Origin of the sequence: Saccharothrix obliqua (assembly GCF_019375475.1) — a bacterium.
In the GTDB taxonomy this organism is placed as follows: Bacteria; Actinomycetota; Actinomycetes; order Mycobacteriales; family Pseudonocardiaceae; genus Actinosynnema; species Actinosynnema obliqua.
Genome location: NZ_JAHXGQ010000010.1, coordinates 114802 through 172472, shown reverse-complemented (window position 1 = coordinate 172472; position 57671 = coordinate 114802). Strand labels below are relative to the sequence as shown.

At 73.0% G+C, this 57671-nt stretch carries 47 protein-coding genes and 2 pseudogenes (2 of these 49 only partly in view); 23 read left to right on the top strand and 26 right to left on the bottom strand.

The window, feature by feature from the left end:
- On the top strand, positions 1 to 519 hold the 3' portion of the coding sequence (locus tag KZQ38_RS28010; protein WP_219446030.1) for an ABC transporter substrate-binding protein. 435 nt of this gene lie to the left of the window's left edge; 519 of the gene's 954 nt are visible here — the last part of the coding sequence; its start codon lies off the left edge, out of view; its stop codon occupies positions 517 to 519.
- A gap of 652 nt (positions 520 to 1171) precedes the next feature.
- Here the strand turns inward: KZQ38_RS28010 and KZQ38_RS28005 are convergent.
- The 4 genes from KZQ38_RS28005 to KZQ38_RS27990 form a co-directional block, all read right to left on the bottom strand.
- Complete coding sequence (locus KZQ38_RS28005; protein WP_219446029.1) at positions 1172 to 1717, bottom strand: snapalysin family zinc-dependent metalloprotease; 546 nt, start codon at positions 1715 to 1717, stop codon at positions 1172 to 1174.
- 70 nt (positions 1718 to 1787) lie between these two features.
- On the bottom strand, positions 1788 to 5237 hold the full coding sequence (locus KZQ38_RS28000) for a TM0106 family RecB-like putative nuclease (RefSeq protein WP_219446028.1): 3450 nt from the start codon (positions 5235 to 5237) through the stop codon (positions 1788 to 1790).
- Positions 5238 to 6407: 1170 nt separating this feature from the next.
- Entirely contained in the window at positions 6408 to 7535 is a 1128-nt protein-coding gene (locus KZQ38_RS37285) for an aKG-HExxH-type peptide beta-hydroxylase (RefSeq protein ID WP_219446027.1), read from the bottom strand.
- Positions 7532 to 8653 carry an FxsB family cyclophane-forming radical SAM/SPASM peptide maturase gene (locus KZQ38_RS27990; protein WP_219446025.1) on the bottom strand — a complete coding sequence of 374 codons (1122 nt, stop codon included), beginning with the start codon at positions 8651 to 8653 and terminating at the stop codon, positions 7532 to 7534. Before KZQ38_RS27990 ends, KZQ38_RS37285 begins: the two co-directional genes overlap by 4 nt.
- Before the next feature lie 164 nt (positions 8654 to 8817).
- Between KZQ38_RS27990 and fxsA the strand changes: the two genes are divergently transcribed.
- The 3 genes from fxsA to KZQ38_RS27975 all read left to right on the top strand — a co-directional run bounded on the left by fxsA (position 8818) and on the right by KZQ38_RS27975 (position 13862).
- On the top strand, positions 8818 to 9027 hold the full coding sequence (gene fxsA / locus KZQ38_RS27985; RefSeq protein WP_219446024.1) for an FxSxx-COOH cyclophane-containing RiPP peptide: 210 nt from the start codon (positions 8818 to 8820) through the stop codon (positions 9025 to 9027).
- 82 nt (positions 9028 to 9109) lie between these two features.
- On the top strand, positions 9110 to 12874 hold the full coding sequence (fxsT, locus tag KZQ38_RS27980) for an FxSxx-COOH system tetratricopeptide repeat protein (protein WP_219446017.1): 3765 nt from the start codon (positions 9110 to 9112) through the stop codon (positions 12872 to 12874).
- A 28-nt stretch (positions 12875 to 12902) separates the two neighbouring features.
- A complete protein-coding gene (locus tag KZQ38_RS27975) occupies positions 12903 to 13862 on the top strand; it encodes a hypothetical protein (RefSeq protein WP_219446015.1) in 960 nt (319 codons plus the stop codon).
- A 151-nt stretch (positions 13863 to 14013) separates the two neighbouring features.
- Here KZQ38_RS27975 and KZQ38_RS27970 read toward each other — a convergent pair whose 3' ends face one another.
- From KZQ38_RS27970 to KZQ38_RS27960, 3 genes are all read right to left on the bottom strand, one after another.
- A complete protein-coding gene (locus KZQ38_RS27970) occupies positions 14014 to 16284 on the bottom strand; it encodes a hypothetical protein (protein WP_219446013.1) in 2271 nt (756 codons plus the stop codon).
- Positions 16281 to 17198, bottom strand: coding sequence for an ATP-binding protein (locus KZQ38_RS27965; RefSeq protein WP_219446011.1), 918 nt, complete (start codon positions 17196 to 17198; stop codon positions 16281 to 16283). The genes KZQ38_RS27970 and KZQ38_RS27965 overlap by 4 nt, the downstream gene beginning before the upstream one ends.
- A 431-nt stretch (positions 17199 to 17629) precedes the next feature.
- Positions 17630 to 19021: an SDR family NAD(P)-dependent oxidoreductase gene (locus tag KZQ38_RS27960; RefSeq protein ID WP_308258629.1), complete on the bottom strand. Its 1392-nt coding sequence runs from the start codon at positions 19019 to 19021 to the stop codon at positions 17630 to 17632.
- 421 nt (positions 19022 to 19442) lie between these two features.
- Between KZQ38_RS27960 and KZQ38_RS27955 the strand changes: the two genes are divergently transcribed.
- A complete protein-coding gene (locus tag KZQ38_RS27955; protein WP_219446010.1) occupies positions 19443 to 21518 on the top strand; it encodes a tetratricopeptide repeat protein in 2076 nt (691 codons plus the stop codon).
- 268 nt (positions 21519 to 21786) lie between these two features.
- On the opposite strand, the gene KZQ38_RS27950 is transcribed toward KZQ38_RS27955, so the two are convergent.
- A complete protein-coding gene (locus tag KZQ38_RS27950) occupies positions 21787 to 22719 on the bottom strand; it encodes a LysR family transcriptional regulator (protein ID WP_257902452.1) in 933 nt (310 codons plus the stop codon).
- Between the two features lie 251 nt (positions 22720 to 22970).
- Here KZQ38_RS27950 and KZQ38_RS27945 point away from each other — a divergent pair, with 251 nt between their 5' ends.
- The 4 genes from KZQ38_RS27945 to idi all read left to right on the top strand — a co-directional run bounded on the left by KZQ38_RS27945 (position 22971) and on the right by idi (position 26511).
- On the top strand, positions 22971 to 23765 hold the full coding sequence (locus KZQ38_RS27945) for a 2-amino-3,7-dideoxy-D-threo-hept-6-ulosonate synthase (RefSeq protein ID WP_219446008.1): 795 nt from the start codon (positions 22971 to 22973) through the stop codon (positions 23763 to 23765).
- Positions 23762 to 24826 carry a 3-dehydroquinate synthase II family protein gene (locus tag KZQ38_RS27940; protein WP_219446007.1) on the top strand — a complete coding sequence of 355 codons (1065 nt, stop codon included), beginning with the start codon at positions 23762 to 23764 and terminating at the stop codon, positions 24824 to 24826. The genes KZQ38_RS27945 and KZQ38_RS27940 overlap by 4 nt, the downstream gene beginning before the upstream one ends.
- Positions 24827 to 25849 carry an AMP-binding protein gene (locus tag KZQ38_RS27935; protein WP_219446006.1) on the top strand — a complete coding sequence of 341 codons (1023 nt, stop codon included), beginning with the start codon at positions 24827 to 24829 and terminating at the stop codon, positions 25847 to 25849.
- Positions 25850 to 25932: 83 nt separating this feature from the next.
- Positions 25933 to 26511 (top strand): isopentenyl-diphosphate Delta-isomerase, encoded by a 579-nt coding sequence (gene idi, locus KZQ38_RS27930; protein ID WP_219446005.1) that lies wholly within the window; start codon positions 25933 to 25935, stop codon positions 26509 to 26511.
- Here idi and KZQ38_RS27925 read toward each other — a convergent pair.
- Both KZQ38_RS27925 and KZQ38_RS27920 read right to left on the bottom strand, forming a co-directional pair.
- Positions 26505 to 26912: a type III secretion system chaperone family protein gene (locus tag KZQ38_RS27925; RefSeq protein WP_219446003.1), complete on the bottom strand. Its 408-nt coding sequence runs from the start codon at positions 26910 to 26912 to the stop codon at positions 26505 to 26507. The two genes, idi and KZQ38_RS27925, sit on opposite strands and share 7 nt — an antisense overlap.
- Positions 26913 to 26921: 9 nt before the next feature.
- Entirely contained in the window at positions 26922 to 27557 is a 636-nt protein-coding gene (locus KZQ38_RS27920) for a DUF998 domain-containing protein (protein ID WP_308258628.1), read from the bottom strand.
- Positions 27558 to 27722: 165 nt separating this feature from the next.
- Between KZQ38_RS27920 and KZQ38_RS27915 the strand changes: the two genes are divergently transcribed.
- Entirely contained in the window at positions 27723 to 28070 is a 348-nt protein-coding gene (locus KZQ38_RS27915; RefSeq protein WP_219446276.1) for a condensation domain-containing protein, read from the top strand.
- Between the two features lies 1 nt (position 28071).
- On the opposite strand, the gene KZQ38_RS27910 is transcribed toward KZQ38_RS27915, so the two are convergent.
- Genes KZQ38_RS27910 through KZQ38_RS27900 form a run of 3 tightly spaced genes read right to left on the bottom strand, consistent with a single transcriptional unit; the run spans position 28072 to position 31059 of the window.
- Positions 28072 to 29550, bottom strand: coding sequence for a glutamate-cysteine ligase family protein (locus KZQ38_RS27910; RefSeq protein WP_219446001.1), 1479 nt, complete (start codon positions 29548 to 29550; stop codon positions 28072 to 28074).
- A gap of 10 nt (positions 29551 to 29560) precedes the next feature.
- Entirely contained in the window at positions 29561 to 30223 is a 663-nt protein-coding gene (locus KZQ38_RS27905; protein WP_219445999.1) for a 4'-phosphopantetheinyl transferase family protein, read from the bottom strand.
- Complete coding sequence (locus tag KZQ38_RS27900; protein WP_219445997.1) at positions 30220 to 31059, bottom strand: metallophosphoesterase family protein; 840 nt, start codon at positions 31057 to 31059, stop codon at positions 30220 to 30222. The genes KZQ38_RS27905 and KZQ38_RS27900 overlap by 4 nt, the downstream gene beginning before the upstream one ends.
- A gap of 442 nt (positions 31060 to 31501) precedes the next feature.
- On the opposite strand from KZQ38_RS27900, the pseudogene KZQ38_RS36555 reads away from it, so the two are divergent.
- Positions 31502 to 31840: pseudogene (locus KZQ38_RS36555) on the top strand (transposase); the annotation flags it as partial.
- Between the two features lie 17 nt (positions 31841 to 31857).
- Here KZQ38_RS36555 and KZQ38_RS27890 read toward each other — a convergent pair.
- The 7 genes from KZQ38_RS27890 to KZQ38_RS27860 form a co-directional block, all read right to left on the bottom strand.
- Positions 31858 to 33021 (bottom strand): sensor histidine kinase, encoded by a 1164-nt coding sequence (locus tag KZQ38_RS27890; RefSeq protein WP_219446252.1) that lies wholly within the window; start codon positions 33019 to 33021, stop codon positions 31858 to 31860.
- Positions 33022 to 33026: 5 nt separating this feature from the next.
- Entirely contained in the window at positions 33027 to 34736 is a 1710-nt protein-coding gene (locus tag KZQ38_RS27885; RefSeq protein WP_219445993.1) for a sodium/solute symporter, read from the bottom strand.
- The gene (locus tag KZQ38_RS27880) at positions 34733 to 35119 is read right to left on the bottom strand and encodes a DUF485 domain-containing protein (protein ID WP_219445991.1); all 387 of its coding nucleotides are present in this window, start codon (positions 35117 to 35119) and stop codon (positions 34733 to 34735) included. Before KZQ38_RS27880 ends, KZQ38_RS27885 begins: the two co-directional genes overlap by 4 nt.
- Positions 35116 to 35955, bottom strand: coding sequence for a LytR/AlgR family response regulator transcription factor (locus tag KZQ38_RS27875; protein ID WP_219445989.1), 840 nt, complete (start codon positions 35953 to 35955; stop codon positions 35116 to 35118). The genes KZQ38_RS27880 and KZQ38_RS27875 overlap by 4 nt, the downstream gene beginning before the upstream one ends.
- 26 nt (positions 35956 to 35981) lie before the next feature.
- Positions 35982 to 36272: a hypothetical protein gene (locus KZQ38_RS27870; RefSeq protein WP_219445987.1), complete on the bottom strand. Its 291-nt coding sequence runs from the start codon at positions 36270 to 36272 to the stop codon at positions 35982 to 35984.
- 83 nt (positions 36273 to 36355) lie between these two features.
- Positions 36356 to 39319: an AfsR/SARP family transcriptional regulator gene (locus KZQ38_RS37280; RefSeq protein ID WP_219445985.1), complete on the bottom strand. Its 2964-nt coding sequence runs from the start codon at positions 39317 to 39319 to the stop codon at positions 36356 to 36358.
- Between the two features lie 73 nt (positions 39320 to 39392).
- Positions 39393 to 41867, bottom strand: a complete 2475-nt coding sequence (locus tag KZQ38_RS27860; protein WP_219445983.1) for a DEAD/DEAH box helicase — start codon at positions 41865 to 41867, stop codon at positions 39393 to 39395.
- Positions 41868 to 43040: 1173 nt separating this feature from the next.
- Here KZQ38_RS27860 and KZQ38_RS27855 point away from each other — a divergent pair.
- The 4 genes and pseudogenes from KZQ38_RS27855 (at position 43041) to KZQ38_RS27840 (ending at position 45397) form a co-directional block, all read left to right on the top strand.
- Entirely contained in the window at positions 43041 to 43706 is a 666-nt protein-coding gene (locus KZQ38_RS27855) for an energy-coupling factor ABC transporter permease (RefSeq protein WP_257902390.1), read from the top strand.
- Positions 43703 to 43978, top strand: a complete 276-nt coding sequence (locus KZQ38_RS27850) for a PDGLE domain-containing protein (protein ID WP_219445978.1) — start codon at positions 43703 to 43705, stop codon at positions 43976 to 43978. The genes KZQ38_RS27855 and KZQ38_RS27850 overlap by 4 nt, the downstream gene beginning before the upstream one ends.
- Before the next feature lie 3 nt (positions 43979 to 43981).
- Positions 43982 to 44602, top strand: a pseudogene (cbiQ, locus tag KZQ38_RS27845) (cobalt ECF transporter T component CbiQ); the annotation flags it as partial.
- A 12-nt stretch (positions 44603 to 44614) separates the two neighbouring features.
- The gene (locus KZQ38_RS27840) at positions 44615 to 45397 is read left to right on the top strand and encodes an energy-coupling factor ABC transporter ATP-binding protein (protein WP_219446251.1); all 783 of its coding nucleotides are present in this window, start codon (positions 44615 to 44617) and stop codon (positions 45395 to 45397) included.
- 1 nt (position 45398) lies between these two features.
- Here the strand turns inward: KZQ38_RS27840 and KZQ38_RS27835 are convergent, their stop codons facing one another.
- Positions 45399 to 46016 carry a uridine kinase family protein gene (locus KZQ38_RS27835; protein ID WP_308258627.1) on the bottom strand — a complete coding sequence of 206 codons (618 nt, stop codon included), beginning with the start codon at positions 46014 to 46016 and terminating at the stop codon, positions 45399 to 45401.
- A 663-nt stretch (positions 46017 to 46679) separates the two neighbouring features.
- On the opposite strand from KZQ38_RS27835, the gene KZQ38_RS27830 reads away from it, so the two are divergent.
- Both KZQ38_RS27830 and KZQ38_RS27825 read left to right on the top strand, forming a co-directional pair.
- Positions 46680 to 48026: a replication-associated recombination protein A gene (locus tag KZQ38_RS27830; protein ID WP_219445974.1), complete on the top strand. Its 1347-nt coding sequence runs from the start codon at positions 46680 to 46682 to the stop codon at positions 48024 to 48026.
- A 46-nt stretch (positions 48027 to 48072) separates the two neighbouring features.
- Positions 48073 to 48801, top strand: a complete 729-nt coding sequence (locus tag KZQ38_RS27825; protein ID WP_308258626.1) for an SAM-dependent methyltransferase — start codon at positions 48073 to 48075, stop codon at positions 48799 to 48801.
- Between the two features lie 50 nt (positions 48802 to 48851).
- Here KZQ38_RS27825 and KZQ38_RS27820 read toward each other — a convergent pair whose 3' ends face one another.
- The 3 genes from KZQ38_RS27820 to KZQ38_RS36545 are packed head-to-tail and all read right to left on the bottom strand — an operon-like array spanning position 48852 to position 51120.
- Positions 48852 to 49745: a ferredoxin family protein gene (locus KZQ38_RS27820; RefSeq protein ID WP_308258625.1), complete on the bottom strand. Its 894-nt coding sequence runs from the start codon at positions 49743 to 49745 to the stop codon at positions 48852 to 48854.
- 55 nt (positions 49746 to 49800) lie between these two features.
- Positions 49801 to 50988 carry a cupin domain-containing protein gene (locus tag KZQ38_RS27815; protein ID WP_219445967.1) on the bottom strand — a complete coding sequence of 396 codons (1188 nt, stop codon included), beginning with the start codon at positions 50986 to 50988 and terminating at the stop codon, positions 49801 to 49803.
- Entirely contained in the window at positions 50989 to 51120 is a 132-nt protein-coding gene (locus tag KZQ38_RS36545) for a hypothetical protein (protein ID WP_257902389.1), read from the bottom strand. It lies immediately after the preceding gene.
- Positions 51121 to 51321: 201 nt separating this feature from the next.
- Between KZQ38_RS36545 and KZQ38_RS27810 the strand changes: the two genes are divergently transcribed.
- The 6 genes from KZQ38_RS27810 to KZQ38_RS27785 are packed head-to-tail and all read left to right on the top strand — an operon-like array spanning position 51322 to position 57272.
- Positions 51322 to 51714, top strand: a complete 393-nt coding sequence (locus tag KZQ38_RS27810) for a DUF948 domain-containing protein (RefSeq protein ID WP_219445966.1) — start codon at positions 51322 to 51324, stop codon at positions 51712 to 51714.
- Positions 51711 to 51980 carry a hypothetical protein gene (locus tag KZQ38_RS27805; RefSeq protein ID WP_219445965.1) on the top strand — a complete coding sequence of 90 codons (270 nt, stop codon included), beginning with the start codon at positions 51711 to 51713 and terminating at the stop codon, positions 51978 to 51980. Before KZQ38_RS27810 ends, KZQ38_RS27805 begins: the two co-directional genes overlap by 4 nt.
- 52 nt (positions 51981 to 52032) lie before the next feature.
- Positions 52033 to 54705, top strand: coding sequence for an alanine--tRNA ligase (gene alaS / locus KZQ38_RS27800; protein ID WP_219445964.1), 2673 nt, complete (start codon positions 52033 to 52035; stop codon positions 54703 to 54705).
- Positions 54692 to 55189: a Holliday junction resolvase RuvX gene (gene ruvX / locus KZQ38_RS27795; protein WP_219445963.1), complete on the top strand. Its 498-nt coding sequence runs from the start codon at positions 54692 to 54694 to the stop codon at positions 55187 to 55189. Before alaS ends, ruvX begins: the two co-directional genes overlap by 14 nt.
- A 14-nt stretch (positions 55190 to 55203) precedes the next feature.
- Positions 55204 to 56430: an endolytic transglycosylase MltG gene (mltG, locus tag KZQ38_RS27790; RefSeq protein ID WP_219445961.1), complete on the top strand. Its 1227-nt coding sequence runs from the start codon at positions 55204 to 55206 to the stop codon at positions 56428 to 56430.
- Between the two features lie 2 nt (positions 56431 to 56432).
- Complete coding sequence (locus KZQ38_RS27785) at positions 56433 to 57272, top strand: shikimate dehydrogenase (RefSeq protein ID WP_308258624.1); 840 nt, start codon at positions 56433 to 56435, stop codon at positions 57270 to 57272.
- 48 nt (positions 57273 to 57320) lie between these two features.
- On the opposite strand, the gene KZQ38_RS27780 is transcribed toward KZQ38_RS27785, so the two are convergent.
- Both KZQ38_RS27780 and KZQ38_RS27775 read right to left on the bottom strand, forming a co-directional pair.
- Positions 57321 to 57590: an HPr family phosphocarrier protein gene (locus KZQ38_RS27780; protein WP_219445960.1), complete on the bottom strand. Its 270-nt coding sequence runs from the start codon at positions 57588 to 57590 to the stop codon at positions 57321 to 57323.
- 25 nt (positions 57591 to 57615) lie between these two features.
- A protein-coding gene (locus tag KZQ38_RS27775) for a PTS transporter subunit EIIC (RefSeq protein ID WP_219445959.1) crosses the window boundary here: on the bottom strand, positions 57616 to 57671 show its end. Its footprint extends 1234 nt past the window's final position; only the last 56 of its 1290 coding nucleotides appear in the window; its start codon lies off the right edge, out of view — the gene reads right to left on this strand; its stop codon occupies positions 57616 to 57618.

Below are 57671 nucleotides of genomic sequence, written 5' to 3'. Positions count from 1 at the left end.
AAGTACGACTTCGCGACGTACCGCCTGGACACCCTGGCCTTCGAGGCCCAGGCGGGCGGCAACTGGCGGATCACCAAACGTCAGGACGTAGCCGGCAAGACCATCGCGGTAGGCTCCGGCACGAACCAGGAACGCATCCTGGTGGAGTGGAACAGGCTGAACGAACTGGACGGCCTACCGGCCACGGACATCAAATACTTCCAGCAGGCTTCGGACTACTACCTGGCACTGGAATCCGGGCGCATCGACGCCTACGTCGGGCCGAACCCGGTCTCCGCTTACCACGCGGCAACCTCGGGCAAGACCGAGGTGATCGGCACCATCTCCGGCGGCGGCGAGATCCAAGGCAAGATCGCGGCAACCGCCAAGAAGGGCAGCGGCCTGATCGAACCCGTGGCGGAAGCCCTCAACCACCTCATCAAGAACGGCCAGTACGCCCAAGTCCTGGACCGCTGGGGCCTGGCGAACGAGGCGGTCGAGAAGTCGGAGATCAACCCCCCGGGCCTCCCCAAAACCTGACCGGGCACCACCTGACCGGGCACCACCTGACCGGGCACCACCTGACCGGGCACCAGGAACCGCGCACCACCTGACCGGGCACCAGGAACCGCGCACCCAGCAGGTTCGAACACGCAGCACCACAAGTGGGTAGACACGACCGGCGAAGGTGGCCGATCGGACCAGGCCGCTAGATGGGCCAGGCCGCGCAACCGCCAGGCCCCGACGGGACTAGACCCAGCCGGACGTGCCGTCCACATACAGCGAGTGGCGAAGCCACACACCCCTGCCCGCTGCGTGTCATCCCCGTATGGCCTGCGCGCCAGCGAACCGCGCTCGTTCCCAGGGCGCAAACACGCTCTTCGTTTGCGCCCTGGGAACGAGGGTGGTTGTCTTGACCAGGCCATACGGGGATGACACGCAGCCCGCACTTGATCGTCATCCTTGGCGGTCTGCCCGTCCGGCGAGGACGCTTTTACCCCTCGGCATAAACAACGCCGGACGAGGGAACACCCCCGCCCGGCGTCTCACCACAAAAACACACAACTCCAACCACATATCCCCGAAACAGGAGCAGCGACCCCGGCCGCCGTGCTCAGGTCGCCACTCCCGTCCCGAATCGGCGGGATTCCGCGGGCCAGAACCCCCGAAACCCAACCGACGCCTCGCGAACTCAGCCCTTCACGTACACGTCAGGCGTGCCCGCGAGAGACTGGAACCCGCCCGCGAAGAGCTGGTTCACCCGGTTCGCCTCCTGGGCGTTGGGGTTCACGTTGCGGCAGGACGTACCCGCGCTGCCGCCCGACATCAGGTAGGAGCAGATGCCGTTGTACGTGTCGGGCAGCCCCAGGCCGTGCCCGATCTCGTGGGCCACGATCCGCAGCGCGTAGTTACCCGCCGAGACGTCCCGGTTGTCGATGTAGATCGTGGCGCACCCGAGCCCGCAGGGATAGGCCCGGGAACCGCCGCCGTTGGTCGCGGCGATCCGGATGGTGGCGTTGCCCCCGCGGACGAGCCGCAGGTTGGGCACCCTGGAGTTCCAGATCTGCGCGGCCTGGTCGGCTTCCGCCGAATACCCGGAGGCGCTGTAGTACACGGTCCTGGCCAGCGCCGACGGAGCGGCGGGCGCCGCCGATGCGGTGCTGGTCAGGTTGGCGCCCACGAGGGCGAGGGAGGTGAACAGCACCCCGGTGACGAGGCGCAGCAACTTTCCGGTCACACGATCTCCTTCAGTGCAGGGGGGAAGGTTCTCGCGCTGATTGACATTAAGAGCAGATGGCCGGATGGCGTCATAGGTCTTGCCCATAGATGCCGTCGATGGGCCATTTACGCGCCTGGCGGGTCAGGCCGATCATCCCGGACACCAGGCGCAACTGGTCCACGCCGCGAATGTCCGCTTCGACCAGTCTCGGTGAGCACACCACCACCGCGACACCCTGCGCACGGGACAGCGCCACGTTCAACCTGTTGCGCGACAACAGGAAGTCCAGGCCCCTCGGCAGGTCCACAGCGGCCGAGGAGGTCATCGTCGTGACCACCACCGGTGCTTCCTGCCCCTGGAACCGGTCCACCGTGCCGACTCGCACGTGCGGGTACCCGGCTTGTTCCAGCGCCCGCCGCACCGTTCGGACCTGCATGTTGTACGGCGCGACGACCAGCACGTCGCCATCGTCCAACGGGCGGGCGTCAACACCGTCCACCCACATCCGACCCATCAGCGACCGCACGACCTCCACCACCGCCGCGGCTTCCTCGACCGAACTCGTCGTGTTGTGCCGGTGCTCGACCTCCCGCACGTACAACCCGGAGGCCAGCCCGGCGACGCCACGCTCAGCGGTGCTCGGGTGGGCGTGGAGCAACCCCGCGTACGACAGCCGGGACACCGGTTCGCACACGTCCGGGTGCATCCGACGCGTCTGGTCCAGGAAGTAGCCCAGTTCGGCGGGGATCACGTCGGCGTCGCCGATGAGGTGGCCGAGCGCGGAGGCGTCCGCTCCGGCGGGGTGGGTGCCCTGCACGACCTGCGGCAACTGCTGCGGGTCGCCGAGCAGCACCAGGTTCCGGGCGCAGGTGGACACCGCCAGCGCGTCGGCCAACGCGAACTGCCCGGCCTCGTCCACGATCAGCACGTCGAACGGCTGCTCGCGCATGGCGGCGTTGGCGAACGTCCACGCCGTTCCGCCGACCAGGCAACCCGTGCCCTGGTCGGCACGCCACCGCACCAGCGCCGGGTTGTCCCGCGGCTGCTCCCAGGCGCAGTCCTTCACCGGTGCGCCCTTGGGCCGCTTCGCCGTCGGGATCGGCACGCCCTCCGCCCGCCCGGCCGCCAGCGCCGCGCTCAACACGTTCTCCACGGCCTTGTGGCTGTTGGACGTCACCCCGACGCTGCGCCCGCTCCGCACCAGGTGCGCGATCAGGCGACCCGCCAGGTACGTCTTCCCCGCGCCGGGCGGTCCCTGCACGGCCAGCGCGGAGCCGCGCAGCCGGTCCACCGCCGCCACGACGTCCGCGATCACGTCCCCGGTGCGCGGCAGGGAACCGCCCACGCGTGGCGCGGCCCGGCGCACCAGGTCGACACCCGCGCACTCGGGCAGGTCCGGCAACGCGTCCACGACCGACCGCGCCAGCTCGTACACGGCTTCGTCCTTGGGCGACGGCCGCACCGGGCTGCCCGGCAGCACCGCCAGCGGCCGGTCCCCTCGGATTTCGTCCGGCGACGCGCTCTCCTCCAGGACGATGTCCTCGGCCGACTCCTCCCGCACCACCGCGTCCCGGGTGTAGTTCGGCGTGCCCGGGTAGAGCAGGCGGACCTGCTCCTTGGCCGCGAACGGGTGGGGCCGTTCCGGGTCGCACCGCACGCGCACCACGCGCTTGGCCTTCCGGACCCGCCCGGAGGGCATCGCCCAGTCCTCCGCGTGCACCGAGACCGGCACCGCGCAGGCGTTGTCCGACTCCAGCTCGGACACCGGCGCGGCGACCTGCCGGAAGTAGTCCCACCACGCGGGGTTCGTCTCGCGCCGGTGGTACCCGACCGCCGCCGCGAGCAACGCGCGTGCCCTCTCGTCCGGCGTGAAGTCGGCCGGGTTGTCCGGCAGCCCGGCCAGCAGCGGGTCCACCACCGCCGCGATCCTCTCCGCGCGCTCCGCCCGCCGTTGCGCGGCCAGCTCGTCCTCGATCTCGTCCGAAAAGGACGGTTCGGCGACGTGCGGCTCGATCCCGGCTTCCGCGCGGACCTCCAGCAGGAACCGGTGCAGCCGCCGCGTCGACACGCAGTCGTAGGCGTTGTACTCCGCGATCCCGGTGAGGACTTCCTCCGCGCGTGCGTGGTCTTCGACCTCGACCAGCGTGAGGTAGTCCTCGTACGCCTCGATGCTCGACACCGCGGTGGTCACGTCGCCGTCCCGCTTCGACGGCATGTAGAGCGGTTCCAGGTACTTGATCGAGTAGGACCGCTGCGAGACCCGCAACGCCTTGCGCACCACCGCGTACAGGTCCACCAGGGCGCCCGACCGCAGCAGGTGGTCGACCTCCTCCTCACGCGTCCCGTGCAGCGCGGCCAACCTCTTCAGCGCGTTCGTCTCGTACGGCGCGTAGTGGTAGACGTGCGCGTCGGGGTGTTCTTCCAGCCGCCGCGTCACGAAGTCCACGAACCGCTCGAACGCCACTTTCTCCTGCGGGCGGGTGTGCGCCCAGAACGGCGTGAACTCCTCTTCCGGCGTCACCACGCCGAACAGGTACTCCAGCCCTTCGCCGGCGAGGGCGAACGGGTCGCCCTCCATGTCGAAGAACAGGTCGCCCGCGCTGGGCGGGGGCAGTTCGGCCAGCGCCTCCGGGGCGATCACCTCGTAGGCGACCTTGCCGACGGGGTCGTCCGGCGTGCGCGAGTCGTCCTGGATGACCTGGAGCGCGGCCTGGGCCCGCAGGCCCGTGAAGGTCGTGCCGGACATGGTCGGCGGCCGGTCCTCGCGGGCGGCGTTGGCGAGCGCGTCGATCGTGCCCAGGCCCGCCGCGACGAGCTTCCGGCGCTGGTCGGCGCGGATGCCCGCGACCAGCGACAGGTCGCGGTCCCGTTCCCGGCCCTCCGCGCACCGCTTGGCGAACCGGCAGGTCGCGCACGCCGGCCGTTCGTCGTCCCACAGCCGGGCGGGCAGGACCGGTGCCACGCCTTCCCGCTCGCGCAGGCGTTCCTGGAGGTTGCGCACCAGGGGCAGGAAGTCGGCCACGCGGAACGTCTTGACGCCGCCGTCGCCCAGCACCAGGTGCATCTCCGGTCCGGCGTGCGTGCCCAGGGCGTTCGCGTACGCGGTGAGCTGCACCACCGCCGACGGGGTCGCGTGGCGGGCCAGTTTCGCGTCGTGCGGTTCGTAGCCGCGTTCGGTGCGGACCAGGAAGTCCGCCCGGCCGTGGAAGCCGTCGGCGTAGAACACGCCCTGGTAGATCACGTCCGCGCCGGTCTCGATCGCACGCCACGTCTCCGCCGCCGCCCGTTCGAGCGCTTCGTGCACCGGTGGGGGTTGCGGGATCTCCACGACGTCGAAGCGTGCTCGGAAGTCGTCCAGCACCGCGCGCTCGTGGGCGAGGCCGTGGCGGGCGGCCAGGAGGTCCTGCGGGGCGTCCGGCACGGGCGCGCCGGGCACACCCGCGGCCAGCGCCCGGACGAGTGCGCTGCGGTGCTCGCACTCGAGCAAATCCACCAGGTCCGCCGGGGAGTGGACCAGACGGCCGTCGGGGCTGAGCATGGGCGGCAGTATCTCCGGCTCCCGCTCGGAAACCACGCAGGGGGGACGGCGTGTTGGCTTTCCGTCTCTCACTCCGCGCCGCCCGCCCGCGCCGCCCGCTCTGCGCCCCGCCCGCCCGCGCCGCCCGCCCGCCCGCTCAGCCCGCCCGCCCGCCCGCTCAGCCCGCCCGCCCGCCCGCTCCGCTCCGCTCCGCCCGCCCGCCCGCTCCGCTCCGCCCGCCCGCCCGCTCCGCTCCGCCCGCCCGCCCGCTCCGCTCCGCCCGCCCGCCCGCTCCGCTCCGCCCGCCCGCCCGCTCCGCTCCGCCCGCCCGCTCCGCCCGCCCGCCCGCTCCGCTCCGCCCGCCCGCCCGCTCCGCCCGCCCGCCCGCTCCGCTCAGCCCGCCCGCTCCGCTCAGCCCGCCCGCTCAGCCCGCCCGCCCGCTCCGCGCCGCCCCGCCCGCGCCGCCGCCCCGCCTCGCCTCGCCCGCGCCCCACCGCCTCGCCCGCCCGCCGCGCTGCTCCGCCCGCCCCGCCCGCCCCGCCCGCCGCGCTGGTGCGCCGCGCCCGCCTCGCAGGCCAAGACGCGGGCTGGGGCACAAGCGCGTCGGGGTGCGGCACGGGTCGGGGGCACGGCGCGGCGCCGCCGCGGGTCGGGGCCAGGACGCGAGGTCGGGGACGCGGGTGCATCGGGGCCAGAGCGCGGCCCAGGAGTGAAGGCGTGGCTCGGCGGGGGCGTGGCTCGGAGGGTGGAGGCGCAGGCGCGTCGGGGCGGCCAGAGCGCGACCTGGGGGTGCGGCGCGGGTCGGGGCGCGGTGCGGGCGGGACGGCGCGGTGCCCGCGGCGGAGCGGCGCGGGCAAGCGAGGCGGAGCGGGCGGTGCTGGCGGGGCCGAGGGGGCGAGGGGGCGAGCGCGGCGGAGCGCGGTGTTGGCGGGGCGGAGCGGGCGGTGCTGGCGGGATGGACAGGCGGGCGGAGCGGGCAGTGCGGGCGGGATCGGCGGGGCGGAGGGGGCGAGTGCGGCGGAGCGGTGGTGTTGGCGGAGCGGAGGGGGCGAGCGCGGCGGAGCGGTGGTGTTGGCGAGCGGGCGGTGCGGGCGGGATCGGCGGGGCGGAGCGGGGGGACCGGTGAGGTGGAGCGGGCGAGGCGGAGCGGGTGGGACGTGCGCGGCGCGGGTAAGACGACCGACCCTGCGCTCACCCCCCGACCCGCGCCTCCCACCTCTCCCGGTGCGCCACCGCCTCCGCCTCCGCGCGCGCCAACGCCTCCGGGTGCACCGGCTCGGCGTTCCACTCCCGCAACACCCCGGCGATCCCGGTCACGAACCCCACCCCGACCCGCGTCAACTTGCCGCTCCCGAGCAACGTCGACGCGGCCGTCAACGCCGCCGCCCGCCACCGCGCGAACTCGGTCTGCGCGCGCATCCCGCGCCGGGCACGCCAGAAACCCGCGACCCCGAGATGCGCGTACGTCCCGTGCAGCAACCCGGCCAGCGGTCGGGGGTCTTCGCGCCACGGGGCGTAGTACACCGCCCGCGTGTCGGGTTCGAGCAGCGGGAACAGGTCCATCAACGCCACGAGCTTCGTGTGCTGCGTCTCGTGGGCGAGGGTCACGGCCAGCGTCTCGGGATCGGGCGCGAGCGACAGGAACACGCACCCGAACGCGTCCGCGACGGTGGCGCTGGTGGTGCCCGCCGGACCGGGCGGCATCGGGGTGATCGTCGACACCAGGTCCGCGACCTCCCGCGCCACCTCGGGTTGCGCCCCGAGTTCATCCCACGCCGCGGCCATCGCGGCACGCCACTGGTGCGGGTCGGCGTCGGTGGCGACGGACAACCCGTCGGGCACGCCACCACCGGCCCACAGGTCCAGCGCCACGGCACGCGGCCCCAACGCCACCTCGGGCAGGCCCCGCAAGCCCGCCGGGCTCACCACGCCCAACGACGGCAACGCCACCACCGGCACGTCGGGCAGGTCGACCGCCACCGGCACCCCGGCACGCACCGCCGCCGCGGCGGCGACGAACGCCAAATCCTCCGGCCGCGCCGGTTCGCCGTGACGCATGGCCAACGCGGTGCGTGTGGCCCACGCGCCGACCGACGGGTAGTCCAACACCCGCGCCACGGCCGCCGGGTCGGCGCGGTCGGCGTCCACCAGCAACCGGTACGCGGGCCGGGCGGGCGGTGCGGCGGCGATCATCCGGACCAGCAGCGACGTCCGGCTCCGCCGCGCCAGGCGCAGCGCGCGCAACGCGCCCGGACCACCACCGCCCCGCGCCAGCGCGGCGAAGTCCCGCGCGGACAGGCGCCACGGGGGAGCGGTCACGCCAGCGCCGCCAGGTCGGCGGCCACGCGCTCCCGCATGTGGGTGGTCAGCCGGAACAGGTCCGGGCAGTACACCGAGGGCCGGTCGAAACCGCTGCCGTCGAACCGGTGCGCCCGCAGGCCGCCGCCGCACACCGCGACCACCGGGCACTTCCGGCACGTCGCGCTCAACCCGGCCAGGCCCGCGCGCTCCGCCAGCACGGCCGGCAGCACGGCCGCCCGGTCGAAGTCGTCGCGCAGCACGTGCAGCCCGGTGCGCGCGGCACGCGGTGACGACGACGCGAGGATGTCCGACACCGAAAGCGAACCGTCCGTTTCCACCACTATCTGCGCGCTCGGCGTCAATCCCACGCCTTCCAACCCGGATCGGCCGCCCAACACCACGTTCAACAACTCCTCGAACAGCCGGACGCGTGTTTCCGGCGCGACGTACCAGTGCTCGAACAACTCGACGAGCCATTCACCGTAGGGCGCTTCGGGTGCGCCGGGAACGCGTCCCGGCGGCGGTGCCGACCAGTTCCCGTGCGGTAGCAGGAAATCCACCACGGGCGGTGTGAATTCACGCAGGGATTCATAGGTTCGGACCGGGTCGTCCCGCACGTCGACCACGCACAGCAGGCCGCCGTACACCGGGCGGAACTCGTCGGCGAGCAGGTGCAGCGCGGTGCGGACCGCGTCCCAACTGCCCGTGCCGTCGGGTCGGACGCGGTGCCGGTCGTGGCTCTCCGGCGAGCCGTCGACGCTCACGCCGACCCGGACGCCCAGCGCGCGCAGCAGTTCCAGCATCGGCCGGTCGAGCAGGGTTCCGTTGGTCTGCACGGAGAACCGGACGCGGGCGGGCACCGCGGCGCGGAACACCCGCACCAGCGACTCCAGCGCCGCCGGTCCGATCAGCAGCGGTTCCCCGCCGTGCAGCACCACTTCCACCTCGGTCAGGGCGTGGGTGCGGACGTGCCTCGCCACCCGTTCGGCGGTGTGCCGCACGACGGCGGGCGACATCGACCGGGGTCGATCGCGCCAGCCCCGGTCGGCGAGTTCGTAGACGTAGCAGTAGTCGCAGGCGAGGTTGCAGCGGCTGTGCGCCTTCACCACGAACTGGTGGAACGGCCGAGCTTCCATCCGGCCCCCCGTTCGATCGGCCCCCGAACCAAACCAAACACATCGGACCCGTCACTACTTCCGCCGATCGGAGGATTCGCCGCATTCCTCGTTGCCGCGCACTAGGATGGGGTGTGGCGCACTGCGGACCAACCCGCAGGTTTGCGGTGAGGGGGTGAGTCGGGATGGCGGAAGAACCGGTCCTGGGCGTGGACTTCGAGTGGGACCAGGTGCCGGCCGCCGGGCTGGAGTCGGAACTCCTGGACGTCACGGGTCTGGACCTCGCCCGGTTGGCCGAACTGCCCGACACGGCGTTGCGCGCGGCACTGCACCGCATCCTCGCCGAGAACGCCGAGCTGCCGAACAGGTTCGCGGCGTTCGAGAGTTCTTTGTGACCACGGTGACCGCGGTGACTGCCGTGACCGAGCGACCGAGCCGAGGAAAGTGCTGAACCCCGAATCCCCGCTGGAGCAGCCGATGAGCGCGAGCCAGGGCCACACCGGCGTCACGGCGTTCCTGTCAGCGACCGGCGGCACCGGGCGCACGAGTGCGGTGGCGAACCTGGCGTGGGTGCTGGCGAGCGCGGGCAGGCGCGTGCTCGTGGTGGACTGGGGTTCCGAGGTGCCGCAGGTGCGCGAGTACCTGGAACCGTTCCTGGTGTCCCGCGAGGCGTTGCCGGACCCGCTGGGCCGTGCGCTGCTCGCCGCTTACCACGCGGACCCGTCCGGCGAGGAGGGTCGGCCGCCGGTGGCGGAGCGGTTCGCGCCGCCGCTGCCCGGCGCGCGCGGCCACATCGACGTGGTGGCGCCGACGCCGACGGATTCGGCGGGCCGGCCGCTGCCCGAGTCGCGGCACGGCGACGCGGGCGCGATCGCCGAACTGCGCGCCAGGTTCGCCGAGTCCGCGTACGACGACGTGCTGATCGACGCGCCGACCGGTGCGGCGGAGGAGTCGCTGACGCTGATCGCCACGCTGTGCGAACTGGTCGTGGTGTGCTTCCGCCCGCGACCGCGGGCGATCGCGGACGCGGCCGACCTGGCGACCCAGGTGCGCCGCCGCGCGCCGATCCGGATCGACGTGGTGCCGGTCGCGACGTTGTTCGACGACGCCGAGCAGTCCCGCGCGCAGCGCATCCGGTCGCAGATCCGCACCGCGTTCGCGGAACTGCTGGCGGGACAGGCGAAGCGGGTGCCCGACGGCGGCACGGTCGAGCTGCCGTACCGGCCGTTCGACGCGTTCGACCCGTTGTTGGCGATCCTCGCCGAAGAGCCGGGCGGCGACGCGCTGGAGGCGCCGTACGGGCGGCTGGCGAGCGCGGTCAGCGGCGGCGCGGTCACCGAGTGCGTGCCGGTGCCCGCGGTCCTGCGTGCCCGCTACCGCCGGGTGTTCGGCCTGGCGTCGTCGGCCGACGCGGACCGGATCGCCGTCGTGTACGCCGCGCCGGACCGGGCCTGGGCGGATTGGGTGCGTGGCCAACTGGAACGCGCGGGCGCGCAGGTGACCCTCTCGTCGGGCGCGGTCCGGGACGCCGTCCGGGACGTGGACGGCGTCGTGGTGCTGGTGTCGCCGCACCCGCGTGCCGCGCCGGTGGAGGTGGCGCACCGGCGGGGTGCGCCCGCGGAGGTGCTGCGCCTGCTGCTCGCCCCGGACGCGGAGGAGACCACCGGCGCGTTGGCGGTGCACGCCCACCTGCCGGGCACGTTGAGCGCGAAGCTGCTCGGCCACTTCGGGTTGATCGACCGACCGGGCACGGCGCACGACGCGCCGATGCGGTTACCCGGCACCGACCCGGTGGTGTTCCGCCTGCCGCCGCGGCACCGCGCGTTCGTCGGGCGGGACGCGGACGTGGAGGCGTTGCGCGACGAGTTCGTCGACGCGGGCGACGAACGCGCCGTGGTCACGCTGAACGGCGAACCCGGCGTGGGCAAGAGCGAACTGGCGCTGGAGTACGCCTACCGGTTCTCCGCCGACTACGACGCGGTGTGGTGGTTGTCGGCGCAGGACCGGCAGTCGGTGCAGCTCGGCCTGTCCGAGCTGGCGGTGCGGTTGCGGCTGCCGGGTTCCACGGACTTCGGCTCGCTGACCGCGCTGGACCGGCTCGCGAACGACCCGGCGTTCGCCCGCTTCCTGCTCGTCTACGACAACGCGGACGACCTCGACGCGATCGCCGACCTGCTGCCGCCCGGCACGACCGGTCACGTGCTGATCACGTCGAACACGGCCGCGGCGCCCGCGGTGGAGCTGACGCCGATGGACGCGGCGGACAGCACCGCGCTGCTGCTGGACCGGGTGCCGGGCCTGGGCGCGGACGACGCGCGGCGGGTCGCGGCGGAGGTGCGCGGGCTGCCGCTGGCGCTGGACCTGGCGGGGTCGTGGCTGGCGGAGACGTCGCGGGCGGAGCGGGGCGCGGGGTCGTCCGCCGCGGACGCCGCCGGGTGGGCGGTGCGCACGTTCTTCGACCGCCTCGCCCGGACCGACGTGTCCGAAGTGGACGGACGTGCCGGTCGGCGCGGGCACGGCGACGTCGACCGCGTGGTGGCGGTGGTGACCGGCTCGCTGCGGGAGAGCGCGACCGGTCGGGTCGCGGTGCTGCTCGCGCGGCTGTGCGCGTTCCTGTCCCCGGAGGGCGTCGCGCTCGGCCTGGTGCGCTCGCCCGCGTTCCTGGACCGGTTGGTCGCGGTGGGCGGCGTGGACGCCGAACCGATCGCGCTGGACGCCGGCGAGGTGGACCGCGTGCTGTGGACCGGCGCGCGGCACGGCCTGTTCCGGGTCGACTGGGGCGACGAGTATTCGCTGCGGCTGCACCGGGTCGTGCAACGCGCGCTGCGCGGCGCGATGGCGCCCGCCGAGCGGGAGGCCAGGCGGGCGGACGTGCTGGCCGCGCTCGCCGCGTTCGCGCCCACCGAGGTGGAGGACAAGTCGCCGACCCGCCGCGCCCGGTTCCAGGAGCTGCAACGGCACGTGTTCCCGTCCGGCGCGGTGCGCGCCGACGACCCGCGGGTGCGCCGCTGGCTGGTCAACCAGGTGCGGTTCCTGTTCACCGACGGCGGCGCGGGTGTGCGGCGGGCCGCGCTGGAACCGGGTCGCGAGCTGCTGGACTCGTGGACCCGCCGGTTCGGCCCGGACGACCCGCTGCGCAACCGGTTGGCGGCGCAGCTCGCGAACGTGCACCGCGTGCTCGGCGAGCCCGCCGAGGCGTTGCGGCTGGACGACCTGGCGCTCGCGCGGCAGCGGCGCGCCCTCGACCTCACCCACCCGCAGGCGTTGATCACGGCCCGCGGCCGGGGCGGCGACCTGCGTGGGCTCGGGTTGTTCACCGAGGCGCTGGTGGAGGACCAGGCGACGTGGAGCAACCTGCGCGAGGTGCTGGGCGACGACCACCCGGACACCCGGCGCGCGGCGAACAACCTGGCGTCGTCGACGTTCCTGTCCGGTGACGCGGCGGGCGCGCTGGCGCTGGAGGAGGACAACTTCGCGCGGCGCAGGCGGTTGTTCGGTGAGCGCGACGAGTTCACCTGGGCGACGCTCGCCCAGATCGGCCTGTACCTGCGTGAGCTGGGCCGCTACCCGGAGGCGCTGGACGCGTTGCTGGAGGCGTCGCAGAAGCTCCAGAGCCTGCGCCCGGAACTCAACCAGACGCAGATCGGCGTGCGCTGGAACTACGCCATCGCGTTGCGCCTGGCGGGTCGTGCCGGTGCGGCGAAGGAGCGGACCGGCAAGGCGTTGCGGGACTACCGCGAGGTGATCGGCCCCGACCACCCGTACACGCTGGGCTGCGCGTTGAGCTTCTCCGCCGACCACCGGCGGGTCGGCGGCGACCCGGACCTGGCGGTCGAGCTGGCGCGGGACGCGCTGGCCGGTTTCCGGCGCCTGGAGGGCATCCGCGACGACCACCCGTTCCTCGCCCTGTGCCGGCTGGGGCTCGGGCTGGCGCTGCGTGCCGCGGACGACCACGCGGGTGCGGTGGAGCACGTGTCGGCGGCGGCGGAAGCGCTGCGCGACCGGCTCGGCGACACGCACCCGTGGACGCTGGCGGCGGCCGTGGACGAGGCGCGGGTGCGTGCCGCGGCGGGCCAGGTGGACCTCGCCGCCCAGCTGATCGCCGAAGCGCATGCGGACTGCGTCGAGTTCCTCGGTCCCGACCACCCGCACACGGAGGTGGCCGCGCACAACCTGCGTCTCGCGGCGCACCCGGCGGACCACGGCTGGCTGGAGTGCGATGTCGACATCCCGCACACCTGAGGCCCGACCCGAGCGAGAGAGGATCGGCGTGGAGCTGTACGAGGAGGAGGCCGAGCACCTGGGCCCCGAGTTCGACACGACCAGGCACGCCTGCCGCTCGGCCATCGCGAAGAGCAGCGCCCTGCACCACCTCGCGCACTACAGCAGCGGGGTGTTCGACTTCGGCGTGGACGTGCTGGGCGACCCGCCGCCACCACCGGGCGCGTTGCCCGGCGGCACCCGGCGCGACGAGCTGAAGCGGCTGGGCAGGCACCTGGCGTTCCAGGTCACCGCGCTGGACCGGGTGTTGCAGGAGGCACGCACCGGCCGCCTGATCCGGACCGTGCTGCACACCGAGGAGGGCGCGTTGTTCTGCGACTCGGTGGTGCCCACCGAGCACGTCGTGGGCCTGGTGCTGGACCACGCCGACCCGGGACCGCTGTTCGGCCACCCGGCGGTGGACGCCGCGGACCGGGCGGTCGCCGAGCTGGCCACCGCGCTGCGTGCCGAACTCAGCCTCGGCTCGCTCAACCCGGGTGGCTGGGAGACCTTCGGCGGCGTCGTGCCGCTGCCCGCGCGGGTCGACGTGACACCGCACGTGGCGGTGGCGGGCGACGCGCTGGACGTGTGCCTGGACGCCCTCCAGGACCGCGACCTCCACCTGGTGGCGCACGTCGCGGGCGGTGAGGTGCGGACCCTGGTGGACCGGCTCGCGGACCCGGCGCTCGGGCCGTTCTTCAAGCAGATCGCGGTCGAGGCGCGGCGGCGGTTCTACCACGGGTTCGCGCGGGAACTGGGTGAGCTGGCGACGCGGCTGAACCGGGCCGTGCGGCCGGCGGTCGGCGGGTTGCTGGTGCGGGCGGTGCTCGACGTGGAGATGGGGGCGATCTACTACTACCGGCTGGCCGCCGGCGAGTACGTGGTGGGTGTGACGATCGACCAGTCCCGCGTCGGTGAGGCGGACGGGCGGATGTCGGCGCTCGCGGAGCGGCTTCGGGGGGCGTTGTGATCTTGTGGTGAGCCTCGGATCGGCTTGATCCTCGGATTGCCGTGGGCTTGGTGCGCGGCGTGGCGCACCGGGCTCCGCGACGGGGTGGTTCGCGTGGGGCCTGGCCGGGGTCGGCGTGCTGGGAACCGGGTTTCCCCGGCGCGTTGACCCGTCAAGCCGTGTGCGACGAGCTGAGCACGGCACGCCGCACCCGCGGGCTGAGGTTGCGCAGCGCCTCGTGCACCCGGTTGCGGCGAGCCGGCTGCCCCACGTCCGCGACCAGCCCACCGGCCCGCCCGCTCCACGGCGGCAGGCCGAACAGCGGGTCGAGGTCGAACAGCGGCAGGAACTCCACGATGTCGTCGTAGATCCGGCACAGCTCCTCCAGCCGGTCCTCCGCCTCCTCCGCCTCGCCGTCGCCCCGGTACCACTCGGCGATCGCGCCGCGGAACGCGAGCACCGTCTTCTGGATCAGGATCGCCTTCGCGGCGGCGTCGGTGAACTCGGGCGTGCGCAGCCGCCGGTGCACCGCCTCCTGCGTCGGCGCGGGCGCGAAGTCGAACGCCTCGTCCAGCATCATGTCGACCTGGACCAGGCCCTCCAGCGCGTCCAGCGCGTCCCGGAACAGCCGCTCCACCTCGCCGGGCAGCCGGTGGTCCGCCGCCGCCCGCGCCGGCGCGGAACCGATCAGCAGGGAGAGCTGCCTGCCGATCGCGCCGAACTGCCGGTCCGCCGACGTGCGCACGCCGTCCACGTGCTCCGCCAGCTGCTCGATGAAACCGTAGATGCTCGACTGCTGCCGGGAGAGCTGGTCCATCCGCTGCCGCAGCGCGGCCAGCGGGTCGCGCGGCGCGTCGTCCGCGAGCCGCCTGCCGCTCGCGCCGACCACCGCCTTGAAGTCGTCGGCGAACGTCCGCTCCGCGTACACCAGCGGCTCGCCGCCCAGCGGTTCCCGCAACTGGATGGCCACGCCGTCGGTCAGCGCGCCGTTCACCAGCAGCACGACCTCCGCGTCGGACTCGGCCTCCCGCACCGCGGACACCCGCCGCATCACGGCCGCCAGGTCCGCGTTGTCCAGCAGCGAACCCGTGATCAGCACGGCGCACCCGCCCGCGCGCTCCGGGAACGTCACCCAGTAGTCCGCCATCGACTCCTCGCCGGGACCCAGCAGGTGCAGCCGCCGGTACTCCCAGCCGTTCGCGTCCAGCAGCCGCCGCACCACGCCGTCCAGGTCGTCCGCGCTGAGCGAGCCGAACAGGTCGCGCGCCGCCTGCCGCACCATCTCGTCGGTCGCCGTCACGCCGGGGTCGCCGGTGTCCCGCGCCCGGTCGTCCACCAGGCGGAACACCCGGTGGCACAACCGGACCACGTTGCGGGTGTTGCCGCCCGCCACGTCCCGCAGGTAGCGGACGGTCTCCGGGGTGAACGGGGCGAGCGCGGCCACGCCCGTGGCCGCCTGCTGGGCACGCAGCACGAACTCGCGCACCTGCGCGTGGCCGAGCCCGGACATGGTCACCGTGTAGGGGATGCGCTGCCGGACGGCGGGCGAGAGCACCGACCGGAACTCCGGCAACCCGCACAGCACCAGGCACGCGCCGGCCTTCGCGAACACCTCCAGCATCGTCTGGAACGCCGCCATGGTCCCGGCCTGCGGCCTGCTGTCCGCGCGGAAGATCTTGTCCAGCTCGTCCACGGCCAGCACGAACCGCCGCTGCCGCCCGCCGAACAGCAGGGCGAACACGCCCATCGCCTCCAGCGCGGCCACCTCGGTGTCGATCGGCGTGGTGATACCGCGCTCCACCAGCACCTGGTCCGGCGCGCCACCGAGCAACCACGACCACACGGGGTGCTCGAAACCGGGGCGCAGCAACAACGTCAGCGCGGTGCCGAAGTCCTTGTTGTTGGTGATCTGGCGCAACGTGTCCTGGACCTTGCGGAGCAGCGCGCTCTCCATCAGCCCGAGCCGCTCCACCACCTCCCGGGGCTCCAGGCCGCGGGTGCCGAGCCACTCCAGGGTGTCGGCGGTGAGACCGGTGCTCTCCAGCGACTCGGCGACGATGTCCGCGTAGTAGTCGCTGACGTGCGCCCGCACGCCCTCGCGACCCAGCCGCCGCATGAACCGCCGGTACAGCTCGACGAAGCTCTCCGCCGTCGCCTCCAGGTACATCGCGCGCGACGGGTCGTCCAGGGCCTTGCGGGCGTGCCGCACCAACCGGACCGCGAGGTGCGTCTTGCCGGTGCCGTAGTCGCCGAGCACGGCCACCACCGAACCCGTGCCGGGCGGGGCGGAGAGGTAGGCGTCGAGGTGCGAGACCGCCTGCCTGCTCGCGTCGGTGGCCACGGTGACGTCCGCCGCGTCGGAGTCGTCGTCGATGATCAGCGCGACCGCCATCGGCGAGAACGGGTTCGTCCGCGGGGGCGGTAGTTGTTCGCTGCCGCTCATGACTGCATCCCCAGTCCGTTGAGGTACGCCCGGATGTCGTCCACCGTCACCTGGTCGGCTTCGGTGTAGCTTAAGCCCGCCGCGAGCTTCCGCTCGTACGTGCCGTGGAGGATTCTTTGCAGCATGGCGACCGATTGACAGATTCGACTCAGCAATTCGACCGCCTGATCACTCAGTCGTGGATAAATTCCCACTTCGGTGTGGCGCGCGAGCCGGTCCACCGCGAACCGCTCCGGATCGCCGTCGTGCAGTTTTCCCACCAGCAGCGTGATCGGCGGCACCCACGCCTCCAGGCGCCGCACCAGTTCCGCGATGTCGTCCGCGTCGAAGAACGCCGACTCCGCGAAGAACAGCACGCGGGGGCTGCGCAACTGCCGCGCGTAGCGGATCACCTCGTCCAGCAGCTCGTTCGGCGACGGCAGCAGCACCAGCAGCACCACGTCCTCGGCGAGCGCCTGGCCGAGCCGCGGGAAGATCCGCTGCGGGTTGTCCCGGTCGCCGCGCAACGCCTCGGCGGCGGTCGGGCGCAACGCTTCCGCGTCCACCAGCTTGTCGAACAACTGGTCGCAGACCTCCACGATGCGCTCGTGGATCGACAGCTCCTCGTCCTCCGGCAGGCACCCGGTGAGGTCGGCCACCACGCCACGCATCCCGCGTTGCCGCAGCCGTCCCGCCGCCCAGTCGGCGCAGCGGTTCACCAGGGCCGTCTTCCCGCAGCCCGACTCGCCGGTGACGAGCACCAGGCGGCCGTCCTCCAGCACGCCGCCGAGGTCGCCGACCTCCTGCTGGAACTCCTGGAACGCGCTCTCGGCGCCGTCCACGTCCACGTAGTAGTCGCGGTGGGTCTTGCGCTCCCACGGCCGCAGCGGGCGCATCGGCGTGCTCTCCCAGCCGGGGAGGGGGAACGGGTTCATCGGACGACGAGGCGTGGTCATGCGACCCGCCGCGATCGCTCGCGCACCACACCCACCCCCACGACCGGTGATCGGACCAGCCTACCGACGGAGAGTCGCACACGTGACGCGGTTCGTTAACCGCCGCACCCGGATGGCGCAGCGCGGTTGCCGCTTCCCGGCGAGGGCGGGGTCACGGGGGGTTCGGGTTTCGGGTTCGGGGTGGGCCGATCGGGCTCGCGGTGGCTCTGCTCGGCCTGGTTCGGCCTGGGTTCGGTCGGGCCCCGACCGCTCCGCCTCGCCCGACCCGGCTGGCTCGTCCTACGGCACCCGACCCCGCCTCGCCCGATCCGACTGGCTCGCCCACGCCGCCCGGCTCGCTCCGCCCGACCCGGCTTGGCCCCGCCCGGCGGCCTCGCCCAGTCCTGTCCTGCCCGGCCCGCTCGGCCCGACTACCAAGAAGAGGGCGAGTAGTCCTTGAGGAAGCAGCCGTACAAGTCCTCGCCCTGCTCACCGCGCACGATCGGGTCGTACACCCGCGCGGCCCCGTCGACCAGGTCGAGCGGCGCGTGGAAGCCCTCCGCGGCGAGTCGCTGCTTGGTGGGGTGAGGGCGCTCGTCGGTGATCCAACCGGTGTCCACGGCGGTCATCAGGATGCCGTCGGTCTCCAGCATCTCCTGCGCGCTGGTCCGCGTGAGCATGTTCAACGCGGCCTTGGCCATGTTGGTGTGCGGGTGGCCGGGACCCTTGTAGGCGCGGCTGAACTGGCCCTCCATCGCGGAGACGTTCACCACGTACTTGCGGCGCGCGGGAGCGGCGGCCATCGCCGGCCGCAGCCGCGAGATCAGGATGAACGGCGCGGTGCTGTTGCACAGCTGCACCTCCAGCAGCTCCACCGGGTCGACCTCCTCGACCCGCTGCACCCAGCTGTTCACCGCGGCCTCGTCGGGCACCAGCCCGCCCGCGTCGATCACACCCGAACCGGCGGTGAGGGCGAGCGCCGTCACGTCCGGCATCCCGTCGGCGAAACCCACCCCGGTGAGAGCGGCCGGGTGCTCCGCGACGGTGTGCCCGAAGGTCACCAGCTCGGGCAGCGGACCCGACGGCAGCGGCGCGCTCTCGGCGGCCACCAGCGGCGCGTAGGAGCCGGGCGAACGGCGCACCGTCTGCGCGGCGTTGTTGATCAGGATGTCGAGCGGGCCGGCGGCGGCCACCGAGTCGGCGAGCCGCACGACCTGTCCGGGGTCGCGCAAATCGATGCCCACCACGCGCAACCGGTGCAGCCAATCGGCGCTGTCCGGCATCGACGCGAAGCGGCGCACCGCGTCGTGCGGGAACCGGGTGGTGATCGTGGTGTGCGCGCCGTCGCGGAGCAGGCGGAGCGCGATGTACATGCCGATCTTGGCGCGCCCGCCGGTGAGCAGCGCGCGCTTGCCGGAGAGGTCGGTGGACGCGTCCCGCTTGGCCCGGTTCAACGCCGCGCACGCCGGGCAGAGCTGGTGGTAGAACGCGTCGACCTCGGTGTACCGGCGCTTGCACGTGTAGCACGACCGGGCACGCAGCAGCGTGCCCGCGACGGCGCCGGGTTCCGGCTCCTTGAGCAGGATTCCCCGCGTCTCGTCGTCGACCCGCGTCGGCGAACCGGTCGCGGTGGCCTCGATCACGGCGCGGTCGGCGGTCGTGACGGCCTCGCGCCGGGCCGCCTTGCGGCGCTTGCGCACCGACTTGTAGATGCTCGACGTGGCCCGGCGGATGGCTACGACGTCCGGGTGCTCGGTGGGCAGTTCCTCCGCCTGGGCGAGCACTCGCAGGGCGATCTCCATCTCGGACGGATCGATTTGCACGCACGAAATCCTACCTGGGCGGAAACGGTCTTCCGGCCGGAGCGGCGTCGGGGTCGTGGGGTGGTCCGCGGGGCTGTGCCCTACCTCACCCGCACCCGCCTCGGCGCGGAACCTGCGCCAACGGGCCGCGAGCGATAGCCCTTCTTGATCCCCGCCCTCGCCCGCGCGGGCGCGCGGACTCGACTTCCCGGCCACGCGCTGCGGCATTCGGACTAATTCCTGGTGCTTATGGATCGGGCTCGGACGGGCGACCCGGAGCTGCCTTTCCCGATTTCGCGCACTAAAGTCGGGAACTCCGCTTCCCCTTTCCGTGGAGGTCACCGTGCCGCCGAAGATGAAGAAGATCCGGATCAGGGTGTCCGGTCCCGTGCGGTTGGCCGCCGGCGCGCGGCCGGTCCCGGTACTGGCCGGCTGACCCGGCATGGGGGACCACCTGTGGCTGCGCGCGCCGCACGCGGCCGACCGGCGACGTCTGCTGGGGCAGCTCGACCTGCCGCCGCTGCTGGCGGCCGTCGACGCGCATCGGCTGTTGCGCGGCCCCTACACGGCGGCCGGAGCGGTGTTGCGGGCCGTCGCGGACGACGCGTTCACCCGCGACCCGGAGCTGGCGGTCCGGCACAACGCCGAACTGGCCACCGCCGCGCCGGAGCTGGCGGTGTCCGTGCCGACCGCGTGGGCCACCCTGGAGTGGGCGGTCGCCGACGAGCGGCGCGTGCGGTACTACCCGCGCCTGCACACCCGGAACATCGCCAACGGCATCGCGGACTTCCTGCGCGCGTACCTCGCGCTGATCCCGGACGGCGGCCCTCGCGCCTTATACGTGGACAACGTGCACCACGCCGACCCGACCGACCGGGAACTCCTCGCGGTCCTGCTGCGGCGGCACGACATACCCGGGCTGACGGTGGTGGTCGGCACGGGACCGGAGCCGGTGGCGGACCCGCCCGGTGAAGTCGAGGAGTCGTTGGCCGCCGCGCTGCCGGCCTTCGCGCGGACCGTTGTCGGCGAGTGCGCCGGGAGGTGCGCCGGGGTCGAGTACGTGACCTCCGACGGCACCGCCGACGTGGAATCGGTGATCGCCTCGTACGCGCTCCTGGGCGAAGAGGAACGCGCACGACGGCACGACGCGCGGTGTGCCGAGCTGTACGCGCTGGGCGAGCAGTCGTTGGCGCTGGGCGCGATCCCGTTCCACGCGGTGCGGGGAGGCAACCCGGTCGCCGCCGTCCGCGCGGTGAAGCACGCGCTGGGGCACTGCCGGAAGGTCGGCCTCTACCACGCGGCGGCGGAACTGGCGTTGCTCGGCAAGGAAGTCGTCGAGCGAGGCGGGTCGGCCGAGGAGGAGTGGTGGCACTTCACCGAAGCCGCGGCCTCGTCGCTGGCCGTGGTGGGTCGCGGCGCGGAGGCCGCCGCCCTGTACGCGGAAGCGGAGAAGGTGGTCACCGGAGCCCGGCAGCGCCTCGGCGTCGCCTACGGGACGGCGATGCTGCACGTCCGGGACGCGGCGGACGACGCACTGGCACGCGACCACATGCGCCGGGCGGTGGTGCTCGCGGACGAGCTGGACGACCCGGAGGAGTGCGCGTTCCACTCGGTGTTCGCGCGAAACGGGATGGCGTTGGTCGAACTGCGTGACGGCCGGGTGGACGAGGCCCTGCGGTTGGTCGAAGAGGCGTTGGGCGAAGTGGGGGAGAGGACGGACCTCCCCGCGCGGCACCGGGAGGAACGCCGGCTGCTGAGGTCCGTGCTGCGCCTCAACCGGGGCCTGGTGCTGGAGAAGGCCGGGAGGTTGGTTGAAGCGCTGGCCGAGCACACCGCCAACGCGGAGGTGGAGCCCGAGTTCTTCGAGCACCACTTCCACATGGGCGTGCTGCTGCGGCAGTTGGGGCGGGAGGAGGACGCGATCGCCGCGTTCTCGCGCGTGCTGCCGTTGTCGCCGCCCTTCCCCGAAGTGCACTACAACCTGGCCGACGCGTGGTTGGAGCTGGGCGACGTGCGGCGGGCGCTGGCCGCGTTCGACCGGGTGCTGGAGCTGGCTCCTGGTCACCTGGCGGCGGTCGTGAACCGCGCGTCGTTGCGGTGCGAGGTGGGCGATACGCACGGCGCGTGGGAAGACGTGCGGGACGGGCTGGCGATGTCGCCGGACAACGTGCACCTGTTGTGCGTTCGGGCGCGGTTGTTGGCGGAGGGAGGAGAACCGCGTCGCGCCGGGGAAGCGCTGTCCGCGGCGTTGCGCGTGGACCCGGAGTTCGGTCCGGCGTGGGCGTTGCGGGGGCAGGTGCGGTTCGACGCCGGGGACGTCGGTGGGGCGCTGGCGGACCTCGACCGCGCGGTGGCGTTGGCGGACGGGCCGGAGGTGCGGTTCAACCGGGGGGTGTTGTTCGAGACGGTGGGGCGGTTCGGGGAAGCGGCGGCGGACTATCGCGTGGTGTTGGCCGCTGTGGAAGACGTGGACGCTCGGGCGCGGTTGGAGGTGTGTTTGAAGGCGTTGGCTCGGTGAGGTCGGGGGGTGGGGTAAAAGCGTCCTCGCCGGACGGGCAGACCGCCAAGGATGACGTGAAGGGCGGGCTGCGTGTCATCCCCGTATGGCCTGGTCAAGACAACCACCCTCGTTCCCAGGGCGCAAACGAAGTGCGTGTTTGCGCCCTGGGAACGAGCGCGGTTCGCTGGCGCGCAGGCCATACGGGGATGACACGCAGCGGGGCCGGGTGTCTGCTGGCGCAGAGTGTTGGCGAGCAGGGGTTTGTCCTGCGAGGACGGACGGGTGGCTAGCTTGCTGCTGCGGTTATGGCTGGGTGGTGGTGGGTGATGCGGTCGTGGTATGTGCGGCGGAGGGTTGTGTGGATGTTGTCCATGTAGTCCGCTGTGGCGTGGTTTCGTTGCCATACCAAGAGCACCCTGCGGCGGATGGGGTTGCCTACCAGGGGTTTCAAGGCTATTCCCGGTAGGTCGTGTGTGGTGGGGAAGAAGCAGGCCACGGTGTGGCCCGCTCGTACCAGGTCCGCCGCGGTCGTGGGGTCCACGCCGAAGTGCGCGCAGCGGGGGGTGAAGCCGGCTGCCTCGCAGGCCAGGTGCAGGTGCAGGCGACCGCCGCCGTAGTTCTCCTCGGGCACCGCCCAGTCCTCGTCCGCCAGTTCGGACAGGCGGATCTCGGCGCGGGTCGCCAGGCGGTGGTTCGCCGGGATGCCGACCAGCACGGGTTCGGTCACCACCGGCCGGCACTCGACCTCTTCGGGTAACCGCAGCGGGCTCTGGGGGAATTCCACCACCAGCGCCATGTCCAGCTTGCCCGAGCGGACGAGGTCGAGGACTGCCTCGCAGCTCCGCTCCACGTGGGTGGTCTGCGGCTGGTTCGGCAGCAGGGTGCGCACGGCCGAGACCAGCAAAGGGGTCAGGGAACCGGTCACGCCGCCCAGCCGGACGCCCAGGCTGCCGCCCTCCGCGGCGATCTTGCGCGCCGTCACCAGCAGGTCGTCGAAGCGCTCCACCAGGTCCCGGGACCGCAGCACGACGTGCCTGCCCAGCTCGGTCAGCTCAACGCCGTCCGTGCGCCGCACGAAGAGCGGACCACCGAAGCCGCGTTCGATGCGGCGCAGTTGCGCGGTCAGCCCGGCCTGCGCGACCTTCAGGGAAGATGCGGCGCGGCTGATGCTGCCCGCTTCGGCCACGGTCAGCACCACGTGGAGATGTCTCAGCTCCATGCGCACTTTCGCAGCGTAGGGCAAACGGATGAGGCCAAACACCGACCGCGCGAGTGGCGCGGGGGTCCGATCACCGGGCGGGGGTGCTGACGCTCTGTCGCATCGCGCTGCTCCAACAGGTGCATAACTGGGGAGTTATCGCCAGCTGCCACCTTTCCGCCGGAGTCGGGTCTCCACCACGCTGCTGCTTGGCCATCGTCGGGAGGTCCTGTTGGCCATCGCCGGAAAACCCCCTCGGGAGGTGGAGCGACATGAGGAAAGCGTTGCGGCTGCGACGGCTTTCCCGGCCACGCGACGGCAGGTACCTCTTCGTACCGCTGGACCACAGCGTCTCGGATGGTCCGGTGGTGCCGCGCGACCGGTGGCCGGACCTCATCAGGTCGGTCGTGGTCGGCGGCGCGGACGCCGTGATCGTCCACAAAGGACGTGTCCGCGCGCTGGACCCCGTGGTGCTGGGCGGGTGCGGCCTCGTGGTGCACCTCAGCGCGGGCACGGCGCACGCGGCGGACGCCAACGCCAAGGTGCTCGTCGGCGACGTGGAGGAAGCGCTGCGGCTGGGCGCGGACGCGGTGAGCGTGCACGTCAACATCGGCTCCGACACCGAGGACCGCCAGCTCGTGGACCTCGGGGTGGTCGGGAACGCCTGCGACGCCTGGAACGTCCCGCTCATCGCGATGGCCTACCCGCGCGGCCCCCGGATCGGGGACCCGGCGGACCCGGTGCTGCTGGCGCACGTCGTGAACATCGCGGCGGACCTCGGTGCGGACCTGGTGAAGACCAACCTGGCGCTGCCGCCCGACCGGATGGCGGAAGTGGTGGCGAGCTGCCCCATCCCGGTCCTGGTGGCCGGGGGACCGGCGGACGACCGCAGCCCCGTCGACGACGCCCGCGCCGCCATGGCCGCCGGGTGCGCGGGCCTGGCGGTCGGTCGCCGGGTGTTCACCTCGTCCGCACCGATGTCCCTGGTCGCCGAACTGGCCTCGGTCGTCCACGCCGGACAGGACGCGGACCTCGTGCGAGAACCTAGCCACTGGGAGTTGGCGTGAAATTCGCCTGGATCGACCTGCGGAACGTCCCCGGACCACACCGCGAGTCCGTGGTGGACGCGGCGGTGCACGCGCGGTTGGCCGGTGTCGTGTCGGACGACCCGGCGGTGCTCGACGCGCTGCCGCCCACCGTGACCAAGGTGTTGTTCGCGGCGGAACCCGTGGACAGCCCGCACCTCGTGGTGTCCCCGGTGTCGGACCTGGAGCGGTTCACGGGCGCGGCGGGGTTCGTGGAGGTGCGCGACGACCCCACGTTGCGGTTGGCCTGCGATGCGGCGGTGCGGTTGGAGCACACCGTGGTGTCGTTCACCGACCCGACGAAGATCCCGCTGGAGATCGTGATCGCCGCGGCCGACCGGTCGCCCGGCCGGCTCGTCACGGTGGTCGCCGACCTGGAGGAGGCGGCGGTCGTCCTGGAGGTGCTGGAGCACGGCTCGGACGGCGTCCTGCTCGCACCCCGTGACGCGGCGGACGTGTTCGGGCTCGCCCGCCTGCTGGAGGCCACCACACCGCCGTTGACGCTGACCACGCTGGTGGTGGACGGCATCGCGCACAACGGGTTGGGCGACCGGGTGTGCGTCGACACCTGCTCGCACTTCCGCGAGGACGAGGGCATCCTGGTCGGTTCCTACTCGTCGGGTTTCATCCTGTGCTGTAGCGAAACGCATCCCCTGCCCTACATGCCGACGCGGCCGTTCCGGGTTAACGCGGGCGCGTTGCACTCGTACGTCCTGGGGCCGGACAACCGCACGAACTACCTGTCGGAACTGCGCTCCGGCAGCACGGTGCTGGCGGTGGACTCGGCGGGCCGCACGCGCAAGCTGACGGTGGGCCGGGCGAAGCTGGAGTCGCGGCCGATCCTCACCATCACCGCCCACTCGCCGGAAGGCGTGGAGGTCAGCCTGACCGTGCAGGACGACTGGCACGTCCGGGTCCTCGGACCGGGCGGGAAGGTGCTCAACGTCACCGAGTTGCGCCCCGGTGACGAACTGCTCGGCCACATCGCGACCGACCAGCGGCACGTGGGCATCCCGATCGGCGAGTTCTGCAAGGAGTCCTGAGTGCGCGAGTTCGTCACCGACCTGCTGCACCGGCACGGCGACGACGTGCCCGCGTTCAGCAGCCGGCACACCCTCACGCACGGTGCGCTGCGTGCCGCGGTGTCCGCCGAGGCGAAGCTGTTCGCGGCGGCCGGTGTCGGTGCGGGCAACGTGGTCGCGGTGCGGCTGCCGCCCAGCTTCACGCGCCTGGAGGTGGTGCTGGCGCTGTGGGTGCTCGGCGCGCGGGTCGTCGTGCTCGACCACCGCTCACCGCCGGCGACCCGCGACCTGGAGCACCGCCTGTGCCGCCCGCAGTACGTGGTCCGCGCGTCCGGCCGGTTCGGCGACGTGTTCCGCGAGCGGTGCGAGCTGGTCACCGAGCGGCGACCGGACGGCGCGCCCGCCACCACCCGGCACCGGGTGGTGCAGGTCGCGGGCACGCGGGCGGTCGGCCGGTCCACCGAGTCGGTGATCCGGGAGGTGGTGCGCTACTCGGCGGCGCGCGGTGTGGCGCGGCGTGGTGAGCGGCAGCTCCTGCTGCCCGGCTTCGGCCCGGTCGGCGGGTTGCTGCACGCCCTGGCCGAAGGCGTGCACCTGGTGTTCCCGGAGGACGACTCGGCGGCGGCCATCCTGCGTGCCGCCGCGCGGTACGACGTGGACGTCGTGGCGGGCCTGCCGCGTCACTTCGCGAGCCTGGTCGCCGAACCCGACCGGGCCGCGCTGCGCGGCGTGCGGGCGGCCTACGCGGGCGGCGACCCCCTGCCGCCGGAGGTGGCCGACGGGTTCGCCCGCACCTACGGCCTGCCGCTGGGCGAGTGGTTCGGCACCACCGAGACCGGCGTGCTCGCGCTGGACGTGTCAGGCCGCGCCGCGACACCGCTCGGCGACACCGTGCTGCGCGTGCGGGACGGGAGGGTGGAAGTGGCCCTGGACGAGTCGCCCTACCTGGACGAGGCGGTGGGGAGCTGGAGCGGGGGGTGGTTGCGGACCGGCGCGCGCGGCGGGTTCGACGTGCGGGGGAACCTGCGCCTCGACCACACCTGAGGCGACGGCCACCGGTGCGGTCCCGTGCCCGGCGCGGCTGCTCGGGGCGGCCTGTTCCGGAGCGGTGTGGCAGGGTGGTCCGCGTGGAACAAGTCGTGTTGCTGGACGAGTCGGGTGCGGGTATCGGCGTGGCCGACAAGGCACACGTGCACCACGCGGACACACCGCTGCACCTGGCGTTCTCCAGCTACCTGTTCGACCGGGCCGGTCGGCTGCTGCTCACCAGGCGCGCCCTGCACAAGAAGACCTGGCCCGGGGTGTGGACCAACAGCTGCTGCGGCCACCCGGCGCCGGGTGAGGGCGCGGCGGACGCGGTGGTGCGGCGGCTGTCGGACGAGCTGGGCCTCGCGGACGTGCGGCTCGACCTCGTCCTGCCCGCGTTCCGGTACCGCGCCGTGATGGAGAACGGCGTGGTGGAGAACGAGATGTGCCCGGTGTTCCGCGGCCTCGCCGAGCGGGACCCGGAACCCAACCCGGACGAGGTGGACGCGTTCGAGTGGGTGCCGTGGTCGGAGTTCGCGCCGGCCGTGCTGGCGGGCGTCCGGCCGGTGTCGCCGTGGTGCGTCCTCCAGGTCGAGGAGCTGGTGAAGCTCGGCGACGACCCGTGGTCGTGGCCGGTCGCGGGTCCGGGTGAGCTGCCGCCCGCCGCCCGGCCTCAGTAGTTGTCGCCGCCGAAGAACTGCTCCTCCAGTTGGTCGGCGGTGCCGGCGAGGAGCGTCAACGGGTCGGTGAACTCGTGGATGTCGAGGTCCGAGAGCGGCAGCGAGTGGCGCAGCACCACGTGCTCGCCCATGATCGCCGCGCCGCAGGCGATGGTCGAGTTGCCGACCTCGGTGAGCAGCGCGTGCAGGTCGACGCTCGACGCGAGGCCGATCGGCGAGGCGATCTGCACCCACTCGTGCAGCCGGTCCAGCTCCTCGCGCACCAGGATGATCACCTGCGTGCGCTCGTCGTCCTCGTTGAACTGCTCGAAGTTGAACAGGATGCGGATTTCGCCCTCCCGCTCGGAGATCACGTCGTAGGTGTCGTGCACGTACGCGGCGAGGTCACCCCAAGAAGCCATGTGCTCACCCTAGGGTGATGCGCGCGGACCGGTCCTGGTGGTCCGGTGGGCGGGGTGGGAGGCCGCGATCGACCACCACCCGACGACCAGCACGGCGATCACCTCCACCAGCACCAGCAGCCGCTCCACGTACCCCAGCGGCACGACGCGCCACCACGGGGTGCCGATCACGGCGTTCACCGCCACCGCGTACAGGATCGGCGTGAAGGCCACAGCGGACAGCACGCCCAGGCGGAACGCGCGTCGCGCGTGCCCACCCCACACCTCGTCCTGTCGCCACGGGCGCGCGAGCAGCACCACGGCCACCGGCAGGCTGATGAACGCGACCAGGCTGCCCACCCGGTGCACGTTGCCGCTCATGCTCGGCCCGACCGCCCAGTCGTGCTTGGGGAACGCCACCACCAGCGCCAGCCCGGCCGCCCACGCGAGCAGCGCGACGGCGCCGGGCGCGGTCCAGCGGGTCAGGTCGCGCCGCACCAGCACCGCCAGGATCGCCACCGAGCCGAGCGCGAGCAGCAGCACGGCGGTGTCGAACACCCACCGCTGCGGGCCCAGGGCGTACTCGGAGATGGTGCGGCGCAGGCCGACGCTCGTCACCAGCCGGTGCACGTCGAGCGCGCCGACCAGCACGACGGTGAGAAGCACGGCGGCGCTGCCGGTGAACGCCACGAAACGGGCCGGGGAACGGGTATCGGTGAGCACAACGGTCGAAACGGACGAGCCGCCGCGAGGGTTCCTGGACCCGGTCCCATTGGAAAGCCGAATCCCACGCCCGCCCGTCCGGGCCGCGCCGCGCTTACCCTGTCCGCCGTGTACGAGTCGATGACCGTGCAGGTCCGCGCGGGCCTGGGGGAACTGCGGCTGGTCGAAGCCGTCCAGGCGCTGTCGGACGCGCACGACGTGCTGCGCGGCGCCACCGCCGACGTCCGCCGCGTCACCCGGCCGGACCTGGCGCGGGTGACGGGCGAGGTGATCGCCGCCGCACCCGCGCGCGGCGCGGCGTTCCAGGCGGTGTGGCTGGACGCGGCGGACGAGGGCCGCCTCGTGCTGCTGGCGCTGCCGGAGGTGCTGGCCGCCCTGCCGTGGCACGTGCTGCTGCCCGAGCTGGTCGCCGCCTGGAAGGACCGGCTGCCGCGGATACCGGCGCAGGCCCGCTGAGTCAGCCCACCGGCCAGGTGTGCACGGGCTCGTTGGTGTGCATCAGGTCCCGGTACCCGCGCAGCATCCGCCGCAACGCCTCCGGCCGGTCCAGCGACGAGTGGTCGTAGTGCTTGTGGAACGCGCGGGCCTGCCACGTCGCGCCGTTCACGCCGTTGAGGCACCGCTGCTCGATCACGCCGAGCAGCCGCTCGCGCTCCGCCTGGTCCACGCGCAGCTTCACCAGGCCCTCGTGGGCCAGCGGCAGCAGCCGCCGCAGCACCAGCTCCGCCACCGGCACCGTGCCCAACCCGGGCCAGTACACCTCCGCGTCGATGCCGTCCCTGGCGCCCGCCGTGAAGTTCTCCTCGGCCGCGCTGAACGACATCTGCGACCAGACGGGGCGCTCCTCCTCGGCCAGCACCCGCACCAGGCCGTAGTAGAACGCGCCGTCCGCCAGCGTGTCCACGACGGTCGGACCGGCGGGCAGCACCCGGTTCTCCACCCGCAGGTGCGGCTGGTCGTCCACCACGTCGTACACCGGCCGGTTCCACCGGTAGACGGTGCCGTTGTGCAGGCGCAGCTCGCCCAGCGCCGGCGTGCCGCCGCGCTCCAGCACCTGCACCGGGTCCTCCTCGTCGCAGATCGGCAGCAGCGCGGGGAAGTACCGGACGTTCTCCTCGAACAGGTCGAAGATCGACGTGATCCACCGCTCGCCGAACCACACCCGCGGCCGGACCCCCTGCTCACGCAGTTCATCCGAACGGGTGTCGGTGGACTGCTGGAACAACGCGATCCGGGTTTCCCGCCACAGCTCCTTGCCCATCAGGAACGGCGAGTTGGCGCCCACCGCCACCTGCACGCCGGCGATGGCCTGCGCGGCGTTCCAGTGACCCGCGAACGCCTCCGGCGACACCTGGAGGTGGAACTGCGCGGACGTGCACGCGCCCTCCGGGATGATGGAGTCGACCGTCATCCGCAGCTGCTCCACGCCGTCGACCGCGATGTGCAGGTCCTCGCCGCGCGCCGCCAGCACCTGCTCGTTGAGCAGGGCGTAGCGGGGGTTGCCGGACAACGCGTCGCGTGCCAGGTGCTTCGCCTGGAGCGTCGGCAGGATGCCGACCATCACCAGGTGCGAGCCCGCCTCCCGGGCCTTGCGGTCGGCCTCGTTGAGCGAGGCGCGCACCACCTCCTCGAACTCGCTGAGCCCGCCCTCGGCCAACGCGCGCGGCGCGACGTTGACCTCCAGGTTCCACTGGCCCAGCTCGGTGACGAAGTCCGGGTCCTCGATGGCCGCCAACGCCTCGGCGTTGCGCATCGCCGGGTCGCCCGCCCCGTCCACCAGGTTCAGCTCGATCTCCAGGCCCGCCACGGGCCGCTCGAACTCGAACCGCGACTCGCTCAGCATCCGGGCGAACACGTCCAGGCAGCTCCGGACCTTCGTCCGGTACCGCGTGCGGTCCTCGCGGGTGAACTCGTGCTTTGCCACCTCGTCGCCCATGCAACTCCTCCTAGGTCGTCAAGGCAGGTACCGCGATAGCGGTGACCACAAACCCCTCCCTGGCGAGCCAGCGACCCGTGAAGCCGTCGAGCGGCACCCCGTCCACCACGGGTGGCTCGATGAGGATGCGTGCCGTGAAGGTGCCGTCGTCCGGGTTGATGGCCACCTCCGCATCCTCGAACCCCAGCCACGTCCGCGCCAGCGGGAACCACGCCTTGTAGACCGTCTCCTTGGCGCTGAACAGCAGCCGGTCCCACGCCACCTTGTCCGCGCCGCGCGCCAGCTCGGCGATCATCTCCCGCTCCGGGGGCAGCGACACCGCGCCCAGCACCCCCTCCGGGGTGGGCTCGTTCGGCTCGGCGTCGATGCCGAGCGTCCACACGTCCGCGGTCCGGCCGACGACCGCCGCGCGGTAGCCCTTGCAGTGCGTGATGCTGCCCACCACGCCCGCGGGCCACGTCGGCTCGCGGCGGGGTCCCGGCAGCACCGGCGACGGCGGCAGGCCCAGCCTGCCCAGCGCGACGCGCGCGCAGTACCGCCCCGTGGTGAACTCCTTGCGGCGCTTGTCGACGGACTTGGCGACCAGTTCCTCCTCCTCGGGGAACAGCTCCACCTCGTGGTCCTCGAACGTGTCCACCGCCGCGACCGCGGCGGGCATGATGTCCTCGATCACCGCGCGTCGCCCTCCCGCAGCACGTCCAGCAGCGGCGCGGCGGTCCAGCCCCGTGGCTGCCACTCGCGCGGATAACCCAACGACACCTCGTCGAACCGCACGCCGTCCTTGCGGATGGTGCGCGGGATGTGCAGGTGGCCGTACACGGCGACCGCCGCCCGGTACCGCAGGTGCCAGTCGGCGGTGCGCTCCGTGCCGCACCACAACGCGAACTCGGGGTACCGCAGCACGAACGTGGGGTCGCGCACCAGCGGCCAGTGGTTGATCAGCACGGTGCGCAGGGCACCGTCCACCGCGTCCAGGCGGCGCTCCGACTCGGCGATCCGCGCCGCGGACCACGCCTCCCGCGTCGGGTACGGGTCGGGGTGCAGGAAATACTCGTCCGTGCACACCACACCCGCCTCCTGGGCGATGGCGAGCGCCGACTCCTTGTCGGTGGCCCCGGTGGGGCGGAACGAGTAGTCGTACAGGGTGAACAGCGGGGCCACGGCCACCGGGCCGCCCGCGCCCTCGAACACGGCGAACTCGTCCTCGGGGGTCAGCACGCCGAGGCTGCGGCACAGCTCGACCAGCGCCTTGTAGCGCACCTCGCCGCGCGACTGCACGGGGTCGTCCTTCACCGTCCACAGCTCGTGGTTGCCGGGTGACCACACGACCCGCCGGAACCGCTTGCGCAGCACGTCCAGCGCCCACTCGACGTCGTCGAACTTCTCCGCCACGTCGCCCGCGACGATCAGCCAGTCGTCGGGGGACCGGGGCGCGATCGCCGACACGAAGTCGCGGTTCTGCCGGTAGGTCACGTGCAGGTCGCTGGTGGCTAGCAGGCGCGGCGTCACGGATTCGAGAGTAGTCGTATCCAGGAGGGCGGAAAGGGGTTCGGGCGGGGGCGCTGCGGGCCGACCGTTCGCCCGTTCGTCGCGCCAGGCGTGCCGTTTGTCGTCCACAAGGGGCCCGTGTGACGCTTCCTCAACCCGCTCGCCCGGTAGGTGCTTACCCGTGAGCGGTCGACTTCGTAGCGTGATGGGTATCACCACAAGTCCCCCGGCGGAGGATTTGATGACCAACTACGTGAGACCCGCGCAGCCGTTCGGCCGCACGGTGGGCGCCGAGATAGCCCGGCAGGCGCAGCAGCACGCCCACCCCGCGGTGGCGCCGCGCCGGGACGAGGCGGCGCTGGCGACCCTGCTGCGCGCCCGCCAGCGCGGCGACGCCCAGCGCCAGGAGCCCTGGGTGCGGCGCGCGCCGGAGGCGCCGCCCAAACCACCGCACGCCGACGTCATCGGGCAACTGGCCGACCGCCTCGTGCCGCCCGCCCTGTGGGCGCTGGTCGAGCCGCTGATCCCACCCGCGAAGGTCCGCCGCCAGGGCGGCGGCCGGGGCCGGGTGGCCGACCGGGCGGTGTTCACGGCCATCGTGTTCGTCCTGTCCAGCGGCTGCGCGTGGCGGCACCTGCCCGCCACGTTCGGCGTGACGGTCCCGACCGTCCACCGCCGGTTCCAGGAGTGGACCGACGCGGGCCTGTGGCCGCGCCTGCGTCGCGCCGCGCTGGAGCACCCGTCACCCGAGTCCGAGTGGCTGCGGCTGGTGCTCGACGCGGCCGAGCGGAGGGCCGCCCGCGCGGCGGGCTGACCCCGCTACGCGTGCACGCCCGCCTGGTACTTCGGCACCCGCACGCTGATCTTGGTGCCGAGGCCCTGCGCCGTCTCCACCACCAGGCCGTAGTCGTCGCCGTAGCAGCGGCGCAGGCGCTCGTCGATGTTGCCGAGCCCGATGCCCGCCGTCTCGTCGACCTGGCCCGCCAGGGTGCGGCGCAGGGCCTCCGGGTCCATGCCGATCCCGTCGTCCTCGATGGTGATGTGCGCCTCCTCGCCCGCGTCGGCGGCGAGGATCGAGATGTGCCCCGGCCCGACCTTGCCCTCCATGCCGTGCCGCACCGCGTTCTCCACCAGCGGCTGGAGGCACAGGAACGGCACGGTCACCGGCAGCACCTCCGGCGCGATCTGCAACGTCACCTGGAGCCGTTCGCCGAACCGCGCCCGCTCCAGCGCCAGGTACTGGTCGATGGACCGCAGCTCCTCGGCGAGCGTCGTGAAGTCACCCGCCCGCCGGAACGAGTAGCGGGTGAAGTCGGCGAAGTCCAGCAGCAGCGTCCGCGCCCGCTCCGGGTTGGTCCGCACGTAGGAGGCGATCGCGGACAGCGAGTTGTAGATGAAGTGCGGCGAGATCTGCGCCCGCAGCGCGCGCACCTCCGCCTCCACCAGCCGCGTCCGCGACCGGTCCAGCTCGGCCAGCTCCAACTGACCCGACGCCCAGCGCGCCACCTCGTTCGTCGCCCGCACCAGGCCCGCCGACGACTCCCGCGCGTACGCCGCCAGCACGCCCACCACGCGGCCCTCCACGGTCAGCGGGGCCAGCACCGCCCGGTGCACGGGGCAGTCCGGCGCGTCGCACGCGATGTCGAACGCCCGTGTGCGGCCCGTGGCGAACACGTCCGCCGCCAGCCGCATCGCGTCCGCCGCGTGGTGCTCGCCCACGCCCTCCCACGCGACGACCTCCGTCTCGTCGGTCAGCGCCAGCGCGGGCGTGCCCAGGAGCGTCCGCAGGTGCCTCGCCGACTTCTTCGCCGCGTCCGGCACGAGGCCCGCGCGCAGCGGCGGCGCCGCCGACCACGCCGTGTGCAGCGTCTCGAAGGTGATCCGCTGCTCCTGGGTGAGGAAGTCGTCGCGGGCGCGGGAGGTCCGCCACAGCGTGATCACCACCGCCAGCCCGGCGAGCAGCACCGCCCCGGCCGTCCACATCCCGCTCACCGCCGGTCCTGGCTGCGCAGGCCCAGGTTCTCCGGCGCGTGCAACCGCACCATCACGTGGTTCACCCCCGCCGGCACCCGGCGCGGCGTCAGCAGCGACACCGCGTACATCACGACGAAACCCAGCGGCGCCGTCCACGCCGCCGGACGGGCCAGGAACACGTTGCCACCGCCCGCGCTGATCGTCACCAGCCCCGCCACCAACGCCGGCACCCCGCCCGCCAGCATCCCGGCGACCGCACCGACCGTGCTGATCCGCGTGCTCCAGATCCCCAGCACCAGCAACGGGCACAACGACGACGCCGCCACCGCGAACGCCAACCCCACCATGTCCGCCACCGGCACCTTGCCCACCAACCACGTCATGCCCAGCGGCACCAGCACCGCCGGCACCGACGCCACCCGGAAACCGCGGATACCCCGCAACCGCAGCACGTCCCGGCTCAGCACCCCGGCCAGCGACACCATCAACCCCGACGACGTCGACAGGAACGCCGCGAACGCGCCACCCGCCACCAGCGCGCCCAGCAGGTGCCCGCCCAACCCGTCCACCACGCGGCTGGGCAGCACCAGCACCACCGCGTCGGTGTCGCCGGTCATCAGCAGCTCCGGCGCGTACAGGCGGCCGAGCGCGCCGTAGATCGGCGGCATCAGGTAGAAGAAACCCAGCAGCGCCAGCACGATCAGCGTGGTGCGGCGCGCGGCGCGGCCGTTCGGGTTGGTGTAGAAGCGAACGATCACGTGCGGCAGGCCCATGGTGCCCAGGAACGTCGCGATGATCAGCGAGTACACCGCGTACAGCGGGAAGCTCTCACCGCCGCGCAGGGGCATCGCCCACGTTTCGTTGGTGTTGTGCGGTATCGACGACACCCGGGGCACCGCCGCGCCCGCCGGCGCCAGCAGCCGCGACCCGGCCGCGATGGTGTGGTCGCCCACCGCCAGCGCCGTCGACCCCGTCACCGCTCGTCCGTCCACCACGCCCGTGCCGCCGAACACCACCGGCTCGTCCACGTGCACCACCGTGTCCGCGTCGAACGTCACGACCGTCTCACGCGGGAACACCGGTAGCTCCGGCGCGGTCAGGTCCCGCGCGCCGTGCGCGTGCCACGCCATCACCAGGAACACCACGGGCACGGTGATCGCGGTGACCTTGAGCCAGTATTGGAACGCCTGCACGAACGTGACGCTGCGCATCCCGCCGGAGGTGACGTTCGCCGTCACCACCGCCGCCACCAGCAACGCGCCCACCCAGTCCGGCGCGCCGGTCAGCGTGTGCAGCGTCAGACCCGCGCCCTGCAACTGCGGCAGCAGGTACAGCCACCCGATGCCCAGCGCCAGCACGCTCGCCACCGCGCGCACCGCGGGCGAACCGAACCTGGCCTCCGCGAAGTCCGGCAGCGTGTACGCGCCGCTGCGCCGCAACGGCGCGGCGACCAGGGCCAGCAGCACCAGGTACCCCGCCGTGTAGCCGACCGGGAACCACAGCATGTCCGGCCCGTGCGCGAAGATCAGCCCGGCGATGCCCACGAAGGACGCCGCCGACAGGTACTCGCCGCCGATCGCCGACGCGTTCCACCACGGCGACACCGTCCGCGACGCCACGAAGAAGTCCGAAGTGGTCCGCGAGATCCGCAGCCCGTACGTGCCCACCAACGCCGTGCCGATCGCCACCGCCAGCACGGCGACGATGCCGTACGTGCTGTTCACGAACGCTCCACCAGCTCGGCGAACTCGCGTTCCGCGCGCTCGGCCTGCCGCACGTAGCACCAGCCCGCCAGCACGAACACCGGGAACACCACGCCACCGAGCAGCAGCCACGGCAGCGGCACGCCGAGCACGCGTTGCGCCGCCACCGCGGGCGCGAGCGCGAACACCAGCGGCAGCGCGGCGACGCTGCCGCACACCACCGCGCACAACCCCAGTCCCAGCCGCCGCTGCGCTCGCACCAGCGACCGCATGTAGACCGCGCCCAGCTCGCTCTGCTCGTCGATCTCCCGCGATGCCGGGTACGGCCGCGGCGCACGCGGCGCGCGGGTCCGCGGACTGGTGACGACCACGCGCTGCGCGTGCGGCCGGTCCGGTCCGGTCACGACGGCTGCCGGTTGCGCCGCACCAGGAGTTGGCGCAGGTGCCGGGCGTGCCTGCGGCTCACCGGCAGCACCGCGCCGCCGATGTTCACGCTCAGGTGCCCGTCCTCCAGGCGCAGTTCGTCGATGTGGCCCAGGGAAACCAGGTGGCTGCGGTGGATGCGCACGAACCCGGCGGACCGCCAGCGCTCCTCCAACCCGTTCAACGCGGCCCGCACCAGCCCGCTGCCCGTCGCCGTGTGCAGGCGCGCGTAATCCCCGTGCGCCTCCACGTACCGGATGTCGGCGAGCCGGATGAACCGGGTGACACCGCCCAGTTCCACCGGGATCACCTCGTCACCCACGTCCGGCGCTTTCGTCGCGGGCGCGGGCGGCGGTTCCGGTCCGCCCTTCGCGTCCAGCACCTCGTGCACGATCCGGTGCACCGACTCGGCCAGCCGCTCCGGCCGCACCGGCTTGAGCAGGTAGTCCAGCGCCTTCAGCTCGAACGCCTCCACCGCGGGTTCCTGGTGGGCGGTGACGAACACGATCGGCGGCGGCTGCGCGAACCGCGACAGCACCCGCGCCAGGTCCAGTCCGTCCAGGCCCGGCATCCGGATGTCCAGGAACACCGCGTCCACCGACTGACCCGCGTCCATCGCCCGGTGCAGCGTCCGCAACGCCTTCGTGGCGTCCGTGACGGCCTCCACGTGCGCCACCCGCGGATCGGACTTCAGCAGGTACACCAGGTCGTCCAGGGCAGGAGCCTCGTCGTCCACCGCGAGCACCCGGAGCGTGCGCTCCAGCGCACCGCGGCGTTCCGGTCCCTCGCAGACCGGGCAGGGCAGTCCTGACGTCATGGAAGTCCTATGGGTCGACAGCGGTATCAGACCGTGGGACGGCCATCCTCACCCCTGGAGGCGGCCGGGGGCAATGACCGCCCGGCCGCCCGCACGTCGCCCAACGTCACCTCCAGCTCCAGGAACGCCTCCTCCGCGCGCCGCGCCGCGAGCGACACCGAGGCCGCCGCCGCGACACCCGCCCAGCGCCGCGTCGGCTCCCGCAGCCCCGCCACCGCTTCGGACCACCGGTTCGCCCACCGCGCCAGCTCCGCGAGCCGCTCCGCCAGCTCCGCCGCCGACGCGGGCGCCTCGGCGCACCACCGGTCGGTATCCATCGCACGCCCCCGAGTCGGCCCAGTACCGGAAGAACACCATGCTCCGCCGCCAGGACACCAAGGTCAACACGGTCTCAATCGGCTCAGCCCAACTCGGCGAGCGAAGCCGCCGCCTCGGCCGCCACCGCGCCGAACCCCACCCGCACCGCCAGGTCGTGACCGATCCGCGCGTGCCGCACCGCGTCCGCGCGCCGACCGTCCGCCGCCATCGCCCGCACCAGGTGCAGGTGCGACCACGCCACCCCGTACCGGAAGTCGCACGCCGTCGCCAGCTCCAGCGCGCGCAGGTGCGCCGCCACCGACCGGTCCGGCTCACCCAGGTGCCGCAGCACCAGGCCCAGCGCGTTGTGCACCTCGCACTCGATGCGCGGGCTGCCGCCCAGCTCCTGCGCCAGCGCCAGCGACCGCTGCGCCGTCCGCAACGCCTCGCCGGGGTCGCCGCCCAGGCACAGCGCCGTCGCCAGGTGCGCCATCCCGTCCGCCCGCGCGTGCCGCGCACCCGTCCGGTACCAGTCCGCCAACGCGTCACGCAGCAACGCCACGCCCCGCGCGTGGTCACCGCGTGCCGAGTGGCAGCGGCCGAGCAGGGCGGCGCACGTCGCCACCAGGTTCCGGCCGGTCGCGGCGCGGGCCAGCGCCAGACCCGCCACCAGGTGCCGCTCCGCGTGGTCCGGCTCGCCCCGCATCAGGTGCAGCGCGCCCAGCCCGGCCAGCGCGCCCACCCGCACGTGCGGCACGGACGGCAGCACGTCGCCCAGGTCCGCCAGCCGCGCGAACTCCGCCGCCGCGGCCTCCAACTCGCCCAGCTCCAGGAGCACCACCCCGGCCAGACCCGCGTGCAGCCACCGCGTCCGGCCCGTCGGCGACGCCTCCCGCAGGTACCGCCGCGCCGTGCGCGGGTTGCCCAGGTTCCGGTGCTCCGCCGCGAGCCACACCAGCATCGACGTCTCGGCGTCGGCGTCACCCGCCTGCCGCGCCGCGCCCAGCGCCGCCCGGATCGCCCGCAGGAACTCCACGTGGTGCCCGTGCGTGCCGAAGTACCCGCTCACCGCGTCGATCAGCCGCCACGCCATCGGCAGCGGACCCTCCGCCGCGCAGTGCTCGGTGGCCGCCAGCACGCTCGGCCGCTCCGCCGACAACCACGCGCGCGCCGCGTCCGCCGTCAACACCGCGCGCCGCGGCTCCTCCGGCCGCCGCAGCTCCGGGTACAGCACGTCGCCGACCTCGACCGCCGTCCGCAGGTACCAGTCGAACAGCCGCCGCCGCGCCGCCGCCAGGTCCTCGCCCGCCGCCGCCGCGCGGTCCGCCGCGTACTCGTGCAGCAGGTCGTGCAGCGCGAACCGGTCCGCGCCCACCCGCTGCACCAGGTGCGCCGACGCCAGCTCGTCCAGCAGCCGCCGCGCCTCCGCCTCCGGCGCGCCCAGCAGCGCCGCCGCGCCGAACGCGCTCAGGTCCGGCCCCGGCGCCAACCCCACCAGCCGGAACAACCGCGCCGCCGCCGGGCGCAACGCCGCGTACGACAGGTCGAACGCCCGCCGCACCGCCGCCGAGTCGTCGTTGTCCACCGCCAGCGCCGCCAACCGGTCACCGCCGCGCAGCTCCGCCACGTACGCCGCGATGTCCGCGTGCGGCGAGCCCACCAGGTTGCCCAGCGCGATCCGCAGCGCCAGCGGCAGGTAACCGCACAGCCGCGCCAGCTCCGCGATCAGGTCGAACCGCTCCGCCGCCGTCTCCGGGCCCAGCGAGCGCGCCAGCAGCTGCCACGCCTCGTCGCCGCGCAGCACGTCCAACCGCACCCGCGCCGCCCGCAGCGGACCACGCAGCTCGTTGCGGCTGGTGACCACCACCGAGCAGCCCGCCTCACCGGGCAGCAGCGGCAGCACCTGCTCCACCGACGCCGCGTTGTCCAGGGTGATCAGCACCCGCCTGCCCCGCAGCCGCGCCCGGTAGCCGCGCACCAGGTCGTCCTCGTCCACCGGGATGTGGTCCGCCCGCACGCCCATCGCGCGCAGGAACCGCGCCAGCACCGCCGACGTGGGCAGCGGCGGCGACGTCGAGTGCCCGCGCAGGTTCACGTACAGCTGCCCGTCCGGGTAGTGCTCGCGCACCGCGTGCCCCACCGACGTCGCGAACGCCGTCTTGCCCACACCCGGCGGCCCGCACACCACGACCGTCGCCGCCGACCGCGCCAGCGACGCCGTCACCCGCGCCAGTTCCGCCGCGCGGCCCACGAAGTTGCCCACCGGCGCGGGCAGCTGCGACACCGGCGACCACCGGCTCGCCGTCGGCAGCAGCAGCGCCGGGTCACCGGTCAGGATCGCGTGGTGCACCGAGCGCAGGCCCTCGCTCGGGTCCACCCCCAGCTCACGCGCCAGCGCCGTGCTCGCCTGCCGGTACGCGTCCAGCGCGTCCGCCTGCCGGTCCACCCGGTACAACGCCACCATCAGCTGCGACCAGAACCGCTCCCGCAGCGGGTGCCGCGCCGTCAGCCGCCGCAGGTCCGCGATCACCTCGTCGCACCGGCCCAGCCGCAGCTTCACCTCCACCAGCTCCGAGGTCACCCGGAGCCGGTGCTCCGCCAGGCCCGGCGCCTCCGTCTCGTGCAGCGACGCCGACGGCACGTCCACCAGCGCCGCGCCCCGCCAGTGGCCCAACGCCTCCTCGTACGCCCGGCACGCGCCGGTGAAGTCCTCCCGCGCCGCCAGCGCCGCGCCCCGCTCCGCGAGGTCCGTGAACCGGTGCAGGTCCAGCGCGTCCCGCGGCACGTCGATCCGGTAGCCCGTCGGGGCGGTGTGGATCAGCCGCGGCTCGCCCAGCGCCCGGCGCAACCGCATCACGTACACCGGCAGGGTCTGCGCGGCCCGGTCCGGCGGCGCCTCGCCCCACACCCGGCGGATCAGGTCGCTCGCGGGCACCACGCGGTTCGCGCCGAGCAGCAGCGTCGCCAGGACGATCCGGTGCTTGGCGGCCGTGATCGGGACCAGCCGCCCGGCCCGGCGCACCAGCAGCGGTCCCAGCACGCCGAACTCGTCCCGCGACAGGGTCAAGCGCCCGCTCCCTCCCGACCATGACATGCTGCTGCCCGGCCCGCCGGGGGAGTACCACCGGATGGCCCGAGAACTACAGCTCGCCGACTTCGGTGACCCGCAGCACCGCCGTTCCCGTCTCGTCCGACGCCGCCAGGTCCACCTCGGCCGTGAAACCCCAGTCGCGGTCCTTCGCCGGGTCGTCGAACGCCTGCCGCACCAGCCAGCGGTCCGGTTCCTCGGTGATGGACAGCAACGCCGGGCCGCGTGCGTCCGGGCCCGTGTTGATCCCGTCGTGCAGCTCGAAGTACGGGTCGAGCGCTTCCTGCCACGCCTCCGCCGACCAGCCGGCCTCGCCGTCGAGCTGCCCCAGCTGCCAGTAGTCGCGGCGTGCCGCCAGCTCCACCCGGCGGAACAACGCGTTGCGCACCAGCACCCGGAACGCCCGCGCGTTGCGCGTCACCGCGGGCGGCGCCTCCTCGACCACGGCCTCCGCGCCCGGGTTGCGCAGCTTCTCCCACTCGTCCAGCAGGCTGGAGTCGACCTGGCGCACCAGTTCGCCCAGCCACTCCACCAGGTCGTTCAGGTCCTCGGTCTTCGCGTCCTCGGGCACGGTTTGGCGCAACGCCTTGTACGCGTCGGCGAGGTAGCGCAGCACCAGGCCCTCGGACCGCGCGAGCTGGTAGTGCGAGACGTACTCGGCGAACGTCATCGCCCGCTCGAACATGTCCCGCACCACCGACTTCGGCGACAGGTGGTGGTCGGCGACCCACGGGTGGCCGCGCCGGTACGTGGTGAACGCGGCCTCCAGCAGCTCCGCCAGCGGCTTCGGGTGCGTGACCTCCTCCAGCAGCTCCATCCGCTGGTCGTACTCGATGCCGTCGGCCTTCATCGCGCCGATCGCCTCGCCGCGCGCCTTGTGCTCCTGCGCCGACAGCACCTGGCGCGGGTCGTCCAAAGTGGACTCGATGATGGAGAGCACGTCCAGCGCGTAGCCGGGTGAGTCGCGGTCCAGCAGCTCGATCGCGGCCAGCGCGAACGGCGACAGCGGCTGGTTGAGGGCGAAGTTCACCTGGAGGTCCACGGTCAGCCGGATGTCGGGCCCGTCCCGCTCCACCACGCCCGCCGCCAGCAGCGCCCGGTACATCGAGATGGCGCGCAGGACGTGCTTGCGCTGCGCGGGCCGGTCCTCGTGGTTGTCCTCCAGGAGGTGCCGCATCGCGGCGAACGTGTCGCCCGGCCGGCCGATCACGTTCAACAGCATCGCGTGGCTCACCGCGAAGCTCGACGTGAGCGGTTCGGGTTCCGCGTTCTTCAGGCGCTCGAACGTCTGCTCGCTCCACGACACGAACCCGTCCGGCGCCTTCTTGCGCACCACCTTCCGGCGCTTCTTCGGGTCGTCGCCCGCCTTGGCGAGGGCCTTCTCGTTCTCCACCACGTGATCCGGGGCCTGGACCACCACGGTGCCCACCGTGTCGTAGCCCGCCCGGCCCGCGCGGCCCGCGATCTGGTGGAACTCGCGTGCCTTCAGGTGGCGGGTGCGCGTGCCGTCGTACTTGGCGAGGGCCGTGAAGACGACCGTGCGGATCGGGACGTTGATGCCGACGCCCAGCGTGTCCGTGCCGCAGATGACCTTCAGCAGGCCCGCCTGGGCGAGCTGCTCCACCAGGCGGCGGTACTTCGGCAGCATGCCCGCGTGGTGCACGCCGATGCCGTGGCGGACGAGGCGGGAAAGCGTTTTCCCGAAGCCGGAGGTGAAGCGGAACCGGCCGATCGTGGACGCGATGGCGTCCTTCTCGGCGCGCGTGGCGACGTTGACGCTCATCAACGACTGCGCCCGTTCCAGCGCCGACGCCTGCGTGAAGTGGACGACGTAGATCGGCGCTTCCCGGCCGTGCAGGAGTTCTTCGATGGTTTCGTGCAGGGGCGTGAGGACGTACTGGAAGTTCAGCGGCACCGGGCGTTCGGCGGAGCGCACCGAGGTGGTCGGCCGGCCCGTGCGGCGGGTCAGGTCCTTCTCGAAGAAGGCGACGTCGCCCAGGGTCGCGGACATCAGCAGGAACTGCGCGTTCGGCAGCTCGATCAGCGGCACCTGCCACGCCCAGCCCCGGTCGGGCTCGGAGTAGAAGTGGAACTCGTCCATGACGACCTGCCCGACGTCCGCCGCGGCGCCGTCCCGGAGCGCGATGTTCGCCAGGATCTCGGCCGTGCAGCAGATGATGGGCGCGCCCTCGTTGACGCTGGCGTCCCCGGTCATCATCCCGACGTTCTCCGCGCCGAACGTGTCGACCAGGGCGAAGAACTTCTCGGAGACGAGCGCTTTGATGGGCGCCGTGTAGTACGTCCGCTTCCCTTCGGCGAGGGCGGCGAAGTGGGCGCCGATGGCGACCAGGCTCTTGCCCGAGCCGGTGGGCGTGCTGAGGATGACGTTCGAGCCGGAGACGATCTCGATCAACGCCTCCTGCTGCGCGGGATAAAGCTCCAACCCCCGCCCCTGCGCCCACTCGGCGAAGGTCTCGTAGAGGACATCGGGGTCGGCTTCTGGTGGCAGCAGGTCGGTAAGTGTCATCGCAACCGAATCATAAGGGGTCGCCACCCGTAACCAACCCTCAAGCTCTCCACCCCTCCCCGCCTTCCCTCCAGCTCCCGCCCCCAGCCCCTACCGCCCCTCACCCCTGGCGCCCCCACCACCCTTCTCCGCTCGCCCCGCCGCCTCTCGCTCCCGCCGCCTCTCGCTCCCGCCGCTCCCGCCGCTCTGGCCGGCCTCGCCCCCGCCGTCCTAGCCGGCTCGGCCCCCATCCGGCCCGGCCCCAGCCTGCTCGTAGCCAGCCTGGCCCTGGTCAGCCCGAAGCAAGCCCCGGCCAGGCCAAGGCACCCGACAGGGCCGCACCCCCGCACACGCCACCGCTTCACCCAGCCAAACCCGCCACTCCCGCACCCCCAGCCGCTCCACACCACACCGGGCTGGGGGCACCGGCGGGGCGGAACGGGGCTGTGTCGCTGGCGTGGTGAGGGCACGTCACGCGGGCGAGCGGGCCCAGGCGAGGGAGTGTGCGGACCGGACGGGCGGGTGCGGGAGTGCGCGGACCGGGAGTGGCGGACGGAGAGGCGAGGGGTCGCGCGGGACGCGGATTCGGCCGGGGTGCCACGGGTGCGCAGTGGGCTGCCCCGCTTACGCCCAGGGCTGCCCGCTCAGTCGACCAACGCGGGTGGCGGGGCGACCAGCGGGTGGCGGAGCGGTGAGAACCCCGCCGCCGTACCCACCTCCGCACTCCGCCTGCCCCTCCACACTCCGCCTGCCACAGCGCCGAAGCTCCCAGCCAACCCTGGCCCGAGCGCCCGACACTCGCGAGCACCGCGGACGCCCGAGCCGGCCTCACGGGCGGGCCGGCCGTGAGGCTGTCCGGCATCCCGAAGTCCGGCGGCGGGGTGGTCGGGGAGGTGCGGCGGGGCGCGCTTCCTCCGGGCGTCCATCCTTATCCCGAGGCGCGCTCGCGCATCTGCGCCCGTGCCGCACGCACCGGAACGCGCCGGACGCCGGGCCTTGTTTTTATCCGGCAACGGCCGAACCGGCCGAAAAGTGCCCGACCATCCCCGACTTCACCACTTCCGGTGAACCTGGTACGAAACTCGGCGCAAAACACTCAACAACATTCTATCCCAATCGTTGTTGCACCGTGCTGGCCACAACAGGGTGATGGCGATTAGCTTGTCCGTCGTGTCCGAGCCGGTAGCTATGCACATGAGCGACGGTCTGCTGAACGCACCGACCTCGGTGGCGTTCGCCGCCGTGGCGGTGGTCGGTGTCGGGGTTGCGCTGGTCAAGGCTCGCCGCGACCTCGACGACCGAACGGCCCCGATGGCGGGGCTGGTGGCGGCGTTCGTGTTCGCCACCCAGATGCTCAACTTCCCGGTCCTGCCTGGTGTCAGCGGGCACCTGCTCGGCGGGGCGCTGGCCGCGATCCTGGTCGGGCCGTGGGTGGGCGCCCTCTGCGTCACCATCGTCCTGGTGGTGCAGTCGCTGTTCTTCGCCGACGGCGGGATCACGGCGCTTGGCGCGAACATCACCAACATGGCCCTCATCGGCACCGCGGTCGGCTACCTGGTCGCCGTCGCGCTGCGACCGCTGGCCAAGCGCAATAAAGGCAGCCTGGCGTTGGTCGCGTTCCTGTCCGCCCTGGTGAACACGGTGCTCGCCTCCTTCGGCTTCGTCATCGAGTACGCGATCGGCGGCGCGGGCGGGGTGGGGCTGGGCACGGTCGCCGCGGCCGTCCTGGGTGTGCACGTGCTGATCGGGATCGGTGAAGGGCTGATCACGGCCGCCACGGTGACGGCGGTGGCGGCGGCGCGGCCGGATCTCGTCCACCTGCTCCGCGGCGTGCCGCAGAAGTTGGAGCTGAGGCCGTGAAGCGCTTCTTCGTCTGGTTCGGCTTGGTCAGCCTGGTCCTCGCGGGCGCGGTGTCGTACCTCGCGAACGCCAACCCGGACGGCCTGGACTACGTCACCGAGCGGCACGGTATCGCCGAGCACGCCGAGGAGCACCCGTTGTCCGGCGGCCCGTTCGCGGACTACGCGTTGGACGGCGACGACAGCTTCACCGGCCTCGCGGGCGTCGTGGGCGTGGTGGTCACGCTGGTCGTCGCGGGCGGCCTGTTCTGGTTGCTGCGGAAGAAGGCGTGAGCCGTGCACCGGCCGGGCGACTCGCCGGTGCACCGCCTGCCGCCGCACGTCAAGATCGTCGTCGCGGTGGTGGCGGTGCTGTGCGTGGTGGCGACGCCGCGCGAGGCGTTCTGGGCGTTCGGCGCGTACCTGTCGGCGATCACCGCCGTGTGGTTCGCGGCACGCATCCCGCCGACGTGGTTCGCGTCCCGCGCGCTGATCGAACTGCCGTTCGTGGTGCTGGCGCTCGCGTTGCCGTTCACCGGGCACGGCCGCACGACGGAATTCCTCGGTCTCACGGTCTCGATGGACGGCGCGCTCGCCGGCTGGAACATCCTCGCCAAGGGCACCCTCGGCGTCCTGGTCTCGCTCACCCTCGCCGCCACCACCGCACCGCAGGACCTGCTGCTCGGCCTGCAACGCCTGCGGCTGCCGGGTGTCCTGGTCACCATCGCGACGTTGATGCTGCGTTACGCGGAAGTCGTTGTGGCAGAAGCGAAGCGGATGCGGGTGGCACGCATCTCCCGCGGCGACGACCCGCGTTTCCTGTGGCAGCTGGGCGCGACGGCGCGTGGCGTCGGCAGCCTGTTCATCCGGTCCTACGAACGCGGCGAGCGCGTTCACCTGGCGATGGTGTCGCGCGGCTGGTCGGGTCGGATGCCCGACGAGCGTGACGGTCCGTCCGCGACCACCGCGCCCGTGCACCGGACCGCGCCCGCGCTGCTGGTGGAACGGCTCGCTTTCGCGTACCCGGACGGGCACCAGGCGTTGTTCGGCGTGGACCTGCGGGTGGAGCCGGGGGAGCGGGTGGCGTTGCTCGGTCCGAACGGCGCGGGCAAGACGACGCTCGCCCTGCACCTCAACGGGGTGCTCGGCGGTGGCAGCGGGCGGATCGAGGTCGCGGGGCTGCCGGTCACCGCCGGGAACCTCAAGGAGATCCGGCGGCGGGTCGGCGTCGTCTTCCAGGACCCGGACGACCAGTTGTTCCTGCCGACGGCGCGTCAGGACGTGGCGTTCGGCCCGGCGAACTTCGGCGTGCGCGGCGCGGAACTGGACGATCGGGTGGCCCGTGCGCTGGCCGCCGTCGGCATGGCGGACGTCGCGGACCGGTCGCCGCTGCACCTGTCCGGCGGTCAGCGGCGACGGGTGGCGCTCGCGACGGTGCTGGCGTGCGACCCGGAGGTCCTGGTGCTGGACGAGCCGTCGGCGAACCTGGAACCGGTGGCCCGCCGCGAGTTGGCCGAGGTGCTGCTCAGCCTGGACCGCACCATGCTGATGGTCACCCACGACCTGCCCTACGCGTGGCAGCTGTGCCCGCGCAGCGTCCTCATCGACGGTGGTGTGGTGGTGGCGGACGGTCCGACGCGGGAAATCCTCGCCGACACCGCGTTGCTCGCCCGGCACCGGCTGGAGCTGCCGTTCGGGTTCCGCCTGGACTGAGTCAGGTCCGGCTCGGCGTCGCCGGCGTTCCGACGAGGGCTGCCAGTTCGGTGCGGGCTTGTGCGGGGGTGAGCGCGCGCATCCCGGCTGTCCCGCACCGCCGGACCAGCGCCGCGTGCTCGCGCATCAGCCGCAAACCGCGGCGGAGTAGCAGGGGCACAGGTTTGCGGGCTTCGGCGACGTCCCGGGCGAAGCGTCGTGCGAACGTGACCGCCGCGCCGGGGGCGAGCACGACGGCGTCCAGCAGCACGCCTGCCTCCCGGCACCCGGCGACCAGCCGGTCGGCGAACAGGCCCTCGGCGATGAACGGGCCGTCCGCCGTCACCGCGTGGCAGCCGACTCGCCGGTCTTCGCCGAGCGCGTACACCGGGGCCTCGACCTTGCCCGTGGTGGCGAGTTCCACCACGGCTCGCAGGGCGTCGTCGGTGTGCCACGAGTCCTCGGCGTCCCAGTCGGGGCGTCCCAGGGCGTCGCGTGGTAGCAGGGGGTCGTCGCCCTCGCGGTAGAAGTCGTCCAGGGTCAGCACCGGCAGCCCGAGGTGGGCGGCGAGGGTGGACTTGCCGGAACCGGAGGGTCCGGCGAGCAGCACGACGCGTGCGTGAACGGCGGGTGACGGCACGGGGGACGATTCTCGCACGTCCCGCATACCTGACGCGACCTCGTCTTTGCCCGGCCGTGCCGGCCGGCGGAGCGGGACCGGCGGGCTCCCGCGAGCGGTGCCGATCAGGCCACTCCGGACGCTCGGAACTGGTGCGACTGTGTTGTGGGGACGCGGACCGCCGGCACCCGGCACCCGGCACCCGGAACCCGAGAAGCTTCGCGCCTACGCCGTATGCACGTCGTGTCCATATTGGCGGCCCCGCGCCGTCCAAAGCGGAATGACGTGAGTCGGAGCAGCACCACGCCGCGGCTAATACGCCACGGTTCGGCAAGATGCGCACGGTACGCGCCACGGACAGTGGGCCGCCCGCAGCCTGAAAGACACCGTTCATGCTTAGCGGCCGAAACTTTCAGGGAGCCTGCCTGAAAGAAACGCTTCGTGGGGGAGAGCCCCGAAACTTTCAGGGAGGTTACCTGAAAGATATGTGCCGGGGGTCGGTGGCGGAGCCAGTGGGGGCCGGGTGGCGGTGGGGCTGCGGGGCTGAGCCGAGGAGTGGGAGCCGGGGAGTGGGGGCCGGGTGGCGGTGGGGCTGCGGGGCTGAGCCGAGGAGTGGGAGCCGGGGAGTGGGGGCCGGGTGGCGGTGGGGCTGCGGGGTGCGGTGGGGGAGCTAGAGTCGAACAGGTGAACGAAGGGCTGTTCGACGACGGTTTGTTCGGCGTGGATCCGGAGGAGCGGGCGCAGCGGATCGCGGCGAATGCTCCGTTGGCCGTTCGGATGCGGCCGCGGACGTTGGACGAGGTGGTCGGCCAGGGGCACCTGCTCGGGCCGGGGGCTCCGCTCCGCCGGCTGGTGGAGGGCTCCTCGCCCGCGTCGGTCATGCTCTACGGCCCGCCCGGCACCGGTAAGACCACGCTCGCCACCCTGGTGTCGCAGGCCACCGGCCGCCGGTTCGCCGCGCTCAGCGCGCTCAGCGCAGGTGTGAAGGAAGTCCGCGCGGTCATCGACGAGGCCCGCCGCCGGCTGGTCCGCAACGGCGAGTCGACGGTCCTCTTCATCGACGAGGTGCACCGGTTCTCCAAGACCCAGCAGGACGCGCTGCTCGGCGCGGTGGAGGACCGGATCGTGCTGTTGGTCGCCGCGACGACCGAAAACCCGTTCTTCTCCGTCGTGTCGCCCCTCCTGTCCCGTTCGCTCGTGTTGCAGCTACGGCCCCTCGGTGACGACGACGTGCGAACGCTGGTCCGACGCGCGGTCACCGACGAACGAGGGCTGAACGGTGCCATCACCATCGACACGGACGCCGAGGACCACCTGGTGCGCCTTGCGGGTGGGGACGCCCGACGTGCGCTCACGGCACTCGAAGCCGCCGCCGACGCGGTGGGTGACAAGAACACCCTGGACCTCGCCACGCTTGAGGCCACGGTCGACAAGGCCGCCGTCCGCTACGACCGCCAGGGCGACCAGCACTACGACGTCACCAGCGCGTTCATCAAATCCATCCGCGGCTCGGACGTGGACGCCGCGTTGCACTACCTGGCCCGCATGATCGAAGCGGGGGAGGATCCGCGGTTCATCGCGCGGCGGCTGGTGATCCACGCCAGCGAGGACGTGGGCATGGCCGACCCGTCCGCTCTCCAGACCGCCGTGGCCGCCGCGCAGGCCGTGCAGTTGATCGGCCTGCCCGAGTGCGCGTTGAACCTCGCCCACGCCACCGTGCACCTGGCGACCGCGCCCAAGTCCAACGCGGTCACCACGGCGATCGGCGCGGCCATGTCGGACGTGCGCAAGGGCGCCATCGGCACGGTCCCCGCACACCTGCGCGACGGGCACTACGCCGGCGCGGAGAAGCTCGGCAACGCCCGTGGCTACCGCTACCCGCACAACGTGCCGGAAGGCGTGCTCACCCAGCAGTACCCGCCGGACGACCTCGTCGGCCGCGACTACTACGAGCCCACGGGTCGTGGCGCGGAGCGCTACATCGCCGAGCGGCTGCCCCGGTTGCGCCGTGTGGTGCGCGGCGAGGAGTAGGAAAATACGGTGCCGTTCGGCCCCATTTTCTGCCACGGTGTGCGCCGTGGGTGATTCTCCGCTCGACGGCTACTCCCTGCTCGACTTCAACGCGCCGCTGTCGGACGCGCGGTCGTACGAGCTGATCGGGGGTCTCGGCGTGGTGACGGGCGCGACGGTCGTCGACTACGGCTGCGGCTGGGCGGAGCTGCTGCTGCGGGCGGTCGGCCACGTGCCGGGAGCCCGGGGCCTGGGCGTCGACTCGGACGCGGCGGCCATCGCGCGGGGCAACGCCAACGTCGCCGCACGCGGCCTCCGGAACCGGGTCGAGCTGTCGGTGGCCGACGTGACCACGTGGGAGGCGGAGCCCGCCGACGTGGCCGTGTCGATCGGCGCGTCGCACGCGTGGGGCGGCACGGCCGCGACGCTGGCGGCGATGCGCGCGCGGCTCAAGCCCGGCGGCCGGCTGCTGCTCGGCGACGGCTTCTGGGAGCGCGAGCCGAACGCGCGGGCGGCGGAGGTCTTCGCGCCCGGCGAGCTGGGCACGATGTCGGAACTGGTGGACTCGGCGCTGGCCGGGGGCTACCGCCTGCTCGGCCTGGCGGCGGCGGGGCGGGACGAGTGGGACTCGTTCGAGTCCCGGTGGTGCGCGGCCCGGGAGCACTGGCTGCTCGCCAACCCCGACCACCCGGACGCGGAGCGGGTGCGGGCGGTCGTGGACGAGCACCGCGACGGCTGGCTCAAGGGGTACCGGGACAGCCTGGGCTTCGCCTACCTGACCCTCGTCCGCCGGTAGGGACCTGTCGTCCCGTCCGGCCGGGGATACCGGGCGGGGCGACACCCGCCTCAGGCCGTGACCGGCGTCTTGATGGTGCGCGTGACGTAAGCGGGTGGCGCGATCACGCCGGAGCAACGGCTCTCACCGGACTGGATCGGCGGGTTGCGGTGCACGGTGACCTCGTACAGGTGGTCCAACCCCTGCACGGTCACCACCCGCTCTTCTTTGTCACCGCTCGGCGCGGGCCGCTCGGCCACGGCCAGCGCCGCGTCCAGGCCCCGCAACCCGAGGTGGCGGCGCACGGCGATCTCCGCGTACTGGGCCCACGGACTGGGCGCGGACGTCCGGCCGCGCAACTGCTCCGGCTGCACCTGCCCGACGAGCGCGGCCTTGGCGACCAGCGCCGCCTCGCCCGGGTCGAGCTGGCCGTGCAGGAAACCGTCCGGCACCACGAGCAGGTTGCCCGCCCACCGGTCGCCACCGACGTGGCTGACCTCCCACGCCCGGCCCGGGTGGTTCTCGCCGAGCACACCGGCCAGCGGCCGGCCGAGCACCGCGCAGCACATGTCCTTCGTGCCGTGGGTGCACACCAGGAACAGAGGACCGTCGACGCGCTCGCCGTGACCGGGGATGCCCGCCGCGACGGCCGCCAGGTCCAGCGTCGCCAGCTCGGCGAGGTCGGCGACCTCCAGCCGCTCCAGCCAGCGGTTGCCGGGCACGCCGCTGGCCACGTACACCACGCGGGGCGCGGCGGGGTCGCGGCGGTGCTTGCCGGGCCGGCGGATCAGCAGCGGGCGGAGACCGGCGGCCCGGGCCGCATCCAGCCGCCCCGGTTCGAACACCGACGCCAGGGTCTGCTCCAACGCGTCCGCCGGCCACGGGCCCGGCTGCTCGACGAGCAGCCAGGACGTCATCCGCGCCGCGGTGCCGGCCGGGTTGCCGCCGAGCCGGCGCGTCAGCACCGCGCACCCCGGAAGCCCACCCGAACTTACGTTAGGCATACCTAATCTTACCCAATCACACGGGCGCCAGCAGACCCTGTGTGACCAATTCACCGAGCAACGCTCGCACCGTCGCCCGGTCGAGAACCGGCGCGCCCGCCTCCACCAGCGCCTTCACCGGGAGCGGCACGCTGCCCAGCAACGCCACCAGCACCGGCCGCGCCGCCGCCGCGAACACCAACCGCCTGCCCGCCGCCGACAACACCACCGCGCCGCCCTCGTCCGCGAGCACCGCGCGAGGCGTCAGCAGCCGCACCAGGGCCTCGTCGCCCGCGGGCAGCAGGTCCGCGGTCGCCGTCCACGGCAGGCCGACCTGCGCCAACGCCGGCGCCTGCGCGTCGCGGTCCGCCAGGAACCGGTCCACCACGTCGTCGTCCAGCGCCGCCACCACGCGCTCGCGCAGCACGGCCGCGTGCCGCCGCCGCTCCCCGGGCTCGGCGAACCGCGGCAGGTCGGCGCGGAACACCTCCTCGGCCCGCAGCCGGTCGGCGAGCCACGCCACCAGGTCCACGCCGGTCGCCCGGTTGAACCCGATGGTCAGGTGCAGCGACTCGACGCCCATCGCGGACACGTCGTGCCAGTGCCCGCGCGGCACGTACAGGACGTCGCCGTCCTCCAGCACGAAGTCGTCCAGCGGCTCGGCGGCCGGCCGCTCCGGCAGCGCCACGTCCCGCCGCAGCGGCGCGGGCCTGGTCACGCCGTGCACCCGCCACCGCTTCCGGCCGGACACCTGCACGATGATCGCGTCGTGGTCGTCCCAGTGCACGTCGAAGCCGTGCGTGGTGCCCCACCCCGCGTACAGGTTGACCTGCACCCGCTCGCGCAGCTCGTGCTCCAGCGCCACGGCCAGCTCGCCCACCGGGCCGGACAGCTCGTGCACCGAGTCCAGCACCAGGGTCGCGCCGCCCCGCATGTGCTCCGCCAGCGCGGCGGGCAACAGCCGGGGCACCAGGCCCGTCCGCCGGGTCTCCACCAGTTCCGAATACTCGTGCGCGGGCACCACCGCGCCGCCTCGGGCGAGCCGCAGCCGGGGGAACTCCAACCGGTGCTCCCGCAGCACCCGGTTGACCTCGGACCACGGCAGCAGGTCGGCGAACCGGCCCGCCCGGCCGGGGAACCGCCGGTGCGCGCGGCCCTGCACCGCGTCGAAGAACTGGCTGACCCCGACCGGTGCGACGAGGTCAGCCAGCGACGGTCCGGTCACTCAGTCGTTGCCGTCGTTGTCGGCGACCGCCCCGTTGGCCTTGCCCCGGTCCACGGCGCCGGTGAGCGGCTCCGCGCTCAGCAGCAGGCCGCTGGCCGGCGCTTCGGGCGTGGTGTCGTTCTGCTGTGCCATGCCGTTTCCTCCTTGATGGGGTACAACAGCGGAAGGTCACGCTACGGCAGCGAAAGTGCCCAGGTCATCGGTCATCCGAGTAGTTCTCACAAACCGTCGGACCCGGCCGGCGGACACGACGGATATCCACTAGAGGTCATTCGGGCGACGCGCGGTAACCTTGGTCGCCCAACGCACCCAGCAAGCTTCTCAGGAGGATCCGTGTCGCCAGGGCAGATCGCCGCGCTGGTCGCTGCCGGCGCGTTCGTGCTGCTGGTGATCCTGCTGGCCATCCCGCTGATCAAGCTGGGCCGCACGCTGGACGAGGCCACCATCGCCATCCGCAAGGCGCACCAGAACAGCGACCCGCTGTTCTCCGGGGCCAACACCACCATCACCCACGTGAACACCCAGTTGGAGCGGGTGGACGGGATCACCGCGAACGCCCGTGCCGTCACCGGCAACGTCTCCGCGCTGACCTCCCTGTTCACCGCCACGCTGGGCGGCCCGCTGGTCAAGGCCGCGGCGTTGTCCTACGGCGTGAGCAAGGCCGTCCGCGCCCGCCGCAAGGCCGCGCAGCAGCCGAAGAAGCACTCCCGGCGAGGTCGGCGATGAGGCGGCTGTTCTGGTTCGGCGTCGGCCTCGCGGCCGGCGTGTTCGCCGCCCGCAAGGCCGGGCAGGCCGCGCACGCCGCCACCCCGGCGGGCATCGGCGCGAACGTCGGCGAGGGCCTGCGCGAGCTGGCCGGCGCGATCGGCGCGTTCGGCGCGGAGGTCCGCGCGGGGATGACCGAGCGCGAGCACGAGTTGCAGGACACCGTGGAGCGCCGGACGGGCTACGCGCCGGGTCGGCGAGCGCGCGGGGCGGACGACCGGCGCTGAAGGTCGTCCGCCTGGCCGCGCCCTGACCACATCTCATCCGAGGAACGAGCCCGTGCAGACCCACGAGATCATCAAGCGCTTCCGCGCGCACTTCGAGAACGCCGGCCACACCTACGTGCCGAGCGCCTCGCTCATCCTGGACGACCCGAACCTGTTGTTCGTCAACGCCGGCATGGTGCCGTTCAAGCCCTACTTCCTGGGCGAGGCCCCGCCGCCCTTCGCGCGTGCCACCAGCGTCCAGAAGTGCGTGCGCACCCCCGACATCGACGAGGTCGGCAAGACCACCCGCCACAACACGTTCTTCCAGATGGCGGGCAACTTCTCGTTCGGCGACTACTTCAAGGAAGACGCCATCCGGCTGGCCTGGGAGCTGATCACCAAGTCCCAGGACGACGGCGGTTTCGGCTTCGACCCGGAGCGCATCTGGGTCACCGTCTACCTGGACGACGACGAGGCCATCGAGCTGTGGAAGAAGGTCGCCGGCCTGCCCGACGAGCGCATCCAGCGCCGGGACGGCAAGGACAACTACTGGGACATGGGCGTGCCCGGTCCCGGCGGCCCCTGCTCGGAGATCTACTACGACCGCGGTCCCGAGTACGGCGTGGACGGCGGCCCGGTCGCGGACGAGAACCGGTACCTGGAGATCTGGAACCTGGTCTTCATGCAGGACGAGCGCGGTGAGCTGAGCCCCAAGCTCGGCCACGCGCCGATCGGCTCGCTGCCGAAGAAGAACATCGACACCGGCATGGGCGTGGAGCGGGTCGCGTTGCTGCTCCAGGGCGTGGACAACGTCTACGAGACCGACCTGGTGCGCCCGGTGATCGCCAAGGCCGAGGAGCTGTCCGGTCGGAAGTACGGCGCCGACCCGGTGGACGACGTCCGGTTCCGGGTCATCGCCGACCACGCCCGCAGCGGCGTGCTGATCGTCGGCGACGGCGTGACGCCCGGCAACGAGGCCCGCGGCTACGTGCTGCGCCGCCTGCTGCGCCGGATCATCCGGTCGGCCCGGCTGCTCGGTGTCACCCAGCCGGTGCTGGTGGAGTTCGCGAAGCTGGTCCGCGACGCCATGGGACCCACCTACCCCGAGCTGGTCAGCGGTTTCGCCCGGATCGAGCAGGTGCTCAAGGCCGAGGAGGACGCGTTCCTGCGGACGCTGGAGTCCGGTGAGCGCATCTTCGCCGCCGCCGCGGGCGAGGTGAAGGCCGAGGGCCGCGCCACGCTGCCCGGCGCCAAGGCGTTCCAGCTCCACGACACGTACGGCTTCCCGATCGACCTCACCCTGGAGATGGCCGCCGAGGCGGGCATGACCGTGGACGAGAACGGGTTCCGCGAGCTGATGGCCGAGCAGCGGGCCCGCGCCAAGGCCGACGCCGCCGGCAAGAAGACCGGCCACGGCGACCAGACCGCGTACCGCGAGCTGCTGGAGCTGGGCGCGACCGAGTTCACCGGCTACCAGGAGCTGGCCTCCGAGGCGGTGGTGCGCGGCCTCCTCAGCGGCGGCAAGCGGGTGCGCGCCGCCCGCGAGGGCGACGTGGTCGAGGTCGTGCTGGACCGCACGCCGCTGTACGCCGAGTCCGGCGGCCAGGAGAGCGACGCGGGCACGATCGTGTCGGCCAACGCCGAGCTGGAGGTCGTGGACGTCCAGAAGGTGGCCCGCAAGCTGTGGGTGCACCAGGTGCGGGTGCGGTCCGGCGAGATCGCCGAGGGCGAGCGGGTGGAGGCCCGCGTGGACCCCGAGTGGCGGATCGGCGCACGTCAGGGCCACTCCGGCACGCACGTCGTGCACGCCGCCCTGCGTCAGGTGCTCGGCCCGTCCGCGCTCCAGAGCGGTTCCTACAACAAGCCGGGCTACCTGCGGCTGGACTTCGCCTGGACGGGTGGCCTCTCGGACGCCACGCGCAGCGAGATCGAGGAGGTCTCGAACCTCGCCGTGCGTCGCGACCTGCCGGTCCGCGTCGTCTACACCGACATGCCGGGCGCGCAGGAGATGGGCGCGGTCGCCCTGTTCGGCGAGACGTACGACGACACGGTGCGCGTGGTCGAGATCGGCGGCCCGTGGTCGCGTGAGCTGTGCGGTGGCACGCACGTGGAGCACTCGTCGCAGATCGGCCCGATCACCGTCATCGGCGAGTCGTCGGTCGGCTCGGGCGTGCGCCGCCTGGAGGCGTACGTCGGCATCGACGCGTTCAAGTACCTGGCCCGGGAGCGGGCCCTGGTGCAGAACGTGGCCGCGTTGCTGAAGGTGCCCGACGCCGAGGTGCCCTCGCGGGTGGAGGCCCTGGTCGAGCGGCTGCGCGTGGCGGAGAAGGAGCTGGAGAAGGTGCGTGCCGCGCAGCTCCTGTCCGGCGCGGGCTCGCTGGCCGAGCAGGCGCTCGACGTGCGCGGCGTGTCGCTGGTCGCCGTGGAGCTGCCCGCCGGCACCGCCGCGGGCGACGTGCGGACGCTGGCCGGCGAGGTCCGCAACCGGCTGGGTGACCGGCCCGGCGTGGTCGGCCTGTTCGCGCCGGACGGCGACAAGGTGAGCTTCGTGGTGGCCACCACGGCCGCCGCCCGCTCGCTGGGCCTCGCCGCGGGCAAGCTGGTGCCCGCGTTCGCCCCCGCCGTCGGCGGTCGGGGCGGCGGCAAGCCGGACCTGGCCCAGGGCGGCGGCACCGACCCGGCGGGCGTGCCGGCGGCCATCGCGGCCCTGCGCGCCGAGGTGGACCGCGCTCTTGAGCAGCGGTGACCGCCCCGGCGTCGACGATCCCGGCCGCGGTCGGCGGCTGGGCGTCGACGTCGGGTCGGTGCGGGTCGGGGTCGCGCTGAGCGACCCCGGGGCGTTCCTGGCGACCCCGCTGGTTACCCTGGCCCGGGACGAGAGGACCGCTCGCGACCTCGCGGACCTCGCCGGGCTCGTCGTCGAGCACGACGTGGTCGAGGTCGTGGTGGGTCTGCCACGTACCCTGGCCGGGCGACACGGGCCGGCGGCCGAGGCGGCCTCGGCGTACGCTGCGGCGTTGGCCGAGCGGGTCGCTCCGGTGCCGGTGCGGCTGCACGACGAGCGGCTGACCACGGTCACGGCCGGTCGCGTGCTGGCCGAGCGCGGGGTGCGCGGCAAGAAGCAGCGGGCCGTCGTGGACCAGGCCGCCGCCGTGGAGATCCTCCAGTCCTGGCTGGACGCACGGGCACGAAACGTGGCCCGCTCCGCCGACGAGGAGCAGGCCCCCTGAGCGAAGGACCGCACGTGAGCGACGACCTCGGGTTGTTCAGCGAACCGGACGTTCAGCAGGACGAACGCCGGCGCGGCGGCAGCAAGGCCGCCGCGTCGGCGGCGCGTCGTGCCAAGCGCAGGCGGAAGCGGACGATCCTGTGGGTCGTGGTCGCCCTCGTCCTCGCGGGCGGTGGCGCGGGCGCCTACTACGGCTACCGCGTGCTCAGCGGCATCGGGTCGTACGACGACTTCGACGGCGCGGGTGAGACCGACGTCGTGGTCGAGGTCAAGGACGGCGACCTGGTCGCCACCATCGCGGGCACGCTCCGGGAGCAGGGCGTCGTGGCGAGCCAGCGCGCGTTCACCGAGGCGGGCAAGGAGGACGCGCGGGTCACCGCCATCCAGCCCGGCTTCTACCTGATGAAGACCCGGATGTCGGGCAGGGCCGCGGTCGAGCGGATGATCGACCCCAAGGCGAAGGTCGTGCCGCTGGAGGTCAAGGGCGGCAACGTCCTGCACGACATCACCGGACCGGACGGCAAGGTCACCAAGGGCATCCTGTCCATGCTCTCCGAGGCGTCGTGCGCGGAGCTGGACGGCGTGAAGAAGTGCGTGTCGGTGCAGGAGCTGCGGGACGCGGCGGACAACGCCGACGCCGCGGCGCTGGGCATCCCGGACTGGGCGCTGGCGGACTTCACCAGGGCGCCGAAGGAGAACCGGCTGGAGGGCCTGATCACGCACGGCCTCTACCACCTGAAGCCCGGCGCGTCGGCGCCCGAGCTGCTCAAGAGCGTCATCGAGACGTCCACCGCGCGCCTCCAGGGCTACGGCATCCCGGCGGGCACCAAGAGCACCGGCTTCCGGCCGTACGAGGTGCTGGTGATCGCGTCGCTGATCGAGAAGGAGGGCCTGGAGAAGGACTTCGGGAAGGTCTCCCGGGTCATCTACAAGCGCCTCTCGATCAACCAGATCCTCCAGTTCGACTCGACCGTGAACTACAAGCTGGACCGGCCGCTGATCACCACCAGCGACGACGACCGCGCCAACTCCGGCCCGTACAACACGTACAAGGTGTCGGGCCTGCCGCCGACGCCGATCGGCTCGCCGGGCCAGAAGGCCATCGCGGCGGCCATCAACCCCGAGCCGGGTCCGTGGCTGTACTTCGTGAAGTGCCAGAAGGACGGCACGTCCTGCTTCTCGGAGAACCTGGACGAGCACAACCGCCTCGTCGACAAGGCACGTGAAGAGGGTGTCTTCTGACCGTGGCGAGGCAAGCGGCGGTCATCGGCTCGCCGGTGGCCCACTCCCTGTCGCCCGTGCTGCACAACGCGGCGTTCCAGGCCCTCGGCCTGACCGACTGGACCTACACCCGCGTGGAGTGCGCGGAGGACGGTGTCGCGCCGCTGGTGCGCGGCCTGGACGAGTCGTGGGCCGGGTTGTCGGTCACCATGCCGGGCAAGCGCGCGGCGCTCGCGGTCGCGTCCTCGGCGACAGCGCGTGCGACGGCGGTCGGAGCGGCGAACACGCTCGTGCCCACCACGTCCGGGTGGCGTGCCGACTGCACCGACGTGGACGGCGTGCTGGGCGCGTTGCGTGCCGCCTGCGGTTTCACGGCCGGTGAGCGCGCCGTGCTGCTGGGCGCGGGTGGCACGGCCACGGCGGCGTTGGTGGCGTTGGCGTCGGTGGGTGTCGCGGACGTGTCGCTGGTGGTGCGCTCACCCGCGCGGGCCGTCGAGGCGCGGGCGTGCGCGGAACGCGTCGGCGTGGCGCTGTCGGTGGTCACGTGGGACGACGCGGATTTCGCCGCGTTGGCGGCGGGCGCGGACGTGCTGGTGAGCACGGTGCCGCCGACCGCGACGGAGCCGGTGGCGGTGGCGCTGGCGGAGTCGCCGTGCGTGCTCGACGTCGTCTACCACCCGTGGCCGACGCCGCTCGCGCGTGCGGTCGCCGACCGGGGCCGTTCCCTCGCGACCGGGCTGGACATGCTGCTGCACCAGGCGTTCGGGCAGTCCGAGCAGTTCACCGGGCAGCCCGCGCCGCGGGCGGAGATGCGTGCCGCGTTGCGTGCCGCGACGGGCGACGCGCTGCCGCTGCCCCTCTGACACGTGGAAGGACCCCCTGCGCCGCAGGGGGTCCTTCCACGCGCGGGATCAGCCCTCGTCGAGGTCGCTGGCGATGAGCGCCGCGATGGCCTCCAGCGCGTCGTCCGCGCCGTCGCCGTCGGCGGTCAGCACCACCTCGTCCCCGTGCATCGCGCCGAGCGTCATCAGCCCCAGCACGCTGCCCGCTTCCACCGGCTCGCCGCCGTCCTTGCGGATGGTGACCTTGACCGGTTGCGCCGCGGCGGCCTTCGCCAGCAGCGCGGCGGGTCGGGCGTGCAGTCCGACCTTGCTCGCCACGGTGACCCGTCGCTCAGGCATGATCCGTCCTCTCGTCGTCCGCCGGTCAGGACGCGGCTGCGCCCTTGCCGCGGCGTTCCTTGTCGCTCCCGGCGCCCTCGA

Excerpts from the sequence above, each read along its gene's own strand:
- KZQ38_RS28000 (WP_219446028.1), bottom strand. The coding sequence starts at position 5,237 with ATGCTCAGCCCCGACGGCCGTCTGGTCCACTCCCCGGCGGACCTGGTG.
- KZQ38_RS27925 (WP_219446003.1), bottom strand. The coding sequence starts at position 26,912 with ATGGCTTCTTGGGGTGACCTCGCCGCGTACGTGCACGACACCTACGAC.
- fxsT (WP_219446017.1), top strand. The coding sequence starts at position 9,110 with ATGAGCGCGAGCCAGGGCCACACCGGCGTCACGGCGTTCCTGTCAGCG.
- KZQ38_RS27875 (WP_219445989.1), bottom strand. The coding sequence starts at position 35,955 with ATGACGTCAGGACTGCCCTGCCCGGTCTGCGAGGGACCGGAACGCCGC.
- KZQ38_RS27910 (WP_219446001.1), bottom strand. The coding sequence starts at position 29,550 with ATGGGCGACGAGGTGGCAAAGCACGAGTTCACCCGCGAGGACCGCACG.
- KZQ38_RS36545 (WP_257902389.1), bottom strand. The coding sequence starts at position 51,120 with ATGGCACAGCAGAACGACACCACGCCCGAAGCGCCGGCCAGCGGCCTG.
- KZQ38_RS27955 (WP_219446010.1), top strand. The coding sequence starts at position 19,443 with ATGGGGGACCACCTGTGGCTGCGCGCGCCGCACGCGGCCGACCGGCGA.
- KZQ38_RS27990 (WP_219446025.1), bottom strand. The coding sequence starts at position 8,653 with ATGGAAGCTCGGCCGTTCCACCAGTTCGTGGTGAAGGCGCACAGCCGC.
- KZQ38_RS27970 (WP_219446013.1), bottom strand. The coding sequence starts at position 16,284 with ATGAGCGGCAGCGAACAACTACCGCCCCCGCGGACGAACCCGTTCTCG.
- KZQ38_RS27945 (WP_219446008.1), top strand. The coding sequence starts at position 22,971 with ATGAGGAAAGCGTTGCGGCTGCGACGGCTTTCCCGGCCACGCGACGGC.
- KZQ38_RS27840 (WP_219446251.1), top strand. The coding sequence starts at position 44,615 with ATGCCCGACGAGCGTGACGGTCCGTCCGCGACCACCGCGCCCGTGCAC.
- fxsA (WP_219446024.1), top strand. The coding sequence starts at position 8,818 with ATGGCGGAAGAACCGGTCCTGGGCGTGGACTTCGAGTGGGACCAGGTG.
- KZQ38_RS27870 (WP_219445987.1), bottom strand. The coding sequence starts at position 36,272 with ATGGATACCGACCGGTGGTGCGCCGAGGCGCCCGCGTCGGCGGCGGAG.
- KZQ38_RS27805 (WP_219445965.1), top strand. The coding sequence starts at position 51,711 with ATGAGGCGGCTGTTCTGGTTCGGCGTCGGCCTCGCGGCCGGCGTGTTC.
- KZQ38_RS27855 (WP_257902390.1), top strand. The coding sequence starts at position 43,041 with ATGAGCGACGGTCTGCTGAACGCACCGACCTCGGTGGCGTTCGCCGCC.
- KZQ38_RS27780 (WP_219445960.1), bottom strand. The coding sequence starts at position 57,590 with ATGCCTGAGCGACGGGTCACCGTGGCGAGCAAGGTCGGACTGCACGCC.
- KZQ38_RS27950 (WP_257902452.1), bottom strand. The coding sequence starts at position 22,719 with ATGGAGCTGAGACATCTCCACGTGGTGCTGACCGTGGCCGAAGCGGGC.
- KZQ38_RS27965 (WP_219446011.1), bottom strand. The coding sequence starts at position 17,198 with ATGAACCCGTTCCCCCTCCCCGGCTGGGAGAGCACGCCGATGCGCCCG.
- KZQ38_RS27890 (WP_219446252.1), bottom strand. The coding sequence starts at position 33,021 with ATGTGGACGGCCGGGGCGGTGCTGCTCGCCGGGCTGGCGGTGGTGATC.
- KZQ38_RS27860 (WP_219445983.1), bottom strand. The coding sequence starts at position 41,867 with ATGACACTTACCGACCTGCTGCCACCAGAAGCCGACCCCGATGTCCTC.